General features: G+C 43.9%; 37 protein-coding genes (1 of these 37 cut by a window edge). 11 read left to right on the top strand and 26 right to left on the bottom strand.

The features are described 5' to 3' along the window. Positions 1–115: 115 nt before the first annotated feature. Positions 116–979 (bottom strand): protease HtpX, encoded by an 864-nt coding sequence (gene htpX / locus OQJ75_RS12515; RefSeq protein WP_248374520.1) that lies wholly within the window; start codon positions 977–979, stop codon positions 116–118. A gap of 277 nt (positions 980–1,256) precedes the next feature. On the opposite strand from htpX, the gene OQJ75_RS12510 reads away from it, so the two are divergent. Continuing rightward, the gene (locus OQJ75_RS12510) at positions 1,257–1,424 is read left to right on the top strand and encodes a hypothetical protein (protein WP_017057057.1); all 168 of its coding nucleotides are present in this window, start codon (positions 1,257–1,259) and stop codon (positions 1,422–1,424) included. Positions 1,425–1,506: 82 nt separating this feature from the next. On the opposite strand, the gene bioD is transcribed toward OQJ75_RS12510, so the two are convergent. The 4 genes from bioD to bioB are packed head-to-tail and all read right to left on the bottom strand — an operon-like array spanning position 1,507 to position 5,241. Further along, positions 1,507–2,190, bottom strand: coding sequence for a dethiobiotin synthase (bioD, locus tag OQJ75_RS12505; protein WP_265973624.1), 684 nt, complete (start codon positions 2,188–2,190; stop codon positions 1,507–1,509). After that, on the bottom strand, positions 2,187–2,990 hold the full coding sequence (gene bioC, locus OQJ75_RS12500; protein WP_265973625.1) for a malonyl-ACP O-methyltransferase BioC: 804 nt from the start codon (positions 2,988–2,990) through the stop codon (positions 2,187–2,189). Before bioC ends, bioD begins: the two co-directional genes overlap by 4 nt. Beyond that, positions 2,991–4,202: an 8-amino-7-oxononanoate synthase gene (gene bioF, locus OQJ75_RS12495; protein ID WP_265973626.1), complete on the bottom strand. Its 1,212-nt coding sequence runs from the start codon at positions 4,200–4,202 to the stop codon at positions 2,991–2,993. It abuts the gene before it with no gap. Next, positions 4,189–5,241 carry a biotin synthase BioB gene (bioB, locus tag OQJ75_RS12490; protein WP_016792500.1) on the bottom strand — a complete coding sequence of 351 codons (1,053 nt, stop codon included), beginning with the start codon at positions 5,239–5,241 and terminating at the stop codon, positions 4,189–4,191. Before bioB ends, bioF begins: the two co-directional genes overlap by 14 nt. 162 nt (positions 5,242–5,403) lie before the next feature. On the opposite strand from bioB, the gene bioA reads away from it, so the two are divergent. From bioA to OQJ75_RS12470, 4 genes are all read left to right on the top strand, one after another. Then, positions 5,404–6,687, top strand: a complete 1,284-nt coding sequence (gene bioA, locus OQJ75_RS12485; RefSeq protein ID WP_265973629.1) for an adenosylmethionine--8-amino-7-oxononanoate transaminase — start codon at positions 5,404–5,406, stop codon at positions 6,685–6,687. 346 nt (positions 6,688–7,033) lie between these two features. Beyond that, entirely contained in the window at positions 7,034–10,525 is a 3,492-nt protein-coding gene (locus OQJ75_RS12480; protein WP_265973630.1) for an ATP-binding protein, read from the top strand. Then, positions 10,522–11,673: an EAL domain-containing protein gene (locus tag OQJ75_RS12475; RefSeq protein WP_265973631.1), complete on the top strand. Its 1,152-nt coding sequence runs from the start codon at positions 10,522–10,524 to the stop codon at positions 11,671–11,673. The genes OQJ75_RS12480 and OQJ75_RS12475 overlap by 4 nt, the downstream gene beginning before the upstream one ends. Continuing rightward, positions 11,673–13,301, top strand: coding sequence for a response regulator (locus OQJ75_RS12470; RefSeq protein ID WP_265973632.1), 1,629 nt, complete (start codon positions 11,673–11,675; stop codon positions 13,299–13,301). The genes OQJ75_RS12475 and OQJ75_RS12470 overlap by 1 nt, the downstream gene beginning before the upstream one ends. Positions 13,302–13,444: 143 nt before the next feature. Here the strand turns inward: OQJ75_RS12470 and serS are convergent, their stop codons facing one another. The 5 genes from serS to lrp form a co-directional block, all read right to left on the bottom strand. Continuing rightward, a complete protein-coding gene (gene serS / locus OQJ75_RS12465) occupies positions 13,445–14,752 on the bottom strand; it encodes a serine--tRNA ligase (protein ID WP_265973633.1) in 1,308 nt (435 codons plus the stop codon). A gap of 142 nt (positions 14,753–14,894) precedes the next feature. Continuing rightward, positions 14,895–16,250, bottom strand: coding sequence for a replication-associated recombination protein A (locus tag OQJ75_RS12460; RefSeq protein WP_282575867.1), 1,356 nt, complete (start codon positions 16,248–16,250; stop codon positions 14,895–14,897). Between the two features lie 64 nt (positions 16,251–16,314). After that, the gene (gene lolA / locus OQJ75_RS12455; RefSeq protein WP_029222615.1) at positions 16,315–16,911 is read right to left on the bottom strand and encodes an outer membrane lipoprotein chaperone LolA; all 597 of its coding nucleotides are present in this window, start codon (positions 16,909–16,911) and stop codon (positions 16,315–16,317) included. 238 nt (positions 16,912–17,149) lie between these two features. Beyond that, positions 17,150–20,272, bottom strand: coding sequence for a DNA translocase FtsK 4TM domain-containing protein (locus tag OQJ75_RS12450; protein ID WP_265973634.1), 3,123 nt, complete (start codon positions 20,270–20,272; stop codon positions 17,150–17,152). A 163-nt stretch (positions 20,273–20,435) separates the two neighbouring features. Then, on the bottom strand, positions 20,436–20,930 hold the full coding sequence (lrp, locus tag OQJ75_RS12445; RefSeq protein ID WP_004734558.1) for a leucine-responsive transcriptional regulator Lrp: 495 nt from the start codon (positions 20,928–20,930) through the stop codon (positions 20,436–20,438). 156 nt (positions 20,931–21,086) lie between these two features. Between lrp and ald the strand changes: the two genes are divergently transcribed. Beyond that, positions 21,087–22,211: an alanine dehydrogenase gene (gene ald, locus OQJ75_RS12440; protein ID WP_265973635.1), complete on the top strand. Its 1,125-nt coding sequence runs from the start codon at positions 21,087–21,089 to the stop codon at positions 22,209–22,211. A 158-nt stretch (positions 22,212–22,369) separates the two neighbouring features. Here ald and OQJ75_RS12435 read toward each other — a convergent pair whose 3' ends face one another. Then, the gene (locus OQJ75_RS12435) at positions 22,370–23,572 is read right to left on the bottom strand and encodes a methyltransferase (protein ID WP_265973636.1); all 1,203 of its coding nucleotides are present in this window, start codon (positions 23,570–23,572) and stop codon (positions 22,370–22,372) included. 148 nt (positions 23,573–23,720) lie between these two features. Continuing rightward, positions 23,721–24,695: an HTH-type transcriptional regulator CysB gene (gene cysB, locus OQJ75_RS12430; protein WP_248374507.1), complete on the bottom strand. Its 975-nt coding sequence runs from the start codon at positions 24,693–24,695 to the stop codon at positions 23,721–23,723. A gap of 322 nt (positions 24,696–25,017) precedes the next feature. Here cysB and OQJ75_RS12425 point away from each other — a divergent pair, with 322 nt between their 5' ends. Next, the gene (locus tag OQJ75_RS12425) at positions 25,018–25,782 is read left to right on the top strand and encodes a DNA repair protein (RefSeq protein WP_265973637.1); all 765 of its coding nucleotides are present in this window, start codon (positions 25,018–25,020) and stop codon (positions 25,780–25,782) included. Positions 25,783–25,925: 143 nt separating this feature from the next. Then, entirely contained in the window at positions 25,926–26,681 is a 756-nt protein-coding gene (miaE, locus tag OQJ75_RS12420) for a tRNA isopentenyl-2-thiomethyl-A-37 hydroxylase MiaE (RefSeq protein ID WP_265973638.1), read from the top strand. Between the two features lie 96 nt (positions 26,682–26,777). On the opposite strand, the gene pyrF is transcribed toward miaE, so the two are convergent. From pyrF to OQJ75_RS12365, 11 genes are all read right to left on the bottom strand, one after another. Further along, positions 26,778–27,473, bottom strand: a complete 696-nt coding sequence (pyrF, locus tag OQJ75_RS12415; RefSeq protein ID WP_265973639.1) for an orotidine-5'-phosphate decarboxylase — start codon at positions 27,471–27,473, stop codon at positions 26,778–26,780. 130 nt (positions 27,474–27,603) lie between these two features. Next, positions 27,604–28,779: a lipopolysaccharide assembly protein LapB gene (gene lapB, locus OQJ75_RS12410; protein ID WP_016769333.1), complete on the bottom strand. Its 1,176-nt coding sequence runs from the start codon at positions 28,777–28,779 to the stop codon at positions 27,604–27,606. Between the two features lie 12 nt (positions 28,780–28,791). Beyond that, complete coding sequence (locus OQJ75_RS12405; RefSeq protein ID WP_017066774.1) at positions 28,792–29,064, bottom strand: LapA family protein; 273 nt, start codon at positions 29,062–29,064, stop codon at positions 28,792–28,794. Between the two features lie 129 nt (positions 29,065–29,193). After that, a complete protein-coding gene (gene ihfB, locus OQJ75_RS12400; protein ID WP_017060238.1) occupies positions 29,194–29,478 on the bottom strand; it encodes an integration host factor subunit beta in 285 nt (94 codons plus the stop codon). Between the two features lie 121 nt (positions 29,479–29,599). Then, positions 29,600–31,270, bottom strand: a complete 1,671-nt coding sequence (gene rpsA / locus OQJ75_RS12395) for a 30S ribosomal protein S1 (RefSeq protein ID WP_010439921.1) — start codon at positions 31,268–31,270, stop codon at positions 29,600–29,602. A 106-nt stretch (positions 31,271–31,376) separates the two neighbouring features. Further along, a complete protein-coding gene (cmk, locus tag OQJ75_RS12390; protein ID WP_017060237.1) occupies positions 31,377–32,057 on the bottom strand; it encodes a (d)CMP kinase in 681 nt (226 codons plus the stop codon). A 291-nt stretch (positions 32,058–32,348) separates the two neighbouring features. Then, positions 32,349–33,095: a 3-deoxy-manno-octulosonate cytidylyltransferase gene (kdsB, locus tag OQJ75_RS12385; protein WP_265973640.1), complete on the bottom strand. Its 747-nt coding sequence runs from the start codon at positions 33,093–33,095 to the stop codon at positions 32,349–32,351. Continuing rightward, positions 33,095–33,274 carry a Trm112 family protein gene (locus OQJ75_RS12380; RefSeq protein WP_004736429.1) on the bottom strand — a complete coding sequence of 60 codons (180 nt, stop codon included), beginning with the start codon at positions 33,272–33,274 and terminating at the stop codon, positions 33,095–33,097. The genes kdsB and OQJ75_RS12380 overlap by 1 nt, the downstream gene beginning before the upstream one ends. Beyond that, entirely contained in the window at positions 33,255–34,262 is a 1,008-nt protein-coding gene (gene lpxK / locus OQJ75_RS12375; RefSeq protein WP_265973641.1) for a tetraacyldisaccharide 4'-kinase, read from the bottom strand. The genes OQJ75_RS12380 and lpxK overlap by 20 nt, the downstream gene beginning before the upstream one ends. A 14-nt stretch (positions 34,263–34,276) precedes the next feature. Then, on the bottom strand, positions 34,277–36,025 hold the full coding sequence (gene msbA / locus OQJ75_RS12370) for a lipid A ABC transporter ATP-binding protein/permease MsbA (protein WP_265973642.1): 1,749 nt from the start codon (positions 36,023–36,025) through the stop codon (positions 34,277–34,279). A 31-nt stretch (positions 36,026–36,056) separates the two neighbouring features. Then, a complete protein-coding gene (locus OQJ75_RS12365; protein WP_265973720.1) occupies positions 36,057–38,189 on the bottom strand; it encodes a DNA internalization-related competence protein ComEC/Rec2 in 2,133 nt (710 codons plus the stop codon). A 215-nt stretch (positions 38,190–38,404) separates the two neighbouring features. On the opposite strand from OQJ75_RS12365, the gene OQJ75_RS12360 reads away from it, so the two are divergent. Continuing rightward, positions 38,405–38,917, top strand: a complete 513-nt coding sequence (locus OQJ75_RS12360) for a DUF2062 domain-containing protein (RefSeq protein WP_265973643.1) — start codon at positions 38,405–38,407, stop codon at positions 38,915–38,917. 205 nt (positions 38,918–39,122) lie between these two features. On the opposite strand, the gene lolE is transcribed toward OQJ75_RS12360, so the two are convergent. From lolE to lolC, 3 genes are read right to left on the bottom strand one after another with little or no spacing between them, the layout of a single operon-like run. After that, the gene (gene lolE / locus OQJ75_RS12355) at positions 39,123–40,367 is read right to left on the bottom strand and encodes a lipoprotein-releasing ABC transporter permease subunit LolE (RefSeq protein WP_265973644.1); all 1,245 of its coding nucleotides are present in this window, start codon (positions 40,365–40,367) and stop codon (positions 39,123–39,125) included. Next, a complete protein-coding gene (gene lolD / locus OQJ75_RS12350; protein WP_265973645.1) occupies positions 40,368–41,060 on the bottom strand; it encodes a lipoprotein-releasing ABC transporter ATP-binding protein LolD in 693 nt (230 codons plus the stop codon). Further along, positions 41,053–42,261 (bottom strand): lipoprotein-releasing ABC transporter permease subunit LolC, encoded by a 1,209-nt coding sequence (gene lolC / locus OQJ75_RS12345; RefSeq protein WP_265973646.1) that lies wholly within the window; start codon positions 42,259–42,261, stop codon positions 41,053–41,055. Before lolC ends, lolD begins: the two co-directional genes overlap by 8 nt. A gap of 227 nt (positions 42,262–42,488) precedes the next feature. Between lolC and OQJ75_RS12340 the strand changes: the two genes are divergently transcribed. Then, positions 42,489–43,058 (top strand): PilZ domain-containing protein, encoded by a 570-nt coding sequence (locus OQJ75_RS12340; RefSeq protein WP_265973647.1) that lies wholly within the window; start codon positions 42,489–42,491, stop codon positions 43,056–43,058. Positions 43,059–43,064: 6 nt separating this feature from the next. Beyond that, positions 43,065–46,136, top strand: the 5' portion of a protein-coding gene (mfd, locus tag OQJ75_RS12335; RefSeq protein ID WP_265973648.1) for a transcription-repair coupling factor. It continues 390 nt past the right edge of the window; the window shows 3,072 of its 3,462 coding nt (coding positions 1–3,072); the start codon lies at positions 43,065–43,067; its stop codon lies off the right edge, out of view.

Below are 46,136 nucleotides of genomic sequence, written 5' to 3'. Positions count from 1 at the left end.
GAGCCTACTCTAAGCTTAATGGCTTGAGAGTGAGGCGGACCATATAATTAAGGCCTCCCGAAGGAAGCCTTTAGAATACATATTACCGCTTAACGAAAGCAGCATGTATTAGAAATTACATGTTACGTAAAGACGCAATACGCTTATCTAGCGGCGGGTGGCTCATTAGAAGCTCAGTTAGAGACTTCTTACCGTTGATACCAAACGCCATCATAGAACCTTCTAGTTGTGGCTCGTGGCTCACCTTTAGACGCTCTAGCGCTGCAATCATCTTATCTTTACCTACCAAGCGCGCTGCACCTGCATCGGCATGGAACTCACGATGACGGCTGTACCACATTGTAATGAAGCTAGCTAAGAAACCAAACACCAATTCCAACACCATAGACACACCGAAGTACACCATCATGTTGCTGCCGCCCTCTTCTTCGTTGTCATTCGACGCAACAATGTTGGCGATGAAACGAGATAGGAAGATAACGAACGTGTTTACAACACCTTGCATTAGAGTCATTGTCACCATGTCACCGTTCGCGATGTGGCTAACTTCGTGAGCTAGTACCGCTTCAGCTTCATCACGCGTCATGTTGTGTAGAAGACCTGTTGATACTGCGACCAATGAATCATCACGCTTAGCGCCCGTTGCAAACGCGTTAATGTCTGGAGAATCGTAGATCGCCACTGTTGGCATACCAATACCAACTTGTTGAGATTGACGGCTTACCGTTTCCATCAACCAATGTTCTGTTTCGTTACGTGGGCTTTCAATGACCATCCCGCCAACAGAGCGTAGCGCCATTTTCTTTGACATCATTAATGAAATGAATGAGCCGCCAAAACCAAATACCGCAGCCATCACCAATAAACCTGAGAGGCTACCGGGTTGCATACCAGTGACTGCGTATACAATATTAAGAACAACACTTAGCACCAACACAACCGCTAGGTTGGTTGCAAGGAACAACATTACTCGCTTCATTACTTATCTCCGCATGAAAGCTGTTTTTATAAAACTTATTGTTATAGACAAGGCAGACAGCAATAGATTCCAACCTTGAAGACTTCTACTTACTTATACATATAGTCTTAGATTAAGAAAACAAGGTTAAGCATTAAATTGCAACATTTGATTACGAGACCATATCCAAATCAAACCTAGTCTATTAGACCTAAGTCGTATGGTGTCGATATAACAATCCGTTTACAGTGACTTCAGATGATTTACTGGCTAGTCCATGTACAAAAAGGGAACGATCATGGTTGAAGGTACTAACACGCAAATGGCTATCGATTTACTGTGCTGTCACCTAGGGATTACTGAAGAAGAAGCAAAGAAACAGATCGGTATTCTTACGCCACAAGCAGCGCAAACCAATATAACAGAGACACAACAAGCACTAATGGGACTTACAAAAGAACATTAATCCCAAGCTTAACTCTACATAGGCTTAAAATAGCAAAAGGGCTGCAATCGCAGCCCTTTTCTTGTTTAACGTATAACTTGAATTAAAGCTCAAGCAATGGCTGTACATTAATATACTTACCAATATTCTTAGATTTCGCTTTTGGTACGTAAGGGATCTCACCTAACTTTGGCGCCCCTAGCTTATCTTCAAGCATCGCAATAATATCAGCGTAATGTTCAGTGCCTGGATTAATGCGGTTTGCTACCCAACCTACTAGGTTTAGACCATCGGCACGAATCGCCTCTGCGGTTAATAGAGCGTGGCTCAAACAACCAAGCTTAATACCAACCGTCAACACCACTGGAAGCTGCTCTTTCTTAACCCAGCTAGACAAGTATTCATCATCTGAAACCGGCACGCGCCAGCCACCAGCACCTTCAACTAGAACGATGTCAGAGTTTTGCTTATGCGCTTCTAGCTTCGCTGATAATACCGCTTCATCAACCACGACACCGTCATGCTTTGCAGCAATGTGAGGTGATGATGGTAGTAACAATGCGTACGGGTTAACGTCTTCGTAAGCAATATCTTGCGTCGCCGCTTCTTGAAGATGCAATGCATCACTGTTACGTAACCCTTCAGGGTATTCTTCACACCCTGCAGCAACTGGCTTATAACCAATTGTTGATAAATCTTGTGCGGCCAAAGCTTGAAGAATCGCTTTTGAAACCACAGTTTTTCCCACTTCGGTATCCGTACCTGCAATAAATAATGCATCAATCATAATTGAATAACCCCTAAACAAACTTGATATGTTGCTGGTAAGAAACCTTGATGGTTTTTGAACTCTCGATATTCCCGTTCAACAAGCTGCAACATGCTGCGACTTGTTAAACCCTGTGAGCGACCACTTACGTGATTAGCGCCGATGCCTTTAAGGTCGCGCATCAGTTCAAACGCAGTGTCGTACCAAACGGTGATGGTGGGCAAGTCTAGTTGATGAGCAGTACAGCTAGATTGCGCTAACGCAATTTTTACCTGATGGATTGTAATAAAATGGTTAACGTGTTGATGTGCGTCAATTTTGGACCATGATTTTTTCAACTCAAACAGTGACCCATCAAGCAAAGTTGAGAAAATCACACGTCCACTAGCCGCTACAACGCGCTTCATCTCCTTTAAAGGTGACGATAAATCATCACACCATTGTAACGCTAAGCTTGAAAAAACGATGTCAAAACACCCATCTTCAAACGGCAATTGTTCAGCGTCAGCTTGTTGATATAAAGAGACCGATGTACCACAACGTTGCTCTGCTGTTTCTAACATTCCAACAGAAAGATCAGCACACACTACCTCAGCACCACGCTTCACCATCTGTTCGGAGAAATACCCCGTACCACAACCTAAATCGAGTACCTTTAAACCTGAAAGGTCGCTAGGTAACTTATCCAGTAATCGGTGGCCGACATCGCGCTGAAACTCAGCGTGTTTATCATACGTTGTTGCTGCTTTACCGAAGGCTTCAGCAATCGCACTTTTATCTTGGCCTACGTAATTATGCACTGCTGCTTCTTGTGACATTTACTGAGCCTCTTTATTTAATTCAAAGCTTGATTCTATGCTTGGTTTGCTTCCAGAGTCGTTGCTTCGAGCTATTGCCTGAAGTAACGAGTCTGTTAACTGAAGAACCTGCTTCTGACTGTGGTTGGCCGTTAACGTAATTCGTAAACGAGCAGTCCCTGTAGGAACGGTTGGTGGCCTTATCGCCGTTACCCAAACTTGGTTACGCTTTAATTCTTCCGCTATAGATAAAGCAGCCTGAGCATCGCCAATCACAAACGGCTTAATCGGAGTCTGAGTATCAATGAAACCTGTTACACCACTCATCTGTTCTCTATAGAGAGCTCCTAACTCAGTTAACTTCTCTCGACGCCACTCTTGCGTCTGAATCATATGACACGCATGAGACAAAGCCACCGCTTGTGAAGGTGGCATCGCCGTCGAGTACACATGATGACGAGCAAACTGAGTTAAGTAATCACCCACTTCTGACGAACAAAGAATCGCAGCACCTGAAAGACCAAATGCTTTGCCAAAGGTCACCACCAAAATATCGGGGGAGATTTGTGCCATACTGCAACTCCCTGCCCCTTTATCACCTAATACGCCGATGCCGTGGGCATCATCAACCGCCAACCAACTGTCGTATTGATGAGTCAGGTTAGATATCTGGCTGAGAGGCGCTTGGTCGCCATCCATGCTGAACACACCTTCAGTCACGACCAAGGATTGTGGAGTGCGACTCAATTGCGACTCTAAATGTTGCGTGTCGTTGTGCTTAAAGCGTTTCATGGTTGCAGGTGAAAGTATCCCCGCTTCCATCAGGGAGGCGTGGTTAAGTTTGTCTTGCAACAGAGAGTCGTCTTTTTCGAGCAGAGAAAACAACAAAGCTTGATTAGCACTGAAACCAGAACTAAATAGAATGGCACGTTCAAAGCCAAGCCATTCACACAGCGGAGCCTCTAAATTTCGATGAGCAGGGCTAAAGCCCGTGACCAATGGCGATGCTGCACTTCCAGCACCATATTGGGAAAGCCCCGTTTGCCATGCATCGACCAGTTCAGGATCGTTCGCCAAGCCTAAGTAATCATTACTCGAAAAATTGATGAAACTAGAACCTTCGCTCTTCAGCAAAGATCCATTACTGTTTTCGAGTACCTTAAGTTGACGAGTTAACCCTTGCTCACGGCGATGAGCAAGGGCACTTTTGATGCGAGATTTAAACAGTGGCATCGTAGAACATGTCATCTTTCGTTGGACGAGCCGCAACGCGCTCCACCACTTGATCTAACAGTTCATTTTCTTGAATTTCGTCAGGCTTTTGAGCCACCTGTTGGCTGTTGATACCCAGCTTCTTAAACAACTGCATATCCGTGTCTTCGTCTGGGTTTGGCGTAGTCAGTAGCTTACAGCCGTAGAAGATAGAATTTGCACCCGCCATGAAACACATCGCTTGCATCTGTTCATTCATGTTCTCACGACCTGCAGATAAGCGAACTGCAGACATAGGCATCATGATACGAGCAATCGCAATCAGCTTAATGAAGTCGAAAGACTCAACATCATCGACGTTTTCCATCGGTGTGCCTTTCACTTTTACAAGCATGTTGATTGGCACACTTTCTGGGTGTACTGGAAGGTTAGCTAGCTCTACAAGAAGGCCTGCGCGGTCATTAGTGCTTTCGCCCATACCGATGATGCCACCAGAACAGATCTTCATTCCGGCATCACGCACGTGAGACAACGTATCTAAACGATCTTGGTAAGTTCGAGTGGTAATAATGCTGCCGTAGAACTCTGGAGACGTATCAAGGTTATGGTTGTAGTAGTCCAAACCTGCGTCGGCTAGTTCACCTGCTTGATCCGGCGTTAACATACCCAGTGTCATACAGGTTTCTAGACCCATGCCTTTGACACCTTTGATCATATCAGTTAAGTGAGGCATATCGCGCTCTTTCGGGTTTTTCCATGCCGCGCCCATACAGAAGCGAGTTGAGCCCGCATTCTTTGCTTTTTGCGCCGCATCCAAAACACGCTCTACTTCCATTAAGCGTTCTTTGTCGACATCCGTTCGGTAGTGAGCACTTTGAGGACAGTACTTGCAATCTTCAGGGCAAGCACCTGTCTTTATCGATAAAAGCGTACTCACTTGCACGTGGTTGTGCTCTTGGTACTGTCTATGAACGACTTGAGCTTCAAACATTAAATCCATAAACGGTTTTTCAAGCAGCGCTGTTACTTCAGCAACTGTCCAGTCATGACGAACTTCCACGTGTCGATCCTTTTTTTTATTTTTTTGATGTTACAACTCTGTGTCTAGAGTTTGCATTTATGCTTGGCTAGTCTACCGACAAGCTTTAGACTGTCAACACATTGATAATATCAAAAGTTTACATCTGGTCATTTTTTAATCACACCAAGAATGGAAGTTACTATGGATCTCGCCTTTGATCGCCAGCATATCTGGCATCCCTACACATCAACGTTAACACCTCTGACCTGCTACCCAGTCACCAATGCAGACGGTGTTTACTTAGAATTAGAAGGCGGAAAACGAATTATTGATGGTATGTCCTCTTGGTGGTCAACCATTCACGGCTACAATCATCCAGATCTGAATGCCGCTGCTCATAGCCAAATCGATAAGGTTTCACACGTTATGTTTGGTGGTATCACCCACCAGCCTGCCATCGATTTATGTAAGAAGCTTCTCTACCTAGCACCAAGTAATCTTGAACATGTATTCTTGGCTGATTCAGGCTCAGTTGCCGTAGAAGTGAGTCTTAAAATGGCGCTTCAATACTGGCATGCCAAAGGACAACCTCGTTCGAAGTTCCTCACACTCAGAGATGGCTACCACGGTGATACCTTTGCAGCGATGTCAGTGACCGACCCTGACAACTCGATGCACAGCCTCTACAAAGGCTTTTTGCCTGAACACATTTTTGCAGATTCGCCGAAAACAGGTTTTTGGGAACAATGGGACGCTAACGACATAAACAGCTTCCGTGAAAAGCTAGCAACACATCATCAAGAAGTCGCCGCCGTGATCTTGGAGCCGATCGTTCAAGGCGCTGGCGGTATGCGTATCTACCACCCTGAATTTCTGAAACAGGTGCGCTTGTTGTGTGATGAATTCAACGTATTGCTGATTTTGGATGAGATTGCGACCGGATTTGGCCGCACAGGAAAACTATTCGCGTGTGAACATGCCGACATTCAACCGGACATTCTATGCTTAGGCAAAGCGCTGACTGGCGGCTACATGACCCTTTCAGCAACACTAGCGAGCAAAGAAGTCGCAGACACGGTATGTGGCGGTGAAGCAGGCTGCTTTATGCACGGGCCAACCTTTATGGGTAACCCATTAGCTTGCGCGGTCGGTGCGGCAAGTTTATCCATCATAGAGCAAGGTCATTGGCAGAGTCAGACTCAGCAGATTGAACAGCTTTTCTCTGAATTGCTACCACCTTTGCGAGAGCATCCACTGGTTAAAGATGTTCGTTGGTTGGGCGCTATTGGTGTAGTTGAAACCCATTCACCTGTCGATATGGAAACCATTCAAGCTCACTTTGTTAAACAAGGCGTTTGGATACGCCCATTTGGCAAGTTGATCTATATGATGCCTCCTTTCATTAGCAAACCTGAACATATTGAGCTGCTTGTTTCATCTATTGATAAAGCCCTCCAACAATCTGCTTGCTTCAAACCAAGTTGATTTAAAAACGTCATTTAGAAATACCAAAAACCTATAAGCCGCCCATAAATACCAACGGTGGCTTATCCTTCGCGCGAAAAATCAGATAGCCAATAAAAACGTCTCTAACCGTTGTTTTATCTACGATTTCATCTCGATAACCCTCACAAATAAAATTAATCCTCACCACAAAAACAATTATCAAAAGAGTATTAGCTGTTGGATAAATAGCCGTCATAAAATAACGAGACTTTTTTAATTCTCTAATCTTATGAATACCTATATCTCTTGTTTTTTTGTTTTGTTCTCACTGTCTTTTCCGTGTATTGCTTCAGAAATGGTGCTTAATTCCAATCAGACAGATTACTTGCAGGCAAAAAAAACGATTGTCATTGCTAAACCTACTCACCTATTTAACCGGGCATGGGAGGATGTGTTCGTCAATCGAAATAAAGGCAATTCGGCCGAAGTCGTTCGTATGCTTGAAGAGAAGCTCAATGTTAATATTGAAATAAAGGAATATTTCTCGTCACGTGCTCTTCTTGATGCTGTAGCGAAAGGGGAAGTCGACTTAACTCTAGGTTATGCTGAAACACGTCAGCGATCAGAGCAATTTATTTTTTCAAACCCGCTCTATAACGTGCCTAACGTTTTTTGGTTTAAAGACGAAGCAGCCCAAACTAAACCCAAGCATGAACTCATGTGGGCTTGTATTCGAAATTCACTGTTTTGTCAGATAATTAAAGATTTAGGAATCACGAAAATATTGATGGTAAATAGCACATCAGAGCTCTTTACAACCCTCGCTGTAGGCACTGCTGATGCAACAGTCATCGATTTAACGTCAGTCCAGAGTTACTATTCAGTTGTTACACCAGGAGAATGGCAAGGCACAATTTCATTTTCAAAAGATCTAGCTCCATTCCCCATTCAAGTATTAATGAGCAAGGAATCAACTCAATTAAAAACGATCGTTGATGCATTGCTGAAACACCAAATCAAAGATATCAATCAAATATCGTCGAACTATTTCTACCACTTTTATGATGACATCATAAATCAAGTTATAGAAAGCCAATATGGACATCGTTCGATTAGGTATACGGTCAATGAAAACATCTACCCCTATTCATATTTCGATCCTACAACACAACAAACGGTCGGTTTCATTCACGACGCGATCACTCTCCTTTCGAGAAAGCTTGGAGTAAGCTTCGAATACGTGCAACCTAAAGGAAAAGATGTCATTGAAATGCTGCGTACTAAAGAAATCGACTTTTTACCCGGTTTCGATGTAGAAAACCCAAATAGTAACGAATTTATTTTTAGTGAACCTTTTATGAGGCTTCATTGGGCCTACATTTCAACGAACAAAAATGTAGACACTAAACGAACAGCGATTCTTGATAGAACTGGGTACTTTATACAGAAAGAGTCATTAAAATTAGATTTCAGTGATGCCGTCATGTACCAAGATATAAAAACTCTTGCTAAAGACATGAGTAATGGAAAGATCACCCACGCTTACATTCCACAAAGTATAGCGAATCTATACGTTTACAACGGGTATTCCGACATATTTCACATTGAAGCTCGAGATAATGCAGCTTCATTGTTCAAAAATATAGGTGTGATATTACATCAGGACTCAACGTTTCTTCAAAGCGTCATCAACTCAGCGATTTCTTTGACAACACAAAACGAAATCGATCTTCTAACTCTCAAGCACCACAATATCACGGCACAATACGGCTATAGCGAAGAACGTATTGTTCTTTATACGTTAGCCGTTTCTAGCTTTATTTTCATTCTAGTGACTTATGGATTAGTCAAAACTAGGCGTCTTTCTATTTCACTAAACAAAGCAAAACAATCAGAACAGCGAAGTTACAAACAAATCCAATGGCTAATGACACTACTGGATAGCTTACCAACCTTGATATCGATTCATGATCAAACAAATAAGTTAGTCTTATCCAATAGTGCATTTAACAAACAAAGAGATTTATGTTTAACGGCAGGTAACGATCAAAAATCTTGCTGGCTTAAACAGGCCGAAAGCCAAGCTCAAAACACATTAGCTCTTGGTATCTGGAAAACAATCAAGTGTCACTGTAGTGGATACGAAAAACACTTCAGAGTAATTCGACAACGTGTAATGAATAGCTCAGACGAGAGCTATTACACAGTCACTGTGTTAGATGATTTAACGAGATGGGAAGCTCAACAACGCGAACTAGAAATTTCGAACACAAAAGCCCAAGAAGCTATAAAAGCTCGCGATTTATTCCTAGCGATTGTCAGTCATGAACTACGCACACCAATTGCCGCAATGATCGGATTAATGGAGTTACTAAGTACCAAAATTGAATGCAAAGACAATATGGAACTGTTATCGAATGCCCAGATATCTGCAGAACGATTGAAATTGCTCGTCAGTGATATTCTCGACATTTCAAAGATGGAGGCAAATCAGCTTCATTTAGAAGCTAGAAATAGCAATATTTATCAAGAACTATGCCCTATTTTTAGGACATTTGAAACACATGCAAGATTGAATAACCTCAACTTTAAAGTAGATTGGAAAACAGGCTCCATCAATACGGCTAGCTTAGATTGGTTGAGAGTAACACAGATACTCAACAATCTACTTAACAACGCGATTAAGTTTACAGAAAGCGGCTTTGTTCTCATTAACGTCGACGTAACTGAGCACCAATTACGCCTGTCTATAACAGATACTGGTTGTGGTATGTCTGAGCAGCAAATTACTCGAGCTTTCCAACCGTTTGCTCAAGGTGACCATAGTATTAGCCGTCGTTATGGAGGCACTGGGCTAGGTATCACCGTTGTTCAGCGTTTGGTTAATATGATGAATGGTGAATTAAAAATTGAGAGTAAACAGGGGTTAGGAACAAAGATCTCCGTCATCATCCCTGTGGAAGCAAAATCGTCAACAGTAAATGCACCTCAAAAAGTCGGCACCGAAGATCGAGAAATACTAAGGTGGCTTAAAGCTTGGGGAGTATGTCATCAAAGCACAAAAGACCAAAATACCTTTAATCTCGTTCGATCTAACCAGTGGCAAAATTTATACCCAGATCATTTATTGTCAGCCTTAACGGCAGCCAGAGATCCGTTGACCTACGATACTGGAAATAGATATCAATTCGAAGGCAACGTATTGATAGCCGATGACGACCCAATCAATCGGTTATTGTTTACTAAACAATTAAAGCAGTTCGGACTTAACGCCATTATAGTCAAAGATGGGCAAGAGGCACTGGATATTTTGAAGCAGAGTGATCAGACAATCGACTTAGTCATCACCGATTGTCACATGCCAAATATGGATGGGTACGAATTAACTGAAATAATCAAATCATCGCCCGAATTATCTCATTACCCTGTTATTGGTTGTACCGCGGAAGATTCCAAACTGGTAATAGAAAAAGCTGAACGTGTTGGGATGAACCAAGTGATTTACAAACCATATTCTTTTAATGAGTTGGCAGTCGCCCTAGAGCAATTACTCCCAGAAACTTGCATCAAACAACACCCTGACCAGCCATGGGCAAGCAATTACTCTGAAGACGAACAATTACAAATGGCAAGCGTGATCTTAGAATCGTTCACTGCTGATAAATCAATGTTACAAGACGAAAAAGAGAATATAAAAGAAGTCTCCCATCGCATCAAAGGATCCGCGGGGTTACTTGGTTTAACGACACTTTATCGAGCAGCAAAAGACTGTGAAAAAGACCCAAACAACGCTCAAAAATTAGAACAGCTCACCGATGAACTAAATAAGTCGATTGAATCGGCGTCTATTATATTAAAAAGGCTAAACCTCCAGTGAAAGTATTGATCGTCGAAGACTCATTGCTCCAAGCAACATCGATAAAAATTTTGCTCAAGAGATACGAAATTAGTAACGTTTATATCGCTTCGAATGGCGAAGAAGCGATCAAAATATGTCAGAATCATAACTTTGACCTCGCTTTCTGTGACTTGCAAATGCCACAAATTGATGGCGTATCTTTGCTAGCATCACCACAAGCGATGCGATCGATTAAACGAGTCGTTATATTAAGTGCCATGGCTAGCTCAGCATTAGAGTCGACCCAAAACATGTGTGTATTAATTGGCTATCAACACGTTGAGGTTATTCGTAAGCCAGTTAAAGACTCACATATCCAACGCTTATTATCTTCTCACTCTTTATCCAATACAGTGAATGCGATTCAGAGCCTACCTGTTGTGTTAAACGATAAACAAGTTCAGTTAGCATTCGAAAAGAATTGGTTCGTTAACGCATATCAAAGTCAGCACGACGTAAACAAAAATCAAGCCGTTGGTGTAGAGCTACTTGCGCGCCTCATGCACCCTGAATTAGGTTTACTCACCCCACTCCACTTCATGGAATCTGTTCGACGCCTTAATTTATTGGATAAGCTGTTTTACAACGTTCTGGAACAAGGGCTAAAAGATATCTCAAAGCTGCGCGAGCCATTAGGTTTTTCCATCAACATCGAGCAATCAACGCTTCGGATCGATGTCGCAGACAAGATAATAAACTTATGCAATGAATACAATGTATCCCCTTCATTGCTCACATTAGAGATAACTGAGCACGAAACTTTTTTGCTTGATGCCAATTGTTATAAGAATATCGCAAAATTGAGCATGTCCGGTATTGGTCTTTCTGTCGATGATTTCGGGACAGGTTACGCCTCATTATCACAACTCTCGAACTTACCTTTTACCGAGTTGAAGGTGGATCGAAGCTTCGTACAGGATGTTAGTTCTAACAAAAAGCATCAAGTGCTAACCAAAGCCTGCATTAATCTGGCGGAAAATTTAGGGCTGTCTTGCATTATCGAAGGTGTTGAGAAACAACAGGATTTTGATTATCTATCGTCAATTGGTATGACAAAATACCAAGGCTACTTCACATCGAAGCCAGCAAGTTTTTCCGAATTAATCTCTCAGAATGATTTGAAATAATGACGTTAAATCAACTGCAAGTCCTTATTGTTGACGATGCACCAATCGTCCTCTCCACCATGCGCAATATGTTGATTTATATTGGATTTCATGAAAAAAATATCTTTCTTGCCACCTCACCAAAGGTCGCGATATCGCTAGTCAATGAAACATCATTTGATGTCATCATTTGTGATTACAATTTTGGCGAGGGCATGAATGGTAAGCAATTATTTGAAGAATTAAAACAAACACGAATGTTAAAAGATGATGGTGTTTTTATACTAGTTACTGGGGAAAACTCAGCTCTTTCTATTAGACCAATTATTGAATTGCGCCCAGATAACTACTTACTAAAACCTTTTAATCGTGAGACCTTAAAATTACGTATTACAGCATCGATTCGTAAGAAGAAAACACTAGAAGAAATCTATAATGCTGATCGAGCGCATCTCTATCGAGAAGGCCTTGAGCATTGTGAAGCTCTATCGCATTTTCACCCAGAGTACTTCTCTACAATCGAACAATTCAGAGGCCATTTCCTTTCTAAACTTGAGCTGTTTGATGAAGCAAAAACAGTGTATGAGAGTGCTATGGCAGAAGGGAATTTCGACTGGGCACAAGCAGGCTTAGCGAACAGCCTAGCCAACTTAGGACAGCAGACCGAAGCCAATCAAATCATATCAACATTGATCAAAAACGCACCAAGCAATACGTTGTATCGTGATGAAGCGGCTCATGTGAGTTTGCTCAGTAATCGAATACCAGCTGCGATAGCACACTTCAAACTAGCTAGTAAGTTAACGCCTGGAAACTCAGATCGTGAACTAGCAATTGCCAACCTATGTTTATCCGTTAACGATTCTGAAACTGCACTTAAACACTACCAAAATTACATTCATTTCAATAAGGATACGTTTCGCGACAATGTGCTAATGAAGCTCAATCACGTTAGGTTTCTTTTATATTCAGCTTCCGATGATATCAATAAGCAACAGAAACTCGAACAAGTTAACTTCATTCTGAGTAAAGTCGGAGAAGAGCTCTCCCCTGAGATCCACTGCGACCTTGCACTGATCGCTGCACATATTTCGTTTGAAAAAAAAGAGTACAAAAAATCGATTAATCTCTTAACTGACCTACACAACGGTAACCAATTCAGAGAATTTTCGACCATTTACCATCATGCGTGGTTACTCGACAAAATGAGTTGTGAATGCGAATTCAAAATAGCGGTCCAACGAAGTAAGATTTTAATCATTAAAACAGAAAGTTCGGCGATCATATCAAGTCAAATGACAATGTTAAATGAACTAAACAGTCAAAATCATCGAAAAATTCTATGGCTGAAAGAACAGAATATTACAATAGAAAAGACACAACCCAACTATAAAGCCTTATTGACAATATACTTGAATATACGGGAGCGTGCGCCAGTCATAAAAAAGGTGTGCATGAATATTATCAAGCTACTTACTCTTGCTTGGCCAAGTTCAATAGGGGCAAAACAAGTGAACGCGATTATTAAAGAGTGTGACGATGTCATCTTACAGCTTTACACCACACAAGAGTTATCTGACATGGATTATCCACGTTTCTACAGCAAAGCCATATCGATGTGTCACAATATAGAAGCTAATCGATTATAGATATATCGTAGACTGCTTAAGCTTTCTTTCTACACTTTAGGTTCTAAGGCTTCAGGTATAAAAAAGGCTTTGCCATAACAGCAAAGCCTTTTAAATATTCAGGCAAGTCAGATTAATCTAAATTTGATTAACCTAAATTGGCATTAACCGATGTGCGTTGCGCCGCCCATGTATGGCTGAAGTACTGCTGGGATAGCAATACGGCCGTCAGCTTCTTGGTTGTTCTCAAGAATAGCAACCATAGTACGACCTACAGCAAGACCAGAACCGTTTAGTGTGTGTACAAGTTCAGGTTTCTTCTCGCCTTTACGACGGAAACGAGCTTGCATACGACGCGCTTGGAAATCCCACATGTTTGAACAAGAAGAGATTTCACGGTAAGTCTCTTGTGCTGGAACCCATACTTCTAAGTCGTAAGTTTTCGCAGAACCGAAGCCCATGTCGCCCGTACATAGAATCACTTTACGGTAAGGAAGCTCTAGAAGTTGAAGTACTTTCTCAGCATGACCTGTTAGCTCTTCAAGTGCTGCCATAGAGTCTTCTGGCTTAGTGATTTGTACTAGTTCAACTTTGTCGAATTGGTGCATACGGATAAGACCACGAGTGTCACGACCGTAAGAACCTGCTTCAGAACGGAAACATGGTGTGTGAGCTGTCATCTTAAGTGGCAGTTCAGCTTCATCAGTAATCGTGTCACGAACCATGTTCGTTACCGGTACTTCTGCAGTTGGGATAAGCGATAGAGTCTTAAGAGGTACGTCACTTACTTGCTCAGTTAGTGGGCTTGTGTGGAACAAGTCTTCACCGAACTTAGGAAGTTGGCCAGTACCGTAAAGGCTATCGTGGTTCACTAAGTACGGTACGTACATTTCTGTGTAGCCGTGCTCATCTGTGTGAAGATCCAGCATGAACTGAGCAATAGCACGGTGTAGACGTGCAAATTTGCCTTTCATCACGATGAAACGAGAACCAGAGATTTTAACTGCACTAGCAAAATCAAGACCGCCAGACATTTCGCCTAGGTCAACGTGATCTTTAACTTCGAAGTCGTAAGTCTTAGGTTGGCCCCAACGAGAAACTTCTACGTTATCGTCTTCATCTTTACCATCTGGCACTTCAGCGTCAGGAAGGTTAGGAATAGACATTGTGATCGTTTCTAACTCAGATTGAAGCTCAGCCAATGTTACTTTAGCTTGGTCTAGTTCTGCGCCTAAGTTGCCTACTTCTGCAAGGATACGCTCAGCTTCTTCATGGTCGCCTTTTGCTTTCGCTTGACCAATGGACTTCGATCGAGAGTTACGTAACGCTTGTAGCTCTTCAGTTTTCATCTGAAGGGACTTACGTTTTTCTTCAAGTTCACGAATTGTCTCTACATCAAGGGCGAAGCCTCGACGTGCTAATTTTGCCGCTGTTTCATCCAGCTCAGCTCGAAGTAATTTAGAATCCAGCATTGCTAATCCTATGCTTTAGTTATTTGAATATTCAGTAGTTTGCTACTGAATCACTGCTAAACCCCTAAAATCGGTGCTATTTCGACCAATTTATAACGATTTAATTGAATTTTTATGACTAGGTAACGATATCCAAAAAAGACTACTTTTCATAGCGTTTTTGTGGGCTTTTTGCGTCCAAATCCGCCAGATAATCTAGCTTCTCGCCAATTTTGGTCTCTAAGCCTCGTTTTGTTGGGAAATAGTATTGTGTTTCACCCATTTCAGGCGGCAAATACTTTTCTCCAGCCGCGTAGGCACCTGGTTCGTCATGAGCATAACGGTATTCTTGCCCGTAGCCCATGTCCTTCATCAAAGTTGTGGGTGCATTTCGCAAATGATGCGGCACTTCATATTCAGGGAGATTGTGTGCATCCGTTAACGCTTGCTTCCATGCGGTGTACACGGCATTACTCTTAGGTGCACACGCTAAATAGACAACCGCCTGAGCAATCGCACGCTCCCCTTCAGCTGGGCCAATACGCGTGAAGCAATCCCAAGCCGACATCGCAACCTGCATTGCTCTTGGGTCTGCGTTACCAATATCTTCAGAAGCAATCGCCAATAAGCGCCTTACGATATACAAAGGGTCACAACCCGCCGCAATCATTCTCGCCGACCAATACAACGCGGCATCGGGATTAGAGCCACGAATCGACTTATGAACGGCAGAGATTAGGTCGTACCAAATATCACCCTTGTTATCGAAACGAGCAACCTTCTCGCCAGCCACTTCAGCTAACAACTGTAGCGTTATCGCTTTCTCGCCTTTATCATTGTCTTCAGCCATGTCGTACAGCAGCTCAAGATAGTTGAGCGACATACGTGCGTCACCGTTGACCAGTTCAGCGAGGCGATCTAAGACGTTGTCAGCAAAATCAGCCGTCAAATCACCCAACCCGCGCTGCTTATCTTCGATCGCTTGGCGAATGACGAGGGCGATATCATCTGTATTGAGAGAAGTCAGTTTGTAGACACGCGCACGCGACAACAAAGCGTTGTTCAATTCAAAAGAAGGGTTTTCTGTGGTCGCGCCGATAAACGTAACCGTGCCATCTTCGATATGGGGTAGAAAGGCATCTTGTTGGCTTTTGTTAAAGCGATGGACTTCGTCCACAAATAGAATAGTTCTACGCCCTGCTTGCTTGTTCTCACGCGCTTTTTCAATGGCGATACGAATGTCTTTTACACCCGACGTCACCGCTGATACGCGCTCAACTTCTGCATTGGCGTAATTTGCTGCCACTTCTGCCAGCGTGGTTTTACCGGTACCCGGAGGCCCCCATAAAATCATGGAGTGGATATGGCCCGCTTCCAACGCTCTGCGAAGGGGTTTACCTGGGCCTAATATATGCTGCTGACCGATGTACTGTTCAACAGTTTCAGGTCTCATACGAGCAGCAAGGGGACGAAAATCTTCGTCCCCTGCAAAATCTAAGCTGTAATTACTCAATTGCAATCTCTTGATTCGTTGATGGCATCAATGCCTATCGACTTACTACCAAACGATCTGCCAGTTTGGATCAGTTTCTTTGGTCGTCGACCTCGACACCTTCCGGCGCCACAAAAGTAAAGCGGTCTGCAGCAGGTTTACCTAAATCAACATTGTTAAAGGTAAACTCACCTTTTTGGCCGTCTTGTTCAATCACATTAAAGCCCTGAACAATGCCTTTCTCGGTGATGTTAATCTGGAAATCGCCCTGATTAGAATCCACAGCCGTTGGCGTTAGCGTAAATTGATTACCCGTTTGCGCGACATTGTAGTTATCCCAATCGCTTTCTTGGTTACGAGTCAGCAACACAAAAGGTGTTTGCGATGTGGCTTGTTCTTGCCAGTAAATGCTCACTTGCTCAATGAACGGGCTGTAGTACCACAAGCTTTGACCATCAGATACCAATAGGTTTTCATCAGGGAAAGTGGTTTCCCAGCGGAATAAGCTTGGGCGCGCAATCTCTACCGTACCCTCGCCTTCCATCACAACATCACCGTCAGGGCTGGTTACGACTTGTTTAAAGTCAGCGCTGAAGCCTGCATTCAGTGACAAGCGGCTACTCAACTCTTCTTTCGGAGAAGCGAATACTGAGAAGCTCATAAATAAAAGTGCGAATACTTTTTTCATCAATAGTCCTGTTAAATCATAATACCAATCACAGTAAGTAAGTGATCAGAAATAGCGCCGGGAAAAGGCTTGAGAACAAGGCGTAATTTTTTGATAAGTAGTTATTCTACAATCAAAAATTATAACGCAGTTATCGAGCGTTTTAACCAGCTAGGGTGACCAGTTATTTACTACGATTGGTATAAGTCGGTCATGTTTTGGTTTTGACCGACTGAATAGTTATGAGTTCCTATTGGAACTAATCTTTTGGTGGCGCTGGCGCCAAGACTTCTCGGTTACCGTTATGTCCTGGAGCACTGACAATACCTTGAGCCTCTAATTGCTCGACAATTCGTGCGGCACGGTTGTAGCCGATCTTAAATCGACGTTGTACACCAGAAACAGAACCACGGCGTGAATGAACCACGTGTTCGACAACTTGATCAAACAGAGGATCGACTTCTTCATCGCCTTCCATCTTCTCACCCGGCAATAGTGTTTCTGGGGTTTGGTCGCCGTTAGTAATCTCTTCAATATAGTTTGGCTTACCTCGTGCTTTCCAGTTATTCACGACCGCATGAACATCATCATCAGATGCAAATGCGCCATGTACACGAGTTGTGTGGCTTGAACCCGGTGGTAAGTACAACATATCACCCATACCAAGCAGTGACTCTGCACCACCTTGGTCAAGAATGGTTCGAGAGTCCGTTTTGGTCGATACGGTAAAGGCAACACGTGTCGGGATGTTTGCTTTAATAAGGCCCGTAATAACATCCACCGAAGGACGTTGAGTGGCTAAGATCAAGTGGACACCAGCCGCACGTGCTTTCTGCGCCAAACGTGCAATCAGTTCTTCTACTTTCTTACCCACTACCATGATCAAATCGGCGAATTCATCGACAACAACCACAATATAAGGCAGCTTTTCCAACAATGGTGCTTCAGGGTCCATGCTGTCGCCCGGCTTCCACAGTGGGTCATGAATTGGGTGGCCAGCTTCCGCGGCCATCTTCAACTTGTCGTTGTAGCCTTTAATGTTACGAACACCGAGCGCCGACATCAGCTTGTAACGACGTTCCATTTCGCCAACACACCAACGAAGGGCGTTAGACGCATCTTTCATGTCGGTAACGACTTCAGACAATAGATGTGGAATACCTTCATAGATAGACAATTCCAACATTTTCGGGTCAATCATGATGAAACGAACGTCTTCAGGCGATGCCTTGTAAAGCATACTCAAGATCATCACGTTCACACCCACCGACTTACCAGAACCGGTTGTACCCGCGACGAGAACGTGTGGCATTTTTGATAGGTCAGCAATAACGGCTTCGCCTGCGATGTCTTGCCCTAGAACAACCGTCGTTGGTGATTTAGCCTCTTGGAACTGAGGGCTAGCAACTACATCAGAGAAGAACACCGTTTGGCGGCTCATGTTAGGCAGTTCTAAGCCAACATAAGGTTTGCCCGGTATTACCTCGACGACACGCACTGCCAATGCGGAAAGTGAGCGCGCTAAGTCCATTGAAAGACCAGAAATTCGACTTACTTTCACACCCGGAGCAAGGTCTAACTCGAATCGAGTGATAACCGGACCAGGGAAAATATCAACCACATCAGCTTTGATTTTGTAATCGGCTAATTTAGATTCAACCAAACGAGCGATTGCTTCAAGTGCATCGCGATCAATGAAGGTTTCACGCTTTTCAGGGTGGAACAACAATTCAAGCGTTGGCAATGGTTCTGCTGGTTTAGGCAAGTTAACATCTTGCTGAACGAGGAACGGGTTTTGCGTTGCTGCCATGTTTGCTTGTGCTTCAGAGACAATGTTTTGGAATGCCGCTACGTCTTGGTCTGGATGTACAGGTTCCTCTTCTGTTACCTCTTCCCAAGGAAGATCAACAACTGGTTCTTGTTCTTGGTTTTGCTCGGTCGTTTGCGTCGGCTCTTGTTCGTAAGGTGACGGAGCAAGTGGCTGTTCGTCATTATCAACAGGCTCAACATCTAGCTCTGAATTAGGTTCAAAGTTTTGCTCTTCCGTTGTCTCGAAAGGCGTTGAGAATTCTTGTGGTGCTTCTTCTATTTCACCCATTGGCAAAGCGTATAGAGATTCTGGTTGAACATCTTCCGCAGTGAACTCGTTATTTATTTCTGGTGAGCTATCCATTACTGGTTCAGCACTTTCTACAACCGTTTCGGTCGGATTAACTGCTGGTTGCTCATTCTGCATGTATTGTTGGTACGCAACCTGAGATTCATGCGCATCAACCTGCTCTTGCTCAGCAAGATCATCTTCATACATAGCGGCGTTTTCTAGCTGCTCGATAGTGGCATTGAGCTGTTTAGAACGCTCAACACCTTCTTCTAAAGGCTCTTCTGGCGCTTGGTAAACGGGTGCTACAGGGAGTGACTCAGGTTCAACTTCAGGTTGGCGCTGAACCTGAGGTTCTTCATGAACAGGAGCTTCTTGTTTCGCAGGAGCATCGACTGGCATGTGAATGTTGTAATGACGCTTCGGCGATACAGCATTGTCTCGCGCATTTGTCGCCACGTCTGAAGAATCATTGGTCGCAGAAAAGCTCATCGAAGGATCTAGCGGGTCATGCTCTGTTGATTCTTTGTTGTCTTCTATAGCAGGAACATCACGGTAAGTCGGCGCTTGATGACGTTCTTCGATTAAATCGCGGTCTGCTGATTCTCTTAATTGAGGCTCAAGCAGTTCTTGATCTTGGCCACGTCCCTTATTAACAGCAGAGATGAAGAATTTGATAGCACATTCACCCAACCATTCCACAATGCTTAACCAAGAAATACCGGTCAATAGAGTAAAGCCAGCACCCCATAAGAAAAGAAGAACCAGCGTACTACCAAGAACATTCAACGTTGGAAGAGCAAGGCTTGTTAAAACGTCACCTACCACACCACCTGATGAGAAATACCAGATGTCGTCAAAGTTGATATCCGCTAGACCACAACTAGTAAGAATAAGAACGGTTAAGCCAAGTAAGCGAGTGCCCCACAACATGAAGTCGATTTGTTCGTCTTCATTACGTTTGCGGAACAACACCCATGCAGCCACAGTCACTAATATAGGCAGCGGGTAAGCCAGTGAACCAAAGACAAAGAAAAGCGTATCCGCCAACCATGCACCTAGGTAGCCACCCGCATTCTGAATGTCACCACCCCACGCCGTTTGCGACCATGATGGGTCTGCAGGACTAAAAGTTAATAACGCAACGGCAAGTAGAATAGAGAACAGAACACCCAAAATCAGGCTGCACTCTTTGAGACGTTGAGAACCATTCAAACGAGGAGACTGAGGCTCTTCACTCGTTTTAATGATTGTTTCTACTTTATTACTGCTCTGCTTGAACATAAACCAACTTAATAATTAAACGGGATAAAAACATAGCGAACGGCACGAGCCATTCGTTTTCATGAAACTACTGTTGATTTAACCATATCAAACAGAAAAACCCAATTCCAGAAAGCAAGAAAGCGGAACAAATGTCCGCTTTCTTTCATTTCACCAATTGTGATTAACGAGTTTTAATCACAAGTTGATTAGTTTGTTTCACTTCTTCCATTACAACGTAAGTACGAGTGTCGTTTACGCCTGGTAGACGCAGTAACGTATCACCCAGTAGCTTACGGTAAGCACCCATATCAGATACACGTGTTTTTAGAAGATAGTCAAAATCACCCGACACTAAATGACACTCTTGGATGTCATCCAGTTTCTGCACAGCGGTGTTGAATTGTTCAAACACATCTGGCGCACCACGGTTCAACGTAATTTCAACAAACACTAAAAGTGAAGCATCAAGGTACTGTGGGTTCAGCAACGCTGTGTACCCAGTAATGTAACCTTGACGTTCTAAACGACGAACACGTTCAAGACATGGAGTTGGAGAAAGTCCTACTCGTTTTGAGAGTTCAACGTTTGAGATACGACCGTCTTTTTGCAACTCATTAAGAATGTTGCGGTCAATACGATCTAGTTCCTTGGACGGCTTCTTATAATTGTCTGCCATTTTTTATTCCACCTTATTACTTCCTTGCAAAAAAATATACTACAACTTTTTAATATTCAGTATCAAATTTTATCTGAACCTATCTATACTAGATATTAATTCGACAGAATTACCCTACACATAGATAAAACAACCAAAATAAAATGAGGAGTCAGGATGATCATTGGCGTACCGAAGGAAATCAAGAACCACGAATACCGCGTTGGTATGACCCCAGCTAGCGTGAGAGAACTAATCTCACACGGCCACCAAGTTTTTGTAGAAACCAATGCCGGTACTGGTATCGGTTTTTCAGACGATGATTACATCGCTGTAGGCGCATCCATTCTTCCTACTGCTGCTGACGTTTTCGCGAAAGCAGAGATGATTGTAAAGGTTAAAGAACCTCAAGCTGTCGAGCGAGCTATGCTTCGCGAAGGGCAAATATTATTTACCTATTTACACCTTGCACCAGATTTTCCACAAACTGAAGAGCTTATCAAGAGCAAAGCTGTCTGCGTAGCCTATGAGACTGTAACAGATAATATGGGTCGCTTGCCACTATTAGCACCAATGTCTGAAGTCGCTGGTCGTATGTCTATTCAAGCAGGTGCACAAACATTAGAGAAATCTAACGGTGGTTGTGGTCTTCTTCTTGGCGGCGTTCCAGGAGTTGAACCAGCAAAAGTTGTTGTTGTTGGTGGCGGTGTTGTTGGTGCTAACGCAGCTCGTATGGCTGTTGGCCTTCGCGCTGATGTTACAATCCTTGACCGTAACGTAGATACACTTCGTCGTCTTGATGAAGAATTCCAAGGTCGCGCAAAAGTCGTTTATTCTACTGAAGACGCTATTGAGAAGCATGTTCTAGAAGCAGACCTAGTGATTGGTGCAGTACTCATTCCTGGCGCAGCCGCTCCTAAACTTGTAACAAAAGATCACATAGCTAAGATGAAGCCAGGTTCAGCAGTTGTTGATGTTGCAATCGACCAAGGTGGTTGTTTCGAAACTTCACACGCAACGACTCACGCCGACCCAACTTATATCGTTGATGACGTAGTTCACTACTGTGTTGCTAACATGCCAGGTGCCGTTGCTCGTACTTCTACTTACGCACTAAACAATGCAACACTTCCTTACATTGTTAAGCTAGCGAACAAAGGCTACCGCGAAGCACTTCTATCTGATGAAGGTTTCCTAGAAGGTCTAAACGTAATCCACGGTAAAGTGACTTGTAAAGAAGTTGCAGAGAGCTTTGACCTAGATTACGTAGACCCAGCTGAAGCAATCGCAATGTTTAACTAATGATGTAGTGACTAACTGAGCGTAAAATTTTCTCGTTGAAGCGTTCAGTTACAACAAACATTAAAAAGCCAGTCCGACATCGTCGAACTGGCTTTTTTGTATCTGTAGCACTATCGCTCGTGAGCTATGAACAACGCTCTATCTTATACTTGTGTGGTTTATCGGTCGCTCTTAACACCATGAATCAACAGGTTTCGAGGCGTGACAGTCCGCTCACAAAACTCTTCGATGGTTGCCTCATAGCCTTGCTCTTGCAAGTAAATAGCACGATCCAAAGCGAGCCATACTTCTAATGGTCGTCTAAAGACTTGTTGGACTAAGCTAAGCTTCTCCATCTCCCAGAAAAGTGTATCGCCTTGAACAAGATAGGATTCAAAGTCAATATCGGAGCGAAATGATAACCCTTTCACTTCAAATGCCCACAGGCAGAAGGATTCGAAACCCTCAGCTAACTCTGATTTTTTGATGCTCGGTACAGGAATGTATTCGTCAATGTTAAGTTCAGCCTTAAGTAACTTGCTAAAGCCCAAACGGTAACTCATCTCTAGTTGACGATGCCTCTTTACCCTTTCACCACCAGTAACGGTTTCTTGAAGTGGGATACGTAAATCACTCTTGCTCAATGTTAAAGCCGAAGCCTTGGCCACTGATGACATCGCTTGATAGTTTTCGTCACGAATAAGGTGATAACAACAAGGAGAGATGGTTACTGCAGGTAACCCATTTGAGACAGACTTTTTAACCAACTCGACATGAAGGTCACCACAGGCATGCAGTGCGACAGCGTGTTGGTCAAAGTTAAACACATCATCGGCACTTTCAGAAAACGCGTCACCTTGAACAAAATTCATCTCTAATTTCTGGTCATCAGCAATCTTTTGTCCACTTTCGCATAACGATTGCTGCCATTCAAAGCTCGTGACTTTTTGGTCAGATTGCTGAGATAGAATTCGACCAAGAAAGCCTTTACCAGAGCACCATTCCAGCCACTCTTGCCCTTGGTGATGCTCAAGAGAAGCCTCTCCCATCGCAATAATTTGTTTTAGCTTTCTACCGGGAATACCATCGGCAGTTCCACGCGGAAGATCGAGCCCAACAAGCGCAGTTTGATTGAACTGGATATTTTGATTGGCTTTCTCTAACTTTGGAAGGAAGCGCGTAATCTCAACTAGCAAGTCTTGCGGTTGTTCTTTGAGAGTCTGAATTCTCTCGATACTCAAACTATCCAACCAATCAACAAGAGGACGATTCACATCAGCCCATGGTTGTTGCTGAGTTTGACATAGGTGAAAAGGCTCTGAACGCCAATAGACTTGGTGCTCTAACAAGAATGAGTCGAGAATTATAAATCGTGAATGCATGCTTCCCCCTATGATGCGTGGATTGTAGGGGCAACAAACGGAAATGGAAAGGCTCGATATAAAGAGGGCAGCAAAGAAAGCTCGAAACCAGAAAGAAAAACGGCCTGTAGATACAGGCCGAATAATAATCTAGATTTACACGATGAGATTAACGAACCGGCAGTTCGATATCCTTAAACATCTCTTCAATTTCATCATTTGATTTAAGAGAAATTGCTTGCTCAACAACAGGTCGAGTTAGATGTGGTGCAAAACGCTCCATAAAGTCAAACATGTAAGAACGCAGGAAGGTACCTTTTCTAAAACCAATGCTGGTTGTACTCGCACCAAATAGATGGCTCGCATCAATCGCAACCAAATCAGTATCTTGCTCGTTGTCAATCGCCATACTTGCGATTACACCAACACCAATGCCCATACGAACATAGGTTTTGATTACGTCAGCATCGGTCGCGGTAAACACAACCCTCGGTGTTAGACCAACTTTGTTGAACGCGGTATCGAGTTCTGAGCGTCCCGTAAAGCCGAAGACGTAAGTCACTAGAGAATAGGCGGCAAGATCTTCAATTGACACTAATTTCTTTTGCGCTAGAGGGTGATCTTTAGTAACAACAATCGAGCGATTCCAGTGATAACAAGGCAACATAATCGCGTCTTGATATAAATGAAGCGCTTCCGTTGCAATCGCAAAATTCGCTGTACCCTTAGCGACGGCTTCTGACATTTGGCTTGGCGTGCCTTGGTGCATGTGAAGCGATACTTTAGGGTAACGCGCAGTGAAACCTTTAATCACATCAGGCAGTGCATAACGAGCTTGAGTATGAGTGGTTGAAATATTCAATGTACCCATCTCTGGATGAGTGTGCTCACCCGCTACCGCTTTAATACTTTCAACGCGCGCCAAAATCTCTTGAGAGATACGAATGATATCCTCACCCGCTTGGGTCACCTGCGTTAGATGCTTGCCGCTACGCTCAAAAATCTGAATGCCTAATTCGTCTTCAAGTAATCTAACTTGCTTACTAATGCCAGGCTGAGATGTGTACAAACTCTCTGCTGTAGCTGAAACATTTAGGTTATGGTTTAGAACCTCAACAATGTACTTCAGTTGCTGTAACTTCATATCTAACCTCGTAATCCTTTACTCATTTCTGTGCTAACTTATTTGCAAAGAGAGCGTTATAGTCTCGTGTAATATAATTAATAGTTATAACGCTTCGAACACAAAAATGACAGGAAAATTGAGTTTTTCTAGCTTAACAAACAAAAACATCACTAACGCTTTGCAACCCAACCCTCATTCTCATACATTAGTTGGTAAGTTTTGATTGCCGATTTCGCTCAACAAGAGATAATCAGAAATTGCAATTTACGAGTGCCGATACACAATGGAATCGTGTATCCTCTCCAGTTAGCTATAGAAAATAATAAGCAGACTCAAATATATGAATATTGGTTTAATCATCGTCTTAGTAGCCGTTCTTTTGGTGTTAGTTTTAGGCTACAACATCATGCTTCAATATAAAGTTAAGGTAGAAACAGCGAAGAAACAGGAAGCTTCTCGTTATCTAACCATTATTGACGGTACAGAAGAACTGATTGGCAACGCTCATCACATGCCGTTTAGCCAAGATCTCCTTGTATGCTTAAACAATCGAATTCTTGATGCATTAGAAAACATGTATCAACTCGATCTAAAAAATAAGCAACTTGCCCAACGCATTGAAAGTGTAAAACAGCAAATCACTCAGCTTAAAGAGAACTACAAAGGTGGCGAGAGCACCGCTTTCCGCGTGCCAAGTAGTGACAAGCAAGCGATCATGATGCTTAAGTTAGTTAAGCGCCTGCGTGATACGGTGCGCAACGAGCACAATAAAGGCCGCTTTGAGACCCAAGCTTATGTTGTTGAGAATGCTCGTCTAGAGACAATTCAAATTCGCATCAACATTGAAAATGTCATCAAACGTGCAAACGATTCGATTTCTCGCGGGCAACCGGGAACAGCAATTCAGCTATTACGCAAAGGTATTGATGCTTTAGCGACTAAAAACGACTCGTACTCTAATCAAGCAAAAGAAAAGCTTCAACAGATGCTCAACGAGCTTGACCAGAAACGCCAAGACAAAAACGCTCAAGATTTACAGCAGATGGAATCTAAAGAGCGAGAAGACGATATGGACGCCCTTTTCGGTCAGAAGAAGAAATGGTAACAGTCTAATTCAGCACTTAAAGGCCGCCTTGTTTACATTAAATCGGCGGCCTTTTTTGTAGCGGTTGAATTTCCTTTCTCTGTATAGGGAGATCTCTTGAGCTGTGGTAAGATCCCCGCATTATCAACAAACTTTCCCTGACCATGTATCAAGAATTACTCGCTCCAATCCACTCTTTTCTTAAAGCCGAAACGCCAGATTCATGGATAAATGAAGCCAAAAAGCCTGAAAACCTTCACATCATTCTACGCGATCACATGCTGTGTGAACTTAAAGCTGCACAGAGTGCTTTGTTCCTTATCCGTAAGTATGCGGTAGATAAAGAAAGCGCGAAGCAACTGAATGAATGGATTTTGCCATATGAGCAATTTGCTTACCGTCGTGTCGGAGATCTAGAATCTCTGCGTGGTAAAAGCAACGTATCCAAGCAAATCACCGCGAAAGAAGGCTGTAATTACGGTGCTGACCTGATTGATAAAATGGTGCTGCTAATTAAAGAAGAACTGCATCACTTTTATCAAGTTATGGAGTTGATGGTAAAGAAAGGCGTGACGTATCAACCGATTGAAGCGGGTCGTTATGCTAAAGGTTTAATCAAGCAAGTGAAAACTTACGAGCCAGATGCTCTGGTTGATAAACTTATCATCGGGGCGTTTATTGAAGCTCGCTCTTGTGAACGCTTCGCTAAATTAGCTCCTTTCTTGGAAGAAGACATGGAGAAGTTTTACGTGTCTCTACTTCGTTCAGAAGCTCGCCACTACCAAGACTACCTTGAGCTAGCAGAGCAGATCGCAGGGAAAGATATCTCTGAACGCATTGCACACTTTGCTCAAGTAGAAGCTGACCTTATTACTTCAGAAGACAGTGACTTTAAATTCCATAGTGGTGCGCCGGTTTAACTATCTAGCCCAAACGAACTCTGTTTTTCGAAAACAAACAAGAAGGCCAGCAATTGCTGGCCTTCTTTATTCGTATCGTTAGCTTATAAAAGAAACTTAAGCCAGAGTGCCGTTAATCTCAGCAAGAACCGCTGCAGGGTCTATAGCTTGAGTAATTGGGCGACCGATAACTAGGTAGTCAGAACCTGATTCAATCGCTTTAGAAGGCGTCATAATACGCTTCTGGTCACCAACATCAGCACCTACAGGGCGAATACCTGGAGTCACTAGTTTAAACTCCTGACCAAGTGCACCTTTCAACAATGAAGCCTCTTGTGCTGAACATACCACACCGTCTAAACCCGAGTTTTTAGTAAGAGAAGCCAAGCGCATTACTTGCTGTTGTGGCTCTAGGTCTAAACCGATACCCGCTAGATCAGACTGCTCCATACTGGTTAGTACTGTTACACCGATAAGCAGCGGACGATCTTTACCATACGGTTCTAAGATTTCACGAGAAGCCGTCATCATGCGCTCACCGCCACTTGCGTGTACGTTCACCATCCATACGCCAAGTTCAGCAGCAGCGCGCACTGCTTTTGAACATGTGTTAGGAATGTCGTGGAATTTAAGGTCTAAGAATACTGAGAAACCACGCTTATGTAATTCACGAACAAACTCAGGGCCAAACAAGGTAAACATCTCTTTGCCGACTTTTAAGCGGCAAGATGCTGGGTCAATACGATCAACAAAGGCTAACGCATCCGTTTGGTTGTCATAATCCAAGGCTACAATGATTTTTTGGTCGTTCATTTCATCTCCTAACGCAGTTAACTTTCTACAAAATATTTACTCACCTACACATAGCGGGTGATAAATAACAGTCATAAAAATGCAGCCCGAAAGCTGCAATTAAAAATTTGGTCTTAAAATGACCACAAATCTATTCACCATCAAGCCCACGAATAGGCTTGATCGTCCCCCACCCTTTACATGAAGGGCAGTGCCAATACATTGAGTGTGTTGAGAAACCACACTGGCGGCAACGGTAATGAGGCTTAACTTTAAGCTGCTCACCAACCATGGATTGAAGCGTGGTTAAGCTATCTTTCGCTCGACCTTCTTCTGCTTCTGCTAGGTGATAATCGATTAATCGGTAAAAACCTTTCATGGTTGGATTTTTAACAAGTTGCTTGGTGAGTAGCTCTTGAGCAGAGCCAACATCTTCATGGTGAGCAACTAATTGAGCAAGCATTAGTTCCGCAGATACGCCGGCTTTCTTCTGGATACACGCTTTAAGGAATTCGACCAGTTGAGCTTCTTGTCCAAGCTTGTGGTAACACTCAGCAAGGGTTGGCAACACCTCACTAATGAAGTCGATATCTTGCTCGAGTACCGATTCCAGACAATCGATAGTCTTTTGGTAATCTTCGTTCGCTAAATGAAACTTACCTAAAGCAATGCTAGCACGAACACATTTAGGATCCTCAGACAGAGCCTTCTTGAAGTGTTGAAGCGCCTTAGACCTGTTACCGTCGGCTTGTTCTTGCATCGCAAGCTCACACCAGAAATGCGCGACTGTGGCACGCATCTTCATTTTCTTCTTACCGAGTTTGACTAAAATATTTCCGTAATGGATAGCTTTGTTCCACTCACGTGTTTGCTGATAAATAGCAACCAACTGTTGCAGAGCACCCTCTTTGTGGTCGGGTTCTTCTACAAGCTGTTCAAAGATTTTTTCGGCGCGGTCAAGAAAGCCAGAGACCATATAGTCTTTAGCTAATTGTTGCAGTGCGAGGTTTTTCTGATCGAGCGTTAATCCCGAACGAGAGATAAGATTTTGGTGAATGCGAATAGCGCGGTCGACTTCGCCTCTTGAGCGGAACAAGTTGCCCAAAGCCAAGTGAGTATCGATGGTTTCATTGTCTACTTGAAGTAGCTCTATGAAGTGATCAACCGCTTTGTCAGATTGGTCTGACAGTAATAGGTTCAAACCCGTCACGTATTGACGGGAGATCTGGTGTGATTGTTTTTGTTTTTCTTGCTGAGCATTACGATTACCCATATACCAGCCATAAGCGGCTGCGATGGGCAAAAGTAAGAACAGTAACTCTAACATCAAATATAGCCTTTAAGCTTTAGTATCAGCAGCGACCTGCTTTGATTGCTTATTGAGTTGCTTCTTCAAGCGATGAATTTTTAGCTGAGACCGCATGTGCATATTACCAAAGACTAACCAAGCAAGGGCAAAGCCTGAAACGAATACAACACCTAATAAACTTGATAGGTGGAAGTCACCTTGCGCTAGCAGATAGTTGAAATTCACAGTTGTTTGGTTTTGAGAGCCTAAAGCCAGTGCAATTAGGAAAAGTGCGATAACGGCGACTATTTTTATAATTTTCATAGTTCATCACTCATTGGTTGGTTAGCTGTACGATTATGCAGGAAAATTACTAATCAGACCACCATATTATGGTCATAAAAAAGCGGCATACATTATAGTATGCCGCTTTTCTTAATTCCGATAAGTAGGCTACATTCCTGAGTTTACTCGTTCACGTAACTCTTTACCTGGTTTGAAGTGAGGAACGTATTTACCTTCTAACTCAACCTTGTCACCAGTCTTTGGGTTACGTCCAACACGAGGCTCACGATAATGCAGAGAAAAGCTGCCAAAACCGCGAATTTCGATTCGATCACCACTTTCTAGTGTTGAAGCCATATGCTCTAAAATGTCTTTTACAGCGTCTTCAATTTCTTTTGCAGAAAGATGCGTTTGCTCAGCGCACAGTCTTTCAATCAATTCAGACTTAGTCATAGTTACCCTCGTTGGTTTTCTTTTTAGAAATTATAGACCTATCGGAAAAATAAGCAAAAAAAAAGGAGCCTTACGGCTCCTTTCTTGGCTAGATAGCTATAATTCTCTTAATGAGAAGCTATTATTCGCCTTTAGCAGCTTTGAATGCGTCTGCCATTGCGTTACCGAACGCGCCTTCTTCAGACTTGTTCAGTGAAGCCATTGCTTCTTGCTCATCAGCTTCATCTTTAGCTTTGATAGATAGGTTGATTACGCGGTTCTTACGGTCTACACCAGTGAACTTCGCTTCAACGCTGTCGCCAACGCTTAGGATTAGAGATGCATCTTCGATACGGTCGCGAGAAACTTCAGAAGCGCGGATGTAACCTTCAACGCCTTCGATTAGCTCGATAGTAGCGCCTTTCGCGTCAACTGCAGTAACAGTACCGTTTACAAGAACACCTTTCTTGTTGTCAGCAACGTATGCGTTGAACGGGTCGTTTTCCATTTGCTTAACGCCAAGAGAAATACGCTCACGCTCTGCATCTACTGCTAGAACTACAGCAGAGATTTCGTCGCCTTTCTTGTATTCACGTACAGCTTCTTCGCCGGCAGCGTTCCAAGAAATGTCAGATAGGTGTACAAGACCGTCGATACCGCCTTCTAGACCGATGAAGATACCAAAGTCAGTGATAGACTTGATCTTACCAGTAACTTTGTCGCCCTTAGCTTGCATTTCTGCAAATGACTGCCATGGGTTAGCTTTACACTGTTTCAGACCTAGAGAGATACGACGACGTTCTTCGTCGATATCAAGAACCATAACCTCAACTTCGTCGCCAACATTAACAACTTTAGAAGGGTGGATGTTCTTGTTAGTCCAATCCATTTCAGAAACGTGTACTAGACCTTCAACGCCTTCTTCGATTTCAACGAAGCAGCCGTAGTCAGTTAGGTTTGTAACACGACCAGAAAGCTTGTGACCTTCTGGGTAACGCTTAGCGATTGCTACCCATGGATCTTCGCCTAGTTGCTTAAGACCTAGTGAAACACGAGTGCGCTCACGATCGAACTTAAGAACTTTAACTAGGATTTCGTCACCAACGTTAACGATCTCTGATGGGTGCTTAACACGCTTCCAAGCCATATCTGTGATATGTAGAAGACCGTCAACACCGCCAAGGTCAACGAATGCACCGTAGTCAGTAAGGTTCTTAACGATACCTTTAACTTCAGTACCTTCTTGTAGAGTTTCAAGAAGTTCGTCACGCTCAACACTGTTTTCAGATTCGATAACAGCACGACGAGAAACAACAACGTTGTTACGCTTCTGGTCTAGCTTGATTACTTTGAACTCTAGCTCTTTGTTTTCTAGGTGAGCAGTGTCACGGATAGGACGTACGTCTACTAGAGAACCTGGAAGGAAAGCACGGATACCGTTAAGTTCAACAGTGAAACCGCCTTTAACTTTACCGTTGATGATACCAACAACAGTTTCAGCTTCTTCGCAAGCTTTCTCAAGTACGATCCAAGCTTCGTGACGCTTAGCTTTCTCACGAGAAAGTTGAGTTTCACCGAAACCATCTTCAACAGCGTCTAGAGCTACATCTACTTCAGCACCAACTTCAACTTCAAGTTCGCCAGCAGCGTTCTTGAATTGTTCAGCAGGGATAGCAGATTCAGACTTAAGACCAGCGTCTACAAGAACGAAACCGTTCTCGATAGCTACTACAGTACCTTTAACGATGCTGCCTTGTTGGAATTCAGTTTCAGATAGAAACTCTTCAAAGAGTTGAGCAAAAGATTCAGTCATTATTTAATCTTCAATAATTAAACGTCCATGGGTATCCTACCGCATGGGGTTGATAAATTCGCCGGTCATCATCCTTGCGACCAACGTTCGTACTAGCTCGGCGAAATTACCCAGCCAGTTTCGATTCAATATAGTGTAGTGCTTTTTCTACTACCTGCTCAATATTCATTGAGGTGGAATCAAGCACTAGAGCATCCTCTGCAGGGCGAAGTGGCGCCACTGGGCGATTACGATCTCGGTCGTCTCGCTCTTGGATCTCGCTCAAAAGGTCGTCAAATTTAACATCTAACCCCTTCTGTTGCAACTGTTTAAGGCGGCGACTCGCACGCTCTTCAGCACTTGCATCTAAAAATATTTTCGCTTCAGCTTCAGGAAACACAACCGTTCCCATGTCACGACCGTCTGCAACCAAACCAGGCGCAGCGCTGAATGCACGTTGACGACGAAGCAGTGCTTCGCGAACGCGAGGTAAAGCAGCAACTTTTGAAGCCGCCATGCCGGTCTCTTCTTTACGAAGTTCACCAGACACATCTTCACCTTCTAGGATAACCTTAACTAAGTCGCCTTCAGCAATAAACTGCACGTCTAAGTGTGTAGCAAGCGGTACTAAAGCATCCTCTGATTCAGTATCCACACCATGGTGAATTGCCGCTAAAGCCAATACGCGATAGATCGCGCCTGAGTCTAGAAGATGAAAGCCTAGCTTATCTGCTAGCAACATACACAGGGTACCTTTACCTGCACCACTTGGTCCATCAACCGTAATCACTGGGCTTTGAGAAGGCATCTTTTACTCCACGTTTTGTCGTAAGTTTTATTCTGTACTAGCGATTCGCCACTACTTTATGGCGGCATATTATAGAGAAAAATTGGAACTCGAGCGAGCTAAATCTCAGATAATTCCGTGTTGATGATGCATAAACCAATGCAACTATCTCAATATCCGTTTGCTTAGGTCAATAAGACACGCACGCTCTTTTCGATAGCGCACTTTTCGATAGATAGAAAAAAGCCTCGCAATAGGCAAGGCTCATCATTTTTCATTTTATAGAGCAAAGAAGAACTCGCTCAAAGAAGCTTAGCCAATAATAGCTCGAACCGCTTCTAGGTCTTCAGGCGTATCAACACCAGCAGCCGGCGCTTCCGCCGCAACGTCTACGTGGATTTTTTCACCGTACCAAAGTACTCGTAATTGCTCTAGGCACTCAATACGTTCAAGAGTGCTTGGTTCCCAATTAATGTAGGTATTGATAAAACCCGCTCGGTAAGCATAGATACCAATATGACGAAGCAAAGGAGATTCCGCTGCAGTACCGTTGTTCGCGTAAGCATCGCGATCCCAAGGGATGGTTGCTCGGCTAAAATATAAGGCGTAACCGTCTTTATCGGTCACAACTTTAACGGCGTTAGGGTTAAACACTTCATCAGCATGAGTAATTTCCACACCTAACGTTGCCATCGGAGCTGTACTGTTCGCGAGGTTATTCGCAACCTGATTAATGATCGCAGGTGGGATAAGTGGCTCATCACCTTGAACATTCACGATAATATGATCATAAGGAATTTTCATAACTTCAATCACTTCAGCTAGGCGTTCAGTACCGGACTCATGATTCGGTGATGTCATACAAACGGTCGCGCCAAATGCTTTAGCCGCTTTTTCAACTCGAGCGTCGTCGGTAGCGATAATAACGTTATCGGCACCCGCTTTCATTGACTGTTCGTATACCCATTGAATCATCGGCTTTCCACCAATGTCAGCAAGTGGCTTCCCTGGTAAACGGCTCGATTGGTATCTTGCAGGTATAACAACCGTATAAGACATTACTTACCCTCATCCATAGAAACGGTGCGAGCTTCAGGTTCTAAAAGAACAGGAATACCCTCTTTAATTGGGTAAGCAAGGCGATCAATTTTACAAACAAGCTCTTGCTTATCCTTGTCAAAAGTTAGTTTACCTTTACATACAGGGCAAGCAACGATCTCAAGTAGACGGTGATCCATAGTATTCCATAACCTCTTTTATTCTTTTTAAAATTTGCTGTTGCGAATCTTCATCAAACTGCGCAGAAACTGGAAGATACCACCAGTTATCTTGAGCATATTCTTCGCATTTTACAGCGTCTTTTTCTGTCATAATCAGATTCATACCTTTCTTAGCTAAGGCATGAAGTTCATCTTTATCAAAATCTTGATGGTCGGCGAAGCCCTGGGTAAAAACCACATCACCATCAAGATCTTCCAATGTTTTAAAAAAGCGCGGTGGGTGGCCAATACCGGCAAAAGCCACCAGTTTGTGTAATTCTGCCACAGACCTTTTCTGGCCAGTCTTGAGGTTAACCGCTTGGCTTGGAAGCAAAGATATCGTGAACTCTCGCCCGTGCGCTTTACCGCCATTGTTCACCAAAAAGTCGACTTCATCTAAACGAGATACAGGCTCTCGTAATGGACCTAAAGGAATCAAGCTCTCGCTACCAAAGCGTCTTGCGCCGTCGATAACCGCAAATTCAATGTCGCGTTCAAGTGCGTAGTGCTGAAGGCCATCATCAGTGATAATCACATCAACGCCTTTGCTCAACAATGCTTTTACCGCGTTAGCGCGCACAGGATCGACTGCAACTGGCGCACCAGTTCGCTTCCGAATCAAGCGAGGTTCATCACCAGAGTGTTCTGCTGGTGTATTTTCATCCAACACCAACGGATAGCTTGGTGCTTTTGCACCGTAGCCACGAGACACGACTCCGGGTTTATAGCCGTGAGCCTGAAGCATCTCTACTAACCAAATCACAACCGGTGTTTTACCATTTCCACCAGCAGTAATATTGCCCACAACAATAACAGGTAAAGGCGGGCGGTAGGTCTCTTTCTTCCCAGAGAGGTAAGCCTCACGACGTTGACCACTAATCAATTTGAACAGCAGACTCAACGGCCACAACAGTGGCCAGAGAAGGTATTTTAACGGGTGATTGCTAAACCAAATCTTTTCGATCACAACAAGACCTAATCTTATCCGCTAAACTGAATTCGGTGCAGTTGAGCATAGGCGCCATCATGTGCGATTAGCTCAGTATGCGCACCCCTTTCTACAATACGACCATCATCAACCACTAGAATCTCATCGGCTTGCTCGATGGTAGAGAGTCGGTGTGCGATAACCAATACTGTTTTGTCTTTCTGCAGTTCTTCTAGTGCAGATTGAATCGCTCTCTCTGACTCTGTATCAAGTGCAGACGTTGCCTCATCAAGAATCAAAACCGGTGCATCTCTCAATAGAGCTCGAGCAATCGCAATACGTTGCCTTTGACCACCTGATAAATTGCCACCGTTCTCGCCAACAACCGTATCAATACCGTTTTCCATATTTTCGATAAACTCACTCGCATGGGCAAGTTTAGCTGCATGTTCAATCTGCTCTCGAGAAAATTCATCGTTTGTTGCGTAAGCGATGTTGTTCGCGACCGTATCATTAAATAGATGCACATTTTGAGAAACAAGAGCAAAGTGTTCCCGCAGATTTCTCAATTCATAATCACGAATGTCGTGGCCATCAAGCTCAATTGAACCTGAGTCTACGTCATAAAAACGAGTAAATAAGTTGGCAATGGTACTCTTGCCCGAGCCAGAACGCCCAACAAGCGCAACCGTTTTGCCTTTCGGTATATTGAAGCTCACCTTATCGAGTGCTGGTTTCTCTGCGCCCTCATAGGTAAACGTCACATCTTTTACAGCAACTTCACCGCTTACGGTTGCAGGTTTCAACGTACCTTTGTTTTGTTCTGTATCGAGATCCATCAAACCAAATAGCGTGGTACTGGCCGCCATACCACGTTGAAACTGAGAAGTTACACTCGTCAACGCCTTCAATGGACGCATTAAGCCAAACATTGCCGAAAAGATAACGGTAAACGTACCAGGAGTGAGCTCAGCTCGGATAGAGTCAAAACTAGCTAAGATCAAAACAGTAACAACGGCAACAGATGCAATCATTTGAATTATTGGGTTAGCGGCCGCTTGCGCGGTTACTAACTTCATACTCTGTTGGCGCATTTGGTTACTAACTTGATCAAAACGTTGCTTCTCGACGTCTTGACCACCATAAGTTAGAACCACTTTGTGCCCTTTTAACATTTGCTCTGCAGACGACGCTACATGGCCCATACTGGTCTGCATGTTCTTCGAGATCTTTCTAAATCGCTTCGATACTATGGTAATAGCCCAAGCGACAACAGGTGCTACAGCGAATAACACCAAAGACAACTGCCAACTATTCCAAAACATCAGCGTCAACAAGCCAATAATACTTGCACCTTCACGGACAATACTGACTAACGCTTTACTAGTTGCTGCAGACACTTGCTCTGAATCGTACGTAATTCGAGATAGCAATGCACCAGTTTGCTCTTTATCAAAGAACGACACAGGCATATGCATGAAATGGCTGAAAATCTTACGACGAATTTCCATCACCACATTGCCTGAGACCCAGCTCAAACAATAAGTTGAAACAAAACCACTGACACCACGAATGAACATCATGGCAAAGATAATAAGTGGAAGTGTACGTAAAAAATCAGATTCAGCATTACCAAAGCCCTCGTCAAGTAACGGCTTTAGTAAGGAAATCATATAGGTATCAGAGACAGCATTTATAATAAGCGCAATAACCGCAACACCTAGGCCGGCCTTATAGAGTCGAATATAAGTCCAAAGTCTTTTAAATGTGACCCAGGTAGTTTCATCTGTTTGTGTTGACATAGAATCGCTTAATTTTCTCACAATAATCTATCTATTCTACTCCCTTACGAAGCATCTGCCTATACCACTGCCCGCCTTGTTGTTCTCTAATCGCATGATATTGCCAACCTTCTTTACTAAAAGTGATGGTTATTTGTCCGCTTTCTCCAGTATCTAGCCAAGTGCTCCCCGCTTCCTGATACCGCCCGACAACTGATTCGTTCGGCATTCCCCATTGATTACCTTTGGCCAGAGAAGCTATCGCCAGTTGAGGAGATACGGCTTCAATAAAGGGCTTAATCGAAGACGAATCGCTACCATGATGCGGAACCAACATTACATCACTCCTTAGCAGTTCTCCTTCACGAGCAAGTAACCACTCACTTACCAATTCAATATCACCAGTGAGCAACATTGAGAAATCTGCACTAGGGTCTGAAATCTTTACCACACACGAATGTGGGTTATACGCCCTCTTTACTTGCTTAGGAGGCCACATCACCTCAAAAACAATATCTTGCCAGTTCCAAACCTCTCCAATAGTACATGCTTGAATATTAGACGGTGCTTGAGTGGGAGATTTGGGTTGTTGATGAATGTTCTGACTGGTTCTTATCCACTTTGGCGTATAGTTCTCAAGTACCGCTGGATAACCACCTGCATGATCAGAATCGAAATGACTCACAATCACGCCTTCTAACTCATGAATCCCCCGCTGATTCAAAGTAGGGATCAACAAAGACTCAACAACCGAGCCTCCTGGCCACGCATTGCCAAGATCATAAACAACAATCTGATTGTTCTTTTCCAAGACCAAAGACAACCCATGCCCAACATCCAAGATATCAATAGTTAGTTTGTCTTGCTGGGGTTTGCTGAACTCCCACCACAACACAAACATTGCTGTTACTAATATAGAGAATGCTCGCTTGAAATACCGACTAACAAAGCTCAAAAACAAGATAAGGGATACTGATAATGCAATCGTCTGATTATCGACTTGGATCCAAAATCGCTCAGAGAAAGGAAGGCTAAATACGAGAGGCTCAAGCGATAAGTCAACCAACATCCACAGCTGACTTACCCAACTGTTGTCTAGCGCTATTAAACTAGCCACACCAGACACTGACTCCGATATTAAGCTTAGAAACATTGCCAGAAACAACAACGGGATCGTCACCAATGATACCCAAGGCAGAAGTAGTAAGTTATAGAAAACCGAGATCAGGCTAACCCCTTTAAAGAACAACATAGAAAAGGGAGCGATAAGTATTGTCAGCATTAGCTGTATTTTGATGAGTTGCAATACTCGGCTCATAAGCGTGATATTTAACGAAGATGAAGTACTGTTTAAAGCAATGTAGAGAACCGCACCCAAAGCACCAAAGGACAACCAAAAGCTACTCGACAATGCTGAGAATGGCCAAATAAATAAGACCACGCACAGACTTAAAGCCACATAACGGACCAAGCTGATATTTTGACCACGCCACAAAAAATAGCTTGCGATAACACACATCACAAGCGCCCTTAACGTAGGTAATGTAAAGCCAGCAAACCAACTGTAAAAAGACGCCAACCCTAACCCGAACAGTGTAGGTAGCCAAAGAAGCTGAGGTGATAATACTCTAACAAACTTCCCCAACTGATAACCAATGCCAAAGGCTATGCTGATATGCAATCCAGAAATAGCCATCAAGTGAATCAACCCACTGCTTTTGAGCAAATCCCATCGCTGGGGTGGAATAAGGTCACGATAACCAAAACTCAACGCCATAATGAGGTCTGCATTCGCTAGTTGGTTCAATCTTTCTAAACTGCTTTCAAACCACAGAGAACGTAAGTTGGTGCTTGAGTGAATTCGGTATTTGCTATCGGCCCTGTAAGTTGCATTGGCAACCACGCCTGCACTAAACAAGTACTTTTCTAAATCAAAGCCGGCTTCATTGAGTTTGCCCCATACAGGCTTTATGGACACAGATAAATTGACATCATCTCCAAGCGTTAACTTAAAAGGAGTAAACAAACGCAATTTTATCAATTGAGGAAAGATTAATTTTTCGCCTCCAATTGATCTGGCTACTATTGCGCTTTCAAAACCGTGGCTATTTTCACTAAAAAGGCTAACAATCGACGCATTTATGGTAGTATTCGGCCCTGATTGGAATAAGCGACTCGTTTGTATTTCAATCGCATTCCCTAGGCAGATAACTAGTATCAATGCTGTTACTGGACCTCTTGCACTCCGGAAAACGCTATACTTTGTCGATGCTAGCAGTAACAACAGCATCAATGGTGCCCAAACCCAATGTGGCATCACAGGCCAGAAGCTGGCAGACACAACTGTCGCAGCAAATGAAATCAAGAACCAAGTGTTAAACAAGAGAGTAGCTTCCTCCTATGCCAAGAAAGTTAATCAAACGATTTATGCCTGACCATGACCTAATCAAGCGTCAGAAAGCATTGAAAGTTTTTGGCAATGTTTTGTACAACCCCAATTTATGGTGCCTTAATCGTCGCTCTGCGGCTGGCGCGTTTGCTGTTGGGTTATTCATGGCGTTTGTCCCTCTACCAAGTCAAATGATTATGTCTGCAGGCCTTGCTGTCGCATGTGGTGTTAACCTGCCTTTGGCTGTCGCGCTTGTTTGGATCAGTAACCCGGTCACCATGCCTGTTCTCTTCTACTTTGCTTATAAAGTCGGGGCGTTTGTTATGCATGTACCACCTCAAGCCTTTCATTTTGAATTGTCTTGGGACTTCATCTTGGCGCAAATGAGCACTATAGGGCCTCCGTTCTTATTGGGTTGTCTGATTTGTGGCGTGGTTTCAGCAATGATTGGCTACTTTGGTATTCGCGGTTTATGGCGTTACTCAGTAGTAAGAAGTTGGAAGAAGCGACAAGCAAGGCATTGAACACCATTCCTTGTTATTCAATCTAACCTTGTATCTGCTTCACTTAAAACGCACGCAAGTTAAAATCGGATGAGCCACTTACCTCAGCAAGATTGGCATGTAACGAAAGTCGTAAAGAACACGAATTGAATTCAATAAAAAAGGATCCCATTGGATCCTTTTTTGTGTTTATCGAAGCGGGACTGATTTGTTATTGAGGCTAATGCTATTTAGAACTAAGCACTGAGGCTGGGTTTAACTTCGCCGCGCGTGATGCTGGATACCATGTCGCCAGCAAGCTCAATACAATCGCGGTACCGGAGACCACAACAACATCCGTCATATCAAGTTGTGATGGCAAAAAGTCGACAAAGTAGATATCACCGGACAAGAACTGGTGATCGACCAGCTTTTCAAGCCCTTTGATAAGCGTGGTGAGATTCAGCGCCACCAACACACCTATCGCACTCCCGACTAAACTGCCTAACACACCTGAGAATACGCCCTGCCAAACAAAGATGCGCTTCACAAGACCATCTGATGCGCCCATTGTTCTTAAAATCGCGATCTCTGATGCTCTATCTTTTACAGCCATCATTAAGGTCGAGACGATGTTGAAACAAGCAACACCAATAACCAGTACCATCACCAGATACATGATAGTACGAACCAGTTGAATATCTCGATACAAGAAGCCAAACTTCTGCTGCCAGCTGCGCAGGTACACATACACATCAAGCTGATTACCCACTTCACGCACAATAGAGTTCGCGTTCAGCACATCGGTCACTTTCAAAGATACTCCAGTCACCGCCTCACCTAAGTTGGCGTAGACCTGAGCATCACCAATCGGGATCAGAGCCAAGCTGTGATCTATCTGACCATTAAGCGTCAGCAAGCCAACCACTTTCACTCGAACACGCTTTGGTGCTTGAACTTTCACCGACCCATTCACCGTCGGGATCATCAGAGTTAGGTAATCACCGACTTTCGCGCCGAGTACATTGGCCACGCCAGAACCCAAGATAATCTGTTGTTGCCCTGCCTTAAACTCGCTCCAAGCTTGCTTATCGATAAAACTCGATAAGCTCGATACTTGTTGCTCAAGTTGTGGGTCAACGCCTCGAACTTCAATCGCTTTTAGCTCTTTGCCCTTTTCGGCAAGCGCGGTAATCTTCACATAAGGTGCCGCCGCTACAACATCATCATGTTGGGTCGCTTGCTCGATCACATGCTCCCAACGTGTCACAGGTTCATTGACTCCCTCAAATTCTCCATGCGGGATAACAGAAAGCACCCGTGACTGCAGTTCACGCTCAAAGCCATTCATCGCAGATAAGCCAATAATGATCACCGCGACGCCGACAGCAATACCAATTGTCGAAGACAATGAGATGAAAGACACCATCTTGTCTCGTTGTTTCGCTCGGCTAAATCGGCCACCTATCAATAGAGATAAAGAAGAAAACACTTAGCTCTCCTCTTTTTCTACGTTGACCAGTAAACCGTCTTGCATGTGAAGTTGGCGATCCATCTTACCGGCAAGTTCACCATCGTGAGTCACGACCAAAAAGGCGGTATCGTACTCGTGGTTAAGTTCACGCATTAAGTCGTAAATAGACAATGCTGTGTTGTGGTCAAGGTTACCTGTTGGTTCATCCGCCAGCACCAAAGCCGGCTTATTAACTAAAGCTCGCGCAATCGCCACACGTTGTCTCTCACCACCAGAAAGCTCTGAAGGTCGGTGATCAACACGATGACTCAATCCGACTTTATCCAACAAACGTTGTGCTTCTTCTTTCGCTTTCGCTGGCTTTTCACCACCAATAAGTAATGGCATCGCTACGTTTTCAAGCGCCGAGAAGTCCGAAAGAAGATGATGGAATTGATAAACAAAACCAAGGTGCTGATTACGAAGCTTGGCTTGCTTATTCGAACTCAAAGACGCTAAGTCCTGCCCGAGAAAACTCACACTGCCGTCAGAAGCATCATCCAATGCCCCTAAAATATGCAATAGCGTACTTTTACCTGAACCAGAGGTACCAATGATTGCAACCAGTTCACCCTTTTCGATTTCAAAGCTGACTCCCTTGAGAACCTCAGTATCTAACGAGCCTTCACGGTACGTTTTACGGATATCATTACATTGAAGAAAATTACTCATAACGAAGGGCCTCAGCAGGTTTCACAGACGATGCACGATAAGAAGGGAATACAGTGGCAATCAGGCTAAGTGCAATAGCAAGAACCACAACAATAGCGATTTGAATTGGGTTAATCAAAATTGGTAGCTGACCACCAAATGAGAATAGAGCAACGCCCATCGCCTCTAAAATAGTATTAAGGTTCATCGCTAGGGCAACACCTAACACACCACCAGATAGCGCGCCAATCACGCCACTACTTGCGCCTTGAACCATGAAGATCCCCATGACTTGACCATCAGTCATACCTTGGGTCTTAAGAATCGCGACTTCAGACTGCTTCTCCATCACCACCATGATAAGCGCCGAGATAATATTGAAAGCAGCAACACCGATGATCAGCCCCAGCATTAAGCCCATCATGTTTTTTTCCATACGAACGGCTTGGAATAGCTCGCCACGTTGATCACGCCAATCACTCCACAGCCAACCTTCTGGCAATGGCTGAGTCGATAACTCTGCAACTTCAAACGGGTCTTCAAAAAACAGTCGCCAGCCTGAAATAGTGTCTGATTTATAACGCATCAAACGCCCTGCATCTTGGATGTCTGTCACCATCAGTTGGGCGTCGATATCAGAACCTGTATTGAAAATACCGGCAACGGTAAAATTTCGCTGGCTTGGAATACGACCTAATGGCGTGTATTGACTCGCACTGGTCACCATCAGGCGAACTTTGTCACCCATAGATACCTTCAAATTTCTCGCCAAGGTGTGACCAAGGAAAAGCTGATACTGGCCAGCTTGGAGCGAAGACAATCTGCCCGCAATCAAGTGGTTCTGAAGAGGGTCATCTGAATTTGGTTCAATACCGATTAACAAGCCCGCAGATAACTGAGCAGGACTCTGAATCACCGCCTCACTGCGCACAATCGGTTCAACGTGACCATTAAGCGAGATTTGCTCTGCAAACTTAGGTGCTTGAGCAGAAAGTGACGTTGTGCCTCCTTGCTCGTAAACAACGGCTTGAGGAAGAACACCAAGAATTCGGTCTTTTAACTGCGCTTCGAATCCATTCATTACCGATAAAACAGTAACCAGAGACAGCACACCAATGGTGATTCCGGCTGTCGACATATAAGAAACAAAACGGCTAAAGCGATCACCTGAACGGCCTTTCAAATAACGCAGGCCAACAAACAATGAAATAGGATGAAACATACTTTGAACCATCTAAAGGAGATGCGGGTTAATGTAACGGGTATTGCCGTTACTGTGTAGGGGTTAATTGAAAATATAGAGTGAATTAACTCAATTAGTTAGGCTTGAAAAACAGAACCTTGTCAAATAGCCAACTTTCAAACAACTATTTGAGACTTTCAATTAACTGACCTTGATTACTGCGGCCACATAGCGATAATCAATAGATCACTTCAAGGAACTAACGCATGACAGAACAAGAGTTTTTCACCGTTCACCATAGCCTTACCGCTAATATTGAACCAATGGACAGCGGCTTCACTTTACCTTCTCAAATTCAATTCGAATCTGAGATCCCAGCACCATTTGTGGTGGCAAGTGAATTTAGCCAATTGGATCTGTTAGCTGACAGTGCTCGAGCAGAACTGAAAAACAGCGACTTGAAGAATGTCACCAGTTTATTGGATGCACAGAACTCAAAATTAAACCTATTGTTGAGCTTTATGTTATCGCAGCAAGATGATGAGAAATTTCGCACTCACACCTATTCATTTGGTGCGAGTCAATTTTCTTGTTTTTCAAAAGCAGACATCGAACCGGGTCGCTTGGTCAAGGCCAAGCTCTTTATTGAGCACCCTGCTGCGGCTATTTATTGCTACGCGAAAGTCTTCGCTAGCGAACCTAAAGATTCTGGCTTCGAAATCAAATTCAAATATGCTCATCTTCGTGATACTGACCAAGACTTGTTGATCAAGGCAGCGCTTCATCAACAGCAAAAGCTCTTGCGTCAACGCTCTCTAGACCGAGATAACAAGTAAATTAACATGACTAAAAAATCCATATTTACACTACCTAAACTTAAAGGTGCCGGTGACAAAAAGCACATCGGTAACCTAGTCGGTTCATCTCTCGCTCTTGCCATTGCCAAACTCGCAGAGCAACATAACAGTCATACAGTCTTGGCTGTACCCGACCCACAAATTGCGCTTAAGCTTCAATCTGAAATTGAACAGTTTACTGCACATGAAGTTGCGTTATTCCCTGATTGGGAAACGCTGCCATACGATAGCTTCTCGCCGCACCAAGAGATCATCTCAGATCGTATCGCACGCCTTTACGCACTGCCAACGTTAAAAGATGGCATCACGATCGTTCCGATCAGCACGTTATTACAACGCCAGTCACCGCGAGACTTTTTGCTACAACACACGTTAATGGTGAAAACGGGCGATCTCTACTCGCTTGAGAAACTGCGCTTGCAGCTTGAAAAGTCAGGCTATCGTTACGTTGATCAAGTGTTTGGCCCAGGTGAATACGCAAGCCGTGGTTCTATTCTCGATCTGTTCCCAATGGGCAGTAAAGACCCGTATCGAATCGATTTTTTCGATGACGAGATCGACACTATTCGTACTTTCGATCCTGAAAACCAGCGCTCTATCGAAGACATCTCTGAGATCCGTTTACTGCCAGCACACGAGTTTCCAACCTCAGAAAGCGCAATAGAAGATTTCCGAATTCGCTGGCGTCAAAAATTCGATGCACGTCGTGAACCAGAATCGGTTTATATGCAGGTTTCTAAGGGTACTTGGCCTGCTGGTATCGAGTATTGGCAGCCGCTGTTCTTCGATCACACTGAAACCTTGTTTGATTACGTTGCCGATGAAGCGCAACTCCTGATTCTAGGTGATGTCGAGACTGCTGTAGATTCATTCCTAACGGACGTTGCTCATCGATACGAACAGCGCGGTGTTGACCCATTACGACCACTGCTCACGCCTGAACAACTTTGGCTGAAGAAAGACGAGCTGTTCGCACACTTCAAACAGAAGCCGCAAGTCAATCTGAGCTTAGATTCAATAGAAGAGAAAGCGGGACGTACCAACCTTCCGGTTGTGTCTCTGCCTGATCTCAGCGTTCAACATCAGAATAAAGAACCTTTGTCTAACCTAAGAAAATTCACTGAAGCCTTCGATGGCAAAGTGGTTTTTTCGGTTGAGTCTGAAGGCCGCCGTGAAGCACTGAGTGAATTGCTTCACGGCATCAAAGTTCGTCCAAGCGAAGTTGAAAACCTCGACGCGGCGATTAAAGGTAAAGATAAGTTCACCCTGATCCTAGGTTCTGCTGAGCATGGCTTTATCCACGACGAGCAAAACATCGCCCTTGTCTGTGAAAGCGACCTGTTAGGTGATCGCGTTGTACAACGTCGTAAGAAAGACAAGAAAAGCGTTAACAGCGATACTGTCATTCGTCACTTAGCTGAACTTAAACCAGGTCAACCTGTTGTTCACATTGACCACGGTATTGGTCGCTACATCGGCCTGCAAACACTTGAAGCGGGTGGTATGAAAACAGAATACGTAACGCTTGAGTATCAAAATGATGCCAAGCTCTACGTACCAGTTGCTTCTTTAAACTTAATCGGACGTTACTCTGGTGGCGCTGAAGATTCAGCACCGCTACATAAACTCGGTGGCGAAGCATGGCAAAAAGCTCGAAAACGCGCCGCAGAGAAAGTCCGTGACGTTGCAGCAGAGCTACTTGATGTTTACGCTAAGCGCGAGCTAAAACCTGGCTACAAGTTTGTACTCGACCGTGGCCAATACGCAACCTTCAAGTCTGGTTTCCCATTTGAAGAAACCGATGACCAAGCAATGGCCATCAATGCTGTTATGTCTGACATGTGCCAAGCAAAGGCCATGGACCGTTTGGTGTGTGGTGATGTTGGCTTTGGTAAAACCGAAGTCGCGATGCGCGCGGCATTCGTATGTACCGACAACAGCAAACAAGTGGCTGTGTTAGTACCAACGACGCTACTTGCTCAGCAACACTTTGAAAACTTCCGAGACCGTTTCGCGAACCAACCGATACGTGTCGAAGTTCTGTCGCGATTTAAATCAGCTAAAGAACAGAAATTGATCATGCAAGATGTTGCCGACGGTAAGGTCGACATCTTGGTGGGTACTCACAAGCTGCTTTCCAGTGACCTTAAGTTTAAAGATCTTGGCTTGTTGGTTGTCGATGAAGAGCACCGTTTCGGTGTGCGCCAGAAAGAGAAAGTGAAAGCGATGCGAGCGGATGTCGACATCCTAACGCTAACCGCCACGCCTATTCCACGAACGTTGAATATGGCAATGAGTGGTATGCGTGACTTGTCTATCATCGCCACACCGCCAGCACGACGCTTGGCAATTAAAACCTTCGTCCGCGAGAGTGATGATGCGATCGTCAGAGAAGCGGTACTGCGTGAGATCATGCGTGGTGGTCAGGTTTATTTCCTGCACAACCAAGTCGACACAATTGAGAAAACAGCCGAATCACTACAGAAACTGATTCCAGAAGCGCGCGTTACCGTAGCTCATGGTCAGATGCGAGAGCGAGAGCTAGAACGCATCATGAATGACTTCTATCACCAGCGTTTTAACTTGCTAGTGTGTACAACCATCATCGAAACCGGTATCGACGTACCAACAGCGAACACCATCTTAATGGACAGAGCCGATAACCTTGGTTTAGCACAGTTGCACCAATTACGTGGGCGTGTGGGTCGTTCTCACCACCAAGCTTATGCTTACTTGTTGACACCACACCCTAAAGCAATGACCAAAGATGCGATCAAGCGATTGGATGCGATAGCTTCACTCGAAGACTTGGGCGCAGGCTTTACCCTAGCAACCCATGACTTGGAGATTCGTGGCGCAGGTGAGTTGTTAGGTGATGAACAGAGTGGCCAAATCCAGTCGGTTGGTTTCACCTTGTACATGGAGATGCTTGAACAAGCGGTTGAAGCATTGAAAGAAGGTCGAGAACCATCACTTGATGACCTACTGCGTGAACAAACTGAAATTGAGATGCGTCTTCCAGCACTATTGCCAGATGACTACATCCCAGACATCAAT

The sequence above is a fragment of the Vibrio sp. 14G-20 genome, from assembly GCF_026241515.1.
GTDB lineage: Bacteria > Pseudomonadota > Gammaproteobacteria > Enterobacterales > Vibrionaceae > Vibrio.
This window is presented reverse-complemented; position numbering and strand designations above follow the sequence as displayed.

Bases quoted from the DNA above. Each gene is read 5' to 3' on its own strand.
- htpX (WP_248374520.1), bottom strand. From the start codon at position 979: ATGAAGCGAGTAATGTTGTTCCTTGCAACCAACCTAGCGGTTGTGTTG.
- OQJ75_RS12510 (WP_017057057.1), top strand. From the start codon at position 1,257: ATGGTTGAAGGTACTAACACGCAAATGGCTATCGATTTACTGTGCTGT.
- bioD (WP_265973624.1), bottom strand. From the start codon at position 2,190: ATGATTGATGCATTATTTATTGCAGGTACGGATACCGAAGTGGGAAAA.
- bioC (WP_265973625.1), bottom strand. From the start codon at position 2,990: ATGTCACAAGAAGCAGCAGTGCATAATTACGTAGGCCAAGATAAAAGT.
- bioF (WP_265973626.1), bottom strand. From the start codon at position 4,202: ATGCCACTGTTTAAATCTCGCATCAAAAGTGCCCTTGCTCATCGCCGT.
- bioA (WP_265973629.1), top strand. From the start codon at position 5,404: ATGGATCTCGCCTTTGATCGCCAGCATATCTGGCATCCCTACACATCA.
- OQJ75_RS12470 (WP_265973632.1), top strand. From the start codon at position 11,673: ATGACGTTAAATCAACTGCAAGTCCTTATTGTTGACGATGCACCAATC.
- serS (WP_265973633.1), bottom strand. From the start codon at position 14,752: ATGCTGGATTCTAAATTACTTCGAGCTGAGCTGGATGAAACAGCGGCA.
- lolA (WP_029222615.1), bottom strand. From the start codon at position 16,911: ATGAAAAAAGTATTCGCACTTTTATTTATGAGCTTCTCAGTATTCGCT.
- OQJ75_RS12450 (WP_265973634.1), bottom strand. From the start codon at position 20,272: ATGTTCAAGCAGAGCAGTAATAAAGTAGAAACAATCATTAAAACGAGT.
- lrp (WP_004734558.1), bottom strand. From the start codon at position 20,930: ATGGCAGACAATTATAAGAAGCCGTCCAAGGAACTAGATCGTATTGAC.
- ald (WP_265973635.1), top strand. From the start codon at position 21,087: ATGATCATTGGCGTACCGAAGGAAATCAAGAACCACGAATACCGCGTT.
- OQJ75_RS12435 (WP_265973636.1), bottom strand. From the start codon at position 23,572: ATGCATTCACGATTTATAATTCTCGACTCATTCTTGTTAGAGCACCAA.
- cysB (WP_248374507.1), bottom strand. From the start codon at position 24,695: ATGAAGTTACAGCAACTGAAGTACATTGTTGAGGTTCTAAACCATAAC.
- OQJ75_RS12425 (WP_265973637.1), top strand. From the start codon at position 25,018: ATGAATATTGGTTTAATCATCGTCTTAGTAGCCGTTCTTTTGGTGTTA.
- miaE (WP_265973638.1), top strand. From the start codon at position 25,926: ATGTATCAAGAATTACTCGCTCCAATCCACTCTTTTCTTAAAGCCGAA.
- pyrF (WP_265973639.1), bottom strand. From the start codon at position 27,473: ATGAACGACCAAAAAATCATTGTAGCCTTGGATTATGACAACCAAACG.
- lapB (WP_016769333.1), bottom strand. From the start codon at position 28,779: ATGTTAGAGTTACTGTTCTTACTTTTGCCCATCGCAGCCGCTTATGGC.
- OQJ75_RS12405 (WP_017066774.1), bottom strand. From the start codon at position 29,064: ATGAAAATTATAAAAATAGTCGCCGTTATCGCACTTTTCCTAATTGCA.
- ihfB (WP_017060238.1), bottom strand. From the start codon at position 29,478: ATGACTAAGTCTGAATTGATTGAAAGACTGTGCGCTGAGCAAACGCAT.
- rpsA (WP_010439921.1), bottom strand. From the start codon at position 31,270: ATGACTGAATCTTTTGCTCAACTCTTTGAAGAGTTTCTATCTGAAACT.
- cmk (WP_017060237.1), bottom strand. From the start codon at position 32,057: ATGCCTTCTCAAAGCCCAGTGATTACGGTTGATGGACCAAGTGGTGCA.
- kdsB (WP_265973640.1), bottom strand. From the start codon at position 33,095: ATGTCTTATACGGTTGTTATACCTGCAAGATACCAATCGAGCCGTTTA.
- OQJ75_RS12380 (WP_004736429.1), bottom strand. From the start codon at position 33,274: ATGGATCACCGTCTACTTGAGATCGTTGCTTGCCCTGTATGTAAAGGT.
- msbA (WP_265973642.1), bottom strand. From the start codon at position 36,025: ATGTCAACACAAACAGATGAAACTACCTGGGTCACATTTAAAAGACTT.
- OQJ75_RS12360 (WP_265973643.1), top strand. From the start codon at position 38,405: ATGCCAAGAAAGTTAATCAAACGATTTATGCCTGACCATGACCTAATC.
- lolD (WP_265973645.1), bottom strand. From the start codon at position 41,060: ATGAGTAATTTTCTTCAATGTAATGATATCCGTAAAACGTACCGTGAA.
- lolC (WP_265973646.1), bottom strand. From the start codon at position 42,261: ATGTTTCATCCTATTTCATTGTTTGTTGGCCTGCGTTATTTGAAAGGC.
- OQJ75_RS12340 (WP_265973647.1), top strand. From the start codon at position 42,489: ATGACAGAACAAGAGTTTTTCACCGTTCACCATAGCCTTACCGCTAAT.